The 55054-nt window shown below is 63.6% G+C and carries 47 protein-coding genes, 2 pseudogenes and 1 riboswitch (1 of these 50 running past the window's edge); of the genes and pseudogenes, 23 read left to right on the top strand and 26 right to left on the bottom strand.

Annotated features, from left to right (window positions below; all coding sequences use genetic code 11):
• Positions 1-1023 precede the first annotated feature (1023 nt).
• The 10 genes from DMX11_RS16915 to DMX11_RS16870 all read left to right on the top strand — a co-directional run bounded on the left by DMX11_RS16915 (position 1024) and on the right by DMX11_RS16870 (position 13136).
• Positions 1024-1923, top strand: coding sequence for a chemotaxis protein (locus DMX11_RS16915; RefSeq protein WP_110745544.1), 900 nt, complete (start codon positions 1024-1026; stop codon positions 1921-1923).
• A gap of 87 nt (positions 1924-2010) precedes the next feature.
• Entirely contained in the window at positions 2011-2322 is a 312-nt protein-coding gene (locus DMX11_RS16910) for a hypothetical protein (protein ID WP_110745543.1), read from the top strand.
• Entirely contained in the window at positions 2319-3053 is a 735-nt protein-coding gene (locus DMX11_RS16905) for a YkgJ family cysteine cluster protein (RefSeq protein WP_110745542.1), read from the top strand. Before DMX11_RS16910 ends, DMX11_RS16905 begins: the two co-directional genes overlap by 4 nt.
• Positions 3054-3218: 165 nt before the next feature.
• On the top strand, positions 3219-4382 hold the full coding sequence (locus DMX11_RS16900) for an efflux RND transporter periplasmic adaptor subunit (RefSeq protein WP_110745541.1): 1164 nt from the start codon (positions 3219-3221) through the stop codon (positions 4380-4382).
• Complete coding sequence (locus tag DMX11_RS16895) at positions 4379-7471, top strand: multidrug efflux RND transporter permease subunit (RefSeq protein ID WP_110745540.1); 3093 nt, start codon at positions 4379-4381, stop codon at positions 7469-7471. The genes DMX11_RS16900 and DMX11_RS16895 overlap by 4 nt, the downstream gene beginning before the upstream one ends.
• 9 nt (positions 7472-7480) lie before the next feature.
• Positions 7481-8155: a heavy metal response regulator transcription factor gene (locus tag DMX11_RS16890; RefSeq protein WP_110745539.1), complete on the top strand. Its 675-nt coding sequence runs from the start codon at positions 7481-7483 to the stop codon at positions 8153-8155.
• A complete protein-coding gene (locus DMX11_RS16885) occupies positions 8130-9518 on the top strand; it encodes a heavy metal sensor histidine kinase (RefSeq protein ID WP_110745538.1) in 1389 nt (462 codons plus the stop codon). Before DMX11_RS16890 ends, DMX11_RS16885 begins: the two co-directional genes overlap by 26 nt.
• A gap of 184 nt (positions 9519-9702) precedes the next feature.
• Positions 9703-9927: a hypothetical protein gene (locus DMX11_RS16880; protein ID WP_110745537.1), complete on the top strand. Its 225-nt coding sequence runs from the start codon at positions 9703-9705 to the stop codon at positions 9925-9927.
• Between the two features lie 205 nt (positions 9928-10132).
• On the top strand, positions 10133-11467 hold the full coding sequence (locus tag DMX11_RS16875) for an OprD family porin (RefSeq protein WP_110745536.1): 1335 nt from the start codon (positions 10133-10135) through the stop codon (positions 11465-11467).
• A 178-nt stretch (positions 11468-11645) separates the two neighbouring features.
• Complete coding sequence (locus DMX11_RS16870; RefSeq protein WP_110745535.1) at positions 11646-13136, top strand: sensor domain-containing diguanylate cyclase; 1491 nt, start codon at positions 11646-11648, stop codon at positions 13134-13136.
• On the opposite strand, the gene DMX11_RS16865 is transcribed toward DMX11_RS16870, so the two are convergent.
• Positions 13133-13609, bottom strand: coding sequence for a PA2169 family four-helix-bundle protein (locus DMX11_RS16865; protein WP_110745534.1), 477 nt, complete (start codon positions 13607-13609; stop codon positions 13133-13135). The two genes, DMX11_RS16870 and DMX11_RS16865, sit on opposite strands and share 4 nt — an antisense overlap.
• A 203-nt stretch (positions 13610-13812) precedes the next feature.
• On the opposite strand from DMX11_RS16865, the gene DMX11_RS16860 reads away from it, so the two are divergent.
• Entirely contained in the window at positions 13813-14034 is a 222-nt protein-coding gene (locus DMX11_RS16860) for a DUF3820 family protein (RefSeq protein WP_110745533.1), read from the top strand.
• Between the two features lie 60 nt (positions 14035-14094).
• Here the strand turns inward: DMX11_RS16860 and DMX11_RS16855 are convergent, their stop codons facing one another.
• From DMX11_RS16855 to ptsP, 3 genes are read right to left on the bottom strand one after another with little or no spacing between them, the layout of a single operon-like run.
• A complete protein-coding gene (locus tag DMX11_RS16855; protein WP_110745532.1) occupies positions 14095-15834 on the bottom strand; it encodes a PTS fructose-like transporter subunit IIB in 1740 nt (579 codons plus the stop codon).
• On the bottom strand, positions 15831-16778 hold the full coding sequence (pfkB, locus tag DMX11_RS16850; protein WP_110745531.1) for a 1-phosphofructokinase: 948 nt from the start codon (positions 16776-16778) through the stop codon (positions 15831-15833). The genes DMX11_RS16855 and pfkB overlap by 4 nt, the downstream gene beginning before the upstream one ends.
• Positions 16779-19631, bottom strand: a complete 2853-nt coding sequence (gene ptsP / locus DMX11_RS16845) for a phosphoenolpyruvate--protein phosphotransferase (RefSeq protein ID WP_110745530.1) — start codon at positions 19629-19631, stop codon at positions 16779-16781.
• Positions 19632-19913: 282 nt separating this feature from the next.
• On the opposite strand from ptsP, the gene cra reads away from it, so the two are divergent.
• Both cra and DMX11_RS16835 read left to right on the top strand, forming a co-directional pair.
• On the top strand, positions 19914-20909 hold the full coding sequence (gene cra / locus DMX11_RS16840) for a catabolite repressor/activator (RefSeq protein WP_110745529.1): 996 nt from the start codon (positions 19914-19916) through the stop codon (positions 20907-20909).
• A gap of 2 nt (positions 20910-20911) precedes the next feature.
• Complete coding sequence (locus DMX11_RS16835) at positions 20912-21688, top strand: TatD family hydrolase (RefSeq protein ID WP_110745528.1); 777 nt, start codon at positions 20912-20914, stop codon at positions 21686-21688.
• Between the two features lie 64 nt (positions 21689-21752).
• Here DMX11_RS16835 and ampE read toward each other — a convergent pair whose 3' ends face one another.
• The 3 genes from ampE to DMX11_RS16820 form a co-directional block, all read right to left on the bottom strand.
• Entirely contained in the window at positions 21753-22583 is an 831-nt protein-coding gene (gene ampE, locus DMX11_RS16830) for a regulatory signaling modulator protein AmpE (protein ID WP_110745527.1), read from the bottom strand.
• Positions 22580-23152, bottom strand: a complete 573-nt coding sequence (gene ampD, locus DMX11_RS16825; RefSeq protein ID WP_110745526.1) for a 1,6-anhydro-N-acetylmuramyl-L-alanine amidase AmpD — start codon at positions 23150-23152, stop codon at positions 22580-22582. Before ampD ends, ampE begins: the two co-directional genes overlap by 4 nt.
• A gap of 191 nt (positions 23153-23343) precedes the next feature.
• Entirely contained in the window at positions 23344-25491 is a 2148-nt protein-coding gene (locus tag DMX11_RS16820; protein ID WP_110745525.1) for a DUF1631 domain-containing protein, read from the bottom strand.
• Between the two features lie 242 nt (positions 25492-25733).
• Here DMX11_RS16820 and nadC point away from each other — a divergent pair, with 242 nt between their 5' ends.
• Positions 25734-26582 (top strand): carboxylating nicotinate-nucleotide diphosphorylase, encoded by an 849-nt coding sequence (nadC, locus tag DMX11_RS16815; RefSeq protein WP_110745524.1) that lies wholly within the window; start codon positions 25734-25736, stop codon positions 26580-26582.
• A 72-nt stretch (positions 26583-26654) separates the two neighbouring features.
• On the opposite strand, the gene trxB is transcribed toward nadC, so the two are convergent.
• Entirely contained in the window at positions 26655-27617 is a 963-nt protein-coding gene (gene trxB, locus DMX11_RS16810) for a thioredoxin-disulfide reductase (RefSeq protein WP_003247318.1), read from the bottom strand.
• 321 nt (positions 27618-27938) lie between these two features.
• On the opposite strand from trxB, the gene cysZ reads away from it, so the two are divergent.
• Positions 27939-28667, top strand: a complete 729-nt coding sequence (cysZ, locus tag DMX11_RS16805; RefSeq protein ID WP_110745523.1) for a sulfate transporter CysZ — start codon at positions 27939-27941, stop codon at positions 28665-28667.
• Positions 28668-28844: 177 nt separating this feature from the next.
• Here the strand turns inward: cysZ and DMX11_RS26495 are convergent.
• Together DMX11_RS26495 and DMX11_RS26490 are read right to left on the bottom strand one after the other, a co-directional pair.
• Positions 28845-29204, bottom strand: a pseudogene (locus tag DMX11_RS26495) (methyl-accepting chemotaxis protein); the annotation flags it as partial.
• A 228-nt stretch (positions 29205-29432) separates the two neighbouring features.
• Positions 29433-30032: pseudogene (locus DMX11_RS26490) on the bottom strand (PAS domain-containing protein); the annotation flags it as partial.
• A 306-nt stretch (positions 30033-30338) separates the two neighbouring features.
• Between DMX11_RS26490 and DMX11_RS16795 the strand changes: the two are divergent.
• Entirely contained in the window at positions 30339-31529 is a 1191-nt protein-coding gene (locus tag DMX11_RS16795; protein WP_110745521.1) for a glycosyltransferase family 1 protein, read from the top strand.
• Between the two features lie 63 nt (positions 31530-31592).
• Here the strand turns inward: DMX11_RS16795 and DMX11_RS16790 are convergent, their stop codons facing one another.
• Together DMX11_RS16790 and DMX11_RS16785 are read right to left on the bottom strand one after the other, a co-directional pair.
• Positions 31593-32075: a glutathione peroxidase gene (locus DMX11_RS16790; RefSeq protein ID WP_110745520.1), complete on the bottom strand. Its 483-nt coding sequence runs from the start codon at positions 32073-32075 to the stop codon at positions 31593-31595.
• 145 nt (positions 32076-32220) lie between these two features.
• Entirely contained in the window at positions 32221-32706 is a 486-nt protein-coding gene (locus DMX11_RS16785; RefSeq protein WP_003259610.1) for a peptidylprolyl isomerase, read from the bottom strand.
• Here DMX11_RS16785 and DMX11_RS16780 point away from each other — a divergent pair.
• Positions 32705-33007 (top strand): DUF3565 domain-containing protein, encoded by a 303-nt coding sequence (locus tag DMX11_RS16780; protein ID WP_041166374.1) that lies wholly within the window; start codon positions 32705-32707, stop codon positions 33005-33007. The two genes, DMX11_RS16785 and DMX11_RS16780, sit on opposite strands and share 2 nt — an antisense overlap.
• 31 nt (positions 33008-33038) lie before the next feature.
• Positions 33039-35126: a phosphate acetyltransferase gene (gene pta, locus DMX11_RS16775; protein ID WP_110745519.1), complete on the top strand. Its 2088-nt coding sequence runs from the start codon at positions 33039-33041 to the stop codon at positions 35124-35126.
• Between the two features lie 35 nt (positions 35127-35161).
• Here the strand turns inward: pta and DMX11_RS16770 are convergent, their stop codons facing one another.
• The 8 genes from DMX11_RS16770 to DMX11_RS16725 all read right to left on the bottom strand — a co-directional run bounded on the left by DMX11_RS16770 (position 35162) and on the right by DMX11_RS16725 (position 47665).
• Positions 35162-35884: an OmpA family protein gene (locus tag DMX11_RS16770; protein ID WP_016501466.1), complete on the bottom strand. Its 723-nt coding sequence runs from the start codon at positions 35882-35884 to the stop codon at positions 35162-35164.
• Positions 35885-35992: 108 nt separating this feature from the next.
• Complete coding sequence (locus DMX11_RS16765; protein WP_110745518.1) at positions 35993-36637, bottom strand: MBL fold metallo-hydrolase; 645 nt, start codon at positions 36635-36637, stop codon at positions 35993-35995.
• Between the two features lie 289 nt (positions 36638-36926).
• Positions 36927-37619 (bottom strand): sensor histidine kinase KdpD, encoded by a 693-nt coding sequence (locus tag DMX11_RS16760; RefSeq protein ID WP_110745517.1) that lies wholly within the window; start codon positions 37617-37619, stop codon positions 36927-36929.
• Positions 37616-39223: a tetratricopeptide repeat-containing response regulator gene (locus DMX11_RS16755; RefSeq protein ID WP_110745516.1), complete on the bottom strand. Its 1608-nt coding sequence runs from the start codon at positions 39221-39223 to the stop codon at positions 37616-37618. The genes DMX11_RS16760 and DMX11_RS16755 overlap by 4 nt, the downstream gene beginning before the upstream one ends.
• 160 nt (positions 39224-39383) lie before the next feature.
• The gene (locus DMX11_RS16750) at positions 39384-42101 is read right to left on the bottom strand and encodes a LuxR C-terminal-related transcriptional regulator (protein ID WP_110745515.1); all 2718 of its coding nucleotides are present in this window, start codon (positions 42099-42101) and stop codon (positions 39384-39386) included.
• Positions 42102-42373: 272 nt separating this feature from the next.
• Entirely contained in the window at positions 42374-43738 is a 1365-nt protein-coding gene (locus DMX11_RS16740) for a DUF1329 domain-containing protein (RefSeq protein ID WP_110745514.1), read from the bottom strand.
• 25 nt (positions 43739-43763) lie between these two features.
• Complete coding sequence (locus DMX11_RS16735; RefSeq protein ID WP_110745513.1) at positions 43764-45650, bottom strand: DUF1302 domain-containing protein; 1887 nt, start codon at positions 45648-45650, stop codon at positions 43764-43766.
• Positions 45651-45982: 332 nt separating this feature from the next.
• Entirely contained in the window at positions 45983-47665 is a 1683-nt protein-coding gene (locus DMX11_RS16725) for a fatty acid--CoA ligase (protein WP_110745512.1), read from the bottom strand.
• Between the two features lie 192 nt (positions 47666-47857).
• Here DMX11_RS16725 and DMX11_RS16720 point away from each other — a divergent pair, with 192 nt between their 5' ends.
• From DMX11_RS16720 to DMX11_RS16710, 3 genes are all read left to right on the top strand, one after another.
• A complete protein-coding gene (locus DMX11_RS16720; RefSeq protein ID WP_110745511.1) occupies positions 47858-48823 on the top strand; it encodes a 2-hydroxyacid dehydrogenase in 966 nt (321 codons plus the stop codon).
• A 53-nt stretch (positions 48824-48876) separates the two neighbouring features.
• Complete coding sequence (locus DMX11_RS16715) at positions 48877-49875, top strand: class I SAM-dependent methyltransferase (protein ID WP_110745510.1); 999 nt, start codon at positions 48877-48879, stop codon at positions 49873-49875.
• 39 nt (positions 49876-49914) lie between these two features.
• Positions 49915-50053, top strand: a riboswitch (yybP-ykoY riboswitch).
• A gap of 88 nt (positions 50054-50141) precedes the next feature.
• Positions 50142-50726 carry a TMEM165/GDT1 family protein gene (locus tag DMX11_RS16710; protein WP_003247342.1) on the top strand — a complete coding sequence of 195 codons (585 nt, stop codon included), beginning with the start codon at positions 50142-50144 and terminating at the stop codon, positions 50724-50726.
• A 41-nt stretch (positions 50727-50767) separates the two neighbouring features.
• Here the strand turns inward: DMX11_RS16710 and DMX11_RS16705 are convergent, their stop codons facing one another.
• From DMX11_RS16705 to DMX11_RS16690, 4 genes are all read right to left on the bottom strand, one after another.
• Complete coding sequence (locus DMX11_RS16705) at positions 50768-51586, bottom strand: M48 family metallopeptidase (RefSeq protein ID WP_110745509.1); 819 nt, start codon at positions 51584-51586, stop codon at positions 50768-50770.
• Positions 51587-51711: 125 nt separating this feature from the next.
• A complete protein-coding gene (locus DMX11_RS16700; protein WP_110745508.1) occupies positions 51712-52332 on the bottom strand; it encodes an SOS response-associated peptidase in 621 nt (206 codons plus the stop codon).
• A 15-nt stretch (positions 52333-52347) separates the two neighbouring features.
• Positions 52348-52608 carry a DUF2007 domain-containing protein gene (locus DMX11_RS16695; protein WP_110745507.1) on the bottom strand — a complete coding sequence of 87 codons (261 nt, stop codon included), beginning with the start codon at positions 52606-52608 and terminating at the stop codon, positions 52348-52350.
• Entirely contained in the window at positions 52608-52790 is a 183-nt protein-coding gene (locus tag DMX11_RS16690; protein ID WP_110745506.1) for a CPXCG motif-containing cysteine-rich protein, read from the bottom strand. The genes DMX11_RS16695 and DMX11_RS16690 overlap by 1 nt, the downstream gene beginning before the upstream one ends.
• 122 nt (positions 52791-52912) lie before the next feature.
• Here DMX11_RS16690 and DMX11_RS16685 point away from each other — a divergent pair, with 122 nt between their 5' ends.
• Positions 52913-54082, top strand: coding sequence for a 1-acyl-sn-glycerol-3-phosphate acyltransferase (locus DMX11_RS16685; RefSeq protein WP_177410754.1), 1170 nt, complete (start codon positions 52913-52915; stop codon positions 54080-54082).
• A 33-nt stretch (positions 54083-54115) separates the two neighbouring features.
• On the opposite strand, the gene DMX11_RS16680 is transcribed toward DMX11_RS16685, so the two are convergent.
• Entirely contained in the window at positions 54116-54376 is a 261-nt protein-coding gene (locus DMX11_RS16680) for a hypothetical protein (RefSeq protein WP_110745504.1), read from the bottom strand.
• A gap of 160 nt (positions 54377-54536) precedes the next feature.
• Between DMX11_RS16680 and DMX11_RS16675 the strand changes: the two genes are divergently transcribed.
• Positions 54537-54743: a hypothetical protein gene (locus DMX11_RS16675; RefSeq protein ID WP_110745503.1), complete on the top strand. Its 207-nt coding sequence runs from the start codon at positions 54537-54539 to the stop codon at positions 54741-54743.
• A 40-nt stretch (positions 54744-54783) separates the two neighbouring features.
• Here DMX11_RS16675 and DMX11_RS16670 read toward each other — a convergent pair whose 3' ends face one another.
• Positions 54784-55054 carry the 3' portion of a YajG family lipoprotein gene (locus tag DMX11_RS16670; RefSeq protein WP_110745502.1) on the bottom strand. It continues 314 nt past the right edge of the window, so only the last 271 of its 585 coding nucleotides appear in the window; the start codon falls outside the window, past its right edge; it ends in the stop codon at positions 54784-54786.

Below are 55054 nucleotides of genomic sequence, written 5' to 3'. Positions count from 1 at the left end.
CGTGGTTTCTCTGGTGAGTGTTTGGTCTTCGCAAACTCAACGTTAGCCAAGAACCACGATGACCATCCTCTTTCGCCTGCAGGGCGCCTTCGGCTGGTTCAGTTACACCACTTCCCGGGACACGATCACCGCCTCGTTTGTACGACGCGATATCGCGCCATGTACCAAGGCGTTCGCGCGCAAATCCCCCAGAAATAACTGGCCCGAAACAACCGTAGGAGCGAGCGCAGCTCGCGATGCGCCGCGCGGGCGGCGCTCGGTCTCCCAGACGACGCACCTCTACCGCCATACCCTTACGAAGCCACACCGCATGGCATGAGATTGCGGAATGGCCGGGTATGTTTGGCGTGGGATTTAGGGTGTTGCAGAAATCGAGCGCCGCCCGCGCGGCGCATCGCGAGCTCCTACGTTTTTTTCTGGCCAGTCACGCCTGTGACAGGCGCGCGCGACCGCCTTGTTTTACGACGCGATCTCGCGCCATGCGCCAAGGCGCTCGCGCGCAAATCCCCCAGGAATAATTGGCCCGAAACAACCGTAGGAGCGAGCGCAGCTCGCGATGCGCCGCGCGGGCGGCGCTCGGTCTTCCACGCGACGCACCTCTACCGCCATACCCTTACGAAGCCACACCGCATGGCATGAGATTGCGGAATGGCCGGGTATGTTTGGCGTGGGTTTTAGGGTGTTGCAGAAATCGAGCGCCGCCCGCGCGGCGCATCGCGAGCTGCGCTCGCTCCTACGTTTTTTTCTGGCCAGTCACGCCTGTGACAGGCGCACGCGACCGCCTTGTTTGTACGACGCGATATCGCGCCATGTACCAAGGCGTTCGCGCGCAAATCCCCCAGAAATAACTGGCCCGGAACAACCGTAGGAGCGAGCGCAGCTCGCGATGCGCCGCGCGGGCGGCGCTCGGTCTCACTGGCAATACAAAAACCAAGGCGACCCCACCCACTGCCATCAATACCCTAAAGCCAGCCGCCAAAGCGCCGATAACCAGATATCCCCTGTTCCCCACCGAAGGTCACCATGACCACGCAAAAAGCCCGCGCGGACTCGCTGTCGCTGCTGCTGTTCACCCTGCGCAGCGGCAAGTTGATGGCTATCAACCTGCTCAAGGTCAGCGAAATCATCCCCTGCCCGCCGCTGACCAAACTGCCGGAATCGCACCCCAACGTGAAAGGCGTTGCGACGTTGCGTGGCCATTCGCTGTCGGTCATCGACCTGTCTCGCGCCATTGGCGAGCGGCCGCTCGAAGACCCGCAGGGCGGCTGCCTGATCGTCACCGAGATCAGCCGCTCGCGCCAGGGCCTGCACGTGCAGGCGGTCAGCCGCATCGTGCATTGCCTGAGCACCGACATCAAACCGCCGCCCTACGCGTCGGGCAACCGCTCTTTCATCACCGGCGTGACCCGTGTCGACAACACCCTGGTGCAGGTGCTGGACATCGAGAAAGTCATCCACGCCATCGCCCCGCCCGTGGCCGAACCACCCCACGGTACCTTGAGCGAGGAAGACGCCAGCCTGCTGGCCGCCGCCAACATCCTTGTCGTAGACGACAGCCAGGTGGCCCTGCAACAGTCGGTGCATACCTTGCGCAACCTCGGCATCGAGTGCCACACCGCGCGCAGCGCCAAGGACGCAATCAACGTTCTGCTTGAGCTGCAAGGCACCGCCCAGGAGATCAACGTGATCGTTTCCGACATCGAAATGAGCGAGATGGACGGCTACGCCTTCACCCGTACCCTGCGTGAAACCCCCGACTTCCAGCACCTGTACGTGCTGTTGCACACCTCGCTGGACAGTGCCATGAGCAGCGAGAAAGCGACCCAGGCCGGGGCCAATGCCATCCTTACCAAGTTCTCTTCGCCAGAGCTGACCGATTGTCTGGTGGTGGCCGCGCGTACCGTGGTGTTCGCCGAGCGCTGATATATTCAGCGACAAACTGCCCGGCTTGCCGTCGGGGGGGAGTCGGGCATAATTCTCCCCCTCGCAAGCAATTTGCCGGAATCGCGTATGAAGTTTCTCAGCTCCATTTTGATCAGCTGCGCCCTCTTCACCGGCCTTGCCCAGGCCTCCAGCGGCCAGGCCTGGAACGAGCAGCGCCAACAGATGCTCAAGGCCTGCCTGGCCGCCAGCCAGTTCAAGAACGCCCACGCCCGCGGCAAGCCCGTGGAATTCGATGACCAGGTGGGCATGAGTGCCTTGCTGATCGAGGGCGTCTACCCACAGAAGCACATGAAGCAGCGCACGGGCACCGAACTGTGCCTGTACGACCGTCAACAGCAACGGGCCTTCGTCAGTGAATGGAGCCCGGAGGCCAAGTGACCGACAGCTTGCGTTTCGGCTGTACCGGTTGCGGCAAGTGCTGTACCGGTCACCATGTGCCCCTGACTCTGGACGAAGCCCGCCGCTGGGCGGCTGATGCCGGCCAGGTGATCGTGCTGATCGAAGCCTTCGTGACCGACGGCCCGGGCATGCCGCCGGAGCAGCGTGAGCATGTGTTGCGCCGCTCATACCCTGTGCGCTGCGGCAACGGCGAAGCGCGTGTGTCGGTGACCTTTGCCGCGTTCAACCCTGGGCGTTGCCGCAACCTCGACGACAACGACCTGTGCATCATCTATGAACAGCGGCCGTTGGTCTGCCGCATCTACCCGGTAGAAATCAACCCGCATATCCCGCTGCGGCCAGAGAGCAAGGACTGCCCGCCGGAAGCCTGGCAGCAGGGGCCGGAGCTCATCCATGGCACGCAACTGGTGGATGCCGGGCTAAAGGCGCTGGTGCAGGCCTCGCGCCAGGCCGACCGCGAGGACATTGCCGCCAAGGTAGCGGTGTGCCAGGCGCTGGGCATGACCACCAGTGCGCTAAAAGGCAACGGCTTCACTGCCTATCTGCCGGACATGGGGGCGTTCGCTGCGGCCTTGGCACAGCGACCGGGTGATGATGGTACGCAGTGGAGCCTGCATGTTGAGGACGAGGCGCTGGTGGCCAGCTTGCAGGAGCAGGGTCTGCACACCACCCACGAGCCGCCAGTGTATTACGCCTTTATCGGTTTCTAGGCACACCACCAACCTGCTGGGTGTCGCACAACCCAACGGGGGGCGGCCGGAGAACTGAAACTGACATGCCTGTCAGCCAGCAGTCACGCTGCCGACCCGGTTCGGCGGCTATAAGATTGAATACTGACCACCGTTCCCACCCCACTGGCCAAGGTGCCCGCACCGATGCGACGTCCGTCCCGCTCTGCCCTACTTGCCGCCCTGGCACTGTTGGCCCTGGTAGTCGCTGGCAGCTGGTTCGCCCAGCGCCAGCCAGCCCCTGGCCCCCGCGCGCAAGCAGCCATCCCGGTGCGCGTGATCAGCGTCGCGCAGCAGGACGTGCCGCGCTACGCCAGCGCCATCGGCTCGGTGCTGTCGCTGCACAGCGTAGACGTGCGCCCACAGGTCGAGGGGGTGCTGACCCAAGTGCTGGTCAAGGAGGGCCAGTGGGTCAAGCAAGGCGACCTGCTCGCGACCCTGGACGACCGCGCCATACATGCCCAGCTCGACCAGGCGCGCGCCCAGCTCGGCCAGAGCCAGGCGCAGATTCAGGTAGCCGCTGTCGACCTCAAGCGCTACCGCCTGCTTAGCAGCGATGACGGCGTGTCCAAGCAGACACTCGACCAGCAGCAGGCACTGGTGAACCAGCTGCAGGCCACGGTAAAAGGAAACCAGGCGGCAATCGCCAACGCCCAAGTGCAGCTGTCGTATACCCAGATCCGCTCACCGGTAACCGGCCGTGTAGGCATTCGCAATGTCGACCCAGGCAACCTGGTGCGCACCAGCGATACCCAAGGCCTGTTCAGCGTCACCCAGATCGACCCCATCGCCGTGGAATTCGCCCTGCCGCAACAGATGCTGCCGACCCTGCAAAGCCTGCTCCAGGCCCCTGCGCCGGCACTGGTGCAGGCTTACATGGACGCCGACGGCGAACGCAGCCTGCTCGGCGAGGGTCATCTGGCCTTGATTGACAACCAGGTTTCCGCCACCACCGGCACCGTGCGGGTAAAAGCCGAGTTCGACAATAAAGCTGGCCGCCTGTGGCCGGGCCAGTTGGTCACCATACGCCTGCGTACCGCCGTGGAAGAAAACGCCCTGGTAGTACCGCCGCCGGTGGTGCAACGCGGGGTCGACGGGTATTTCGTCTACCGCCTGGAGGGTGACAAGGTCACCAGCGTGCCGGTCAAGGTGCTGTACCAGGACAGTGGGCTGAACATCATTGCCGGGGTCAAGCCGGGCGAGCGCCTGGTGCTCGATGGCCAGTCGCGGCTCAAGCCAGGGGCACGGGTCGAGGTCACCCCCGACGCCCCCGCACCGTCGGCAATGGCCGAGCGCCGGGGCCGGCCATGAATACCCGCAACGGTGTTTCGGCCTGGTGCATCGACCACCCCATAGCCACCTTGCTGCTGACCTTCGCCTTGGTGCTGCTGGGGGCCATCGCCTTTCCGCGCCTGCCGGTGGCGCCGCTGCCCGAGGCCGACTTCCCGACCATCCAGGTCACCGCCCAGTTGCCTGGCGCCAGTCCGGAGACCATGGCCTCCTCGGTGGCCACGCCCTTGGAAGTGCAGTTCAGTGCCATCCCCGGCATGACCCAGATGACCAGCAGCAGCGCATTGGGCTCGACCACACTGATTCTGCAGTTCACGCTGGACAAGAACATCGACACCGCCGCCCAGGAAGTGCAGGCGGCCATCAACACCGCCACTGCACGCCTGCCGCAAGACCTGCCCAACCCGCCGACCTGGCGCAAGGTCAACCCGGCCGACAGCCCGGTGCTGGTAATGACGGTCAGTTCCGACCAGATGCCCGGCAACGACCTGAGCGACTACGCCGAAACCCTGCTGGCCCGGCAGCTGAGCCAGATCGAAGGGGTCGGCCTGATCAACATCACCGGGCAACTGCGCCCAGCCATTCGTGTGCAGGCGCAACCCGAGAAGCTGGCGGCCATCGGCCTGACCCTGGCCGACCTGCGCCAGGCCATCCAGCAGACCAGCCTGAACCTGGCCAAGGGCGCGCTGTACGGCGAGCACAGTGTGTCGACCATTGCCGCCAACGACCAGCTGTTCCATCCCGAGGACTACGCCCAACTGATCGTCTCGTACCGTGACGGCGCCCCCGTGCACCTGAAGGACGTTGCGAAGGTAATCAACGGTGCCGAAAATGCCTACGTCAAGGCTTGGTCCGGTGACAAGCCGGGGCTCAACCTGGTGATCTTCCGCCAGCCCGGCGCAAACATCGTCGATACCGTGGACCGGGTCATGGCCGCCCTGCCCAAGCTGCAGGAGATGCTGCCGGCCTCGGTCGAGGTGTCGGTGCTGCAGGACCGCACCCAGACCATCCGCGCCTCGCTGCACGAAGTGGAGCTGACCCTGATGATCGCCGTGGTTTTGGTGATCGGGGTGATGGCGCTGTTCCTGCGCCAGTGGTCAGCGACCCTGGTGGTGTCCAGCGTGCTTGGCGTGTCGCTGATTGCCAGCTGCGCGCTGATGTACATCCTCGGCTTCAGCCTGAACAACCTGACTCTGGTCGCTATCGTCATTTCAGTGGGTTTCGTGGTCGATGACGCCATCGTCGTGGTGGAGAACATCCATCGCCACCTGGAGGCCGGCGATGATAGCCGCACGGCAGCGCTCAAAGGCGCCGGGGAAATCGGCTTTACCGTCGTGTCGATCAGCTTCTCGCTGATAGCCGCGTTCATCCCGCTGCTGTTCATGGGTGGCGTGGTTGGCCGGCTGTTCAAGGAGTTCGCCCTGACTGCCACTTCCACCATCCTGATTTCGGTGGTGGTTTCGTTAACCCTGGCGCCTACCCTCTGCGCGCTGTTCATGCGCCGCCCGCCCGGCGAGCACAAGGGCGGTTTTGGCGAACGCCTGGTCAAATGGTACGAGAAGGGTCTTGACCACGCCCTTGCCCACCAGCGCCTGACCCTCGGTGTGTTCGGGATAACCCTGGCGCTGGCCGTGGCCGGTTACGTGGCCATCCCCAAAGGCTTCTTCCCGTTACAGGACACCGGTTTCATCCTCGGCACCAGCGAGGCCGCAGCGGATGTGTCGTACCCGTCGATGATCGAAAAACACCAGGCGCTGGCGAAAATCATCGGTGCCGACCCGGCGGTGCGCGCGTTCTCCCACTCGGTGGGCGTCACCGGTAGCAACCAGACCATCGCCAACGGCCGTTTCTGGATCGCCCTGAAGCCACGTGGCGAACGGGATGTATCGGCCAGCGAACTGATCGACCGGCTGCGGCCCAAACTGGCCCAGGTACCGGGCATTGTCCTGTACATGCGCGCCGGCCAGGACATCAACCTCAGTTCCGGCCCTTCGCGCACCCAGTACCAGTACGTGCTCAAGAGCAACGACGGCGAGGCACTGAACCTGTGGACCCAGCGCCTGACCGAGCGGCTGCGAGAAAACCCGGCGTTCCGCGACCTGTCCAATGACCTGCAACTGGGCGCCAGCGTTACCCGCATCGATATCGATCGCCAGGCTGCAGCCCGCTTCGGCCTGACCACCACCGACGTCGACCAGGCGCTGTACGACGCCTTCGGCCAGCGGCAAATCAGCGAATTCCAGACCGATACCAACCAGTACAAGGTCATTCTCGAACTGGATGCGCACCAGCGCGGCAAGGCCGAAAGCCTCAACTTCTTCTACCTGCGCTCGCCACTGACCAACGAAATGGTGCCGCTCTCGGCGTTGGCCCATGTGGCGCCGCCCAGCACCGGGCCATTGTCGATCAGCCACGACGGCCTATTCCCGGCGGCCAACCTGTCGTTCAACCTGGCACCCGGTGTGGCATTGGGCGATGCGGTGAGCATCCTCGACCGCACCCAGCGCGAACTGGGCATGCCCGATTCCATCAGCGGCAACTTCCAGGGCGCGGCGCAGGCCTTCCAGAGCTCGCTGTCGAGCCAACCGTGGCTGATCCTGGCGGCGCTGGTGGCGGTGTATATCATCCTTGGCGTGCTGTACGAGAGCTTCGTACACCCGCTGACGATCATCTCCACCCTACCCTCGGCAGGCCTCGGTGCGCTGATTTTACTGTGGGCCATGGGCCAGGACTTCAGCATCATGGGGCTGATCGGCGTGGTGCTGCTGATCGGTATCGTCAAGAAGAACGGCATCCTGCTGATCGACTTCGCCCTCGAAGCGCAGCGCCAACAAGGCCTGACACCGGAACAGGCGATCCACCAGGCCTGCCTGACACGCTTCCGGCCGATCATCATGACAACCCTGGCCGCTCTGCTCGGCGCGGTGCCGCTGATGTTCGGTTTTGGCGCCGGCGCCGAACTGCGCCAGCCATTGGGCATTGCCGTGGTCGGTGGCCTGCTGGTCAGCCAGGCGCTGACGCTGTTCACCACCCCGGTCATATACTTGGCCCTGGAGCGCCTGTTCCACCGCCGCCAGGCTGCCCGCGAGGCAGCGCCAAGTGCCAGTTAGGACAAGACCATGCGTGTGCTGATCATCGAAGACGAAGAAAAAACCGCTGACTACCTGCATCGCGGCCTGACCGAGCAGGGTTTTAACGTCGACCTGGCGCGCGATGGCATCGACGGCCTGCACCTGGCCCTGGAGGGTGATTACGCGGTGATCGTGCTGGACGTGATGCTACCGGGTCTGGACGGCTACGGCGTGCTGCGCGCCCTGCGTGCGCGCAAGCAGACTCCGGTCATCATGCTCACTGCCCGCGAACGCGTCGAAGACCGCATCCATGGTCTGCGCGAAGGTGCCGACGACTACCTGGGCAAGCCGTTCTCGTTCCTTGAACTGGTCGCCCGCCTGCAGGCCCTGACCCGCCGTAGCAGCAGCCACGAACCCCTGCAGGTACAGGTGGCCGACCTGTGGATCGACCTGATGGCGCGCAAGGCCACGCGTGCTGGACAGCGCCTGGACCTGACTGCCAAGGAGTTCTCGCTGCTCAGCGTGCTGGCCCGCCGGCAGGGTGAAATCCTGTCGAAGACGGCGATTGCCGAGCTGGTCTGGGATATCAATTTCGACAGCGATGCCAACGTCGTCGAGGTGGCAATCAAGCGCCTGCGCGCCAAGCTTGACGGGCCGTTCGACAACAAGCTGCTGCACACCATCCGAGGCATGGGCTATGTCCTGGAAAACCGTGCGGGGTAACTCCATCGCGCTACGCCTGTCGGCACTGTTCATCCTGGTGGCACTGGGCGTGTTCCTGCTGATCGGCTCGGCGTTGTATCGCCAGGTCGACCGCAGCCTGGACCTGCTGCCACAAGCGGAGCTGGATGCGCGTTTCAGCGTGCTTGAATCCACCCTCAACCGCTTCGGTACGCCGGAGCATTGGGCCAAGATCAACAACAAGCTCAACTTGCTCAGCGAAGAGGACAAGCGCATTCGCTTCTGGGTGGTCAGCAGCAACCCGGCCTATGAATATGGCCACCCCAGCGAGCTGGTACGCGCCTTCGCCGAAGGCCCGCAGGGCATGCGCGACCTGCGCCTGCCCGAGCGGCCCTACCCGTACAAAGTGCTGGTGAGCGAGCTGCCGGCGCTGGGTGAACGGCCGTCGCTGCGCTTCATGATCGGTATCGATACCGAAACCTTCTGGCAGGCCCAGCACAGCCTGTTGGTAGCGATTATCGGCCTGGCGGTGTTTGGCATACTGCTGGCATCGGTACTGGGCTACTGGGTGGCGCGCATTGGCCTGCGCCCCTTGCTGGCACTGTCCAGAGACGCTCAGGCGCTGGCCCCCCCGCGCCTGAACGGGCGCCTGCAAACCCATGACCTGGCCCCGGAACTGGCGCAGTTCGCTGATGCCTTCAACGCCGCGCTCGACCGGGTCAGCCAGGCTTATTCGCGGCTGGAGGCGTTCAACGCCGACGTCGCCCACGAACTGCGCTCGCCGCTGACCAACCTGATCGGCCAGACCCAGGTGGCGTTAACCCGCGGGCGCAGCGCCGAGCACTACTTCGAGGTGCTGCAATCGAACCTGGAGGAACTGGAGCGCCTGCGCAGCATCATCAACGACATGCTGTTCCTGGCCAACGCCGACCAGGGCAGCAAGGCCACCGCCCTGACTCAGGCGTCGCTGGCCGAGGAAGTGGCGACCACCCTCGACTACCTGGACTACATCCTTGAGGACGCCCAGGTCAGCGTCAGCGTCAGCGGCGATGCCCAGGCGCCGATCGAAAAGGCGCAGTTGCGCCGGGCACTGATCAACCTGCTGAACAACGCCGTACAGCACACCGCACCGCACCAGGTGATCCAGGTGCAGATCGATGCCGAGCCCGAGCAGGTCAGCATCGCCGTGAGCAACCCTGGCCCGGCGATTGACGACGAGCACTTGCCATTGCTGTTCGAGCGTTTCTACCGGGTGGATGCCGCGCGCACTAACAGTGGTGGCGGTAACCATGGGTTAGGGCTGGCGATCGTCAAGGCGATTGCGCTGATGCATGGGGGGGAGGTGTTTGTGCGCAGTGGTGCGGGGTTGAATACCTTTGGCATGAGGCTGCCGCCCCATACCTGACAAGAGCTCGCGAACCACAAGGGCTCTAGCATGAGGCTTGGCGCCGAAAGTCCTATTGCTTTTGCAGGGATCGTTACCTTTTGCGCAACAGTGCTTATCGCACTTCGCTCTGTTTCAAGTGTATCGAAAGGACTAACTTTAGCTCGTCCTCATTAGCACTTGCACAGCAAGAAGGTAGTTTCAAATGTCCAACAGTATGGGTATTGCCAGCGTTTTCGTCCTGTCGTCCCTGTTGTTGTCGCCCTTGGCCATGGCCGAAGAATCCCCCGCTTTCGTCGCCCGTAATGCCGAGTTCAGCGCGGTCCATCAAGACGCCCGCGAGACCGTAGCTGCACAGCAGGCAGACGCCGCAAAAGACGTACCCCAGACAGCTTCCAAGGCTTCTGTCGATGCCAACGCCGACAGCTGATCAAGCGCTGTCGCTGCATCCGTTTTCCCTTGGCTACGCCATGGGCACCACCGGTGCCGATATGTTAGCCTTTTAAAGCCGCTGCCGATCAGCGGCTTTTTTTATGTGCTGTAACTCTCAGCCCGGCTGTAACGTTCACCTATAAAAAAGACGCACATTCAAAAATAACAACTGCCCCACCGTCAGACCAAAGGAGCTAGTACCGGTGCCTTCCGCGTTTCGTTTTACCCCGCTTTTCATTGCGTTGACTGCAACGATCCCTTACGCCGCCCAGGCAGATGAAGACAAGGCTGATGGCTTCATCGAGGGTTCGTCGTTCAACCTGCATTTCCGTAATGCCTACTTCAACCGCGACAACCACAACGCCGGCGTGCGCGACACCCGCGAGTGGGGCCAGGGCGCGGTGGCGCGCTTCGAGTCGGGCTACACACCAGGTGTGGTCGGGTTCGGCCTGGACGCCCATGCCATGCTGGGCCTGAAGCTCGACGGCGGTGGCGGCCATGCCGGCACCAGCATCCTGCCCGAGCACATCAAGGACGATGGCGAGCTGGGCGCAGCCCCGCACGCGTTCTCCACTGCCGGTGCCGCGGTCAAGCTGAAAGCCTTCGACACCGAACTGAAAGCCGGTGACCTGTTCCTCACCAACCCGGTGATCGCCGGCGGTGAAACCCGCATGCTGCCGCAGACTTTCCGTGGTGTGAGCCTGACCAACACCAGCGTCGACGGCCTGCTGCTCGAAGGCGGCCAGGTGAGCTTCACCCACCCGTACAACCAAAGCGGCCACCGCCGCATCGACACCTACTATGGCTCGCTCGGCGAGCACGACAAGAGCAAACACCTGAACTGGGCAGGCGCATCGTGGAGCGGTACCCCGAACATTACCGCCAACCTGTACGCCGCCGAGCTGAAGGACATCTGGAACCAGTACTACGCCGACTTCGACTACACCTACGTGGTCAACGACCTGGTCAGCCTGAACCCGGGCGTGCACTTCTACCATACCCAGGACACCGGCCAGGCCCTGCTGGGCAAGATCGACAACAACACCTACAGCGTGCACTTCACCGTCAACGCCGGTTACCACAGCGTTACTGCCGCCTACCAGCGGGTCAATGGCAACACGCCGTTCGACTACATCAACCTGGGCGACAGCGTGTACCTGGACAACTCGCGCATGTACTCGGACTTCAACGCCCCTAACGAGCGCTCGTGGAAGCTGCAGTACAACTATGACTTCGCGGGTGTCGGCGTGCCCGGCCTGACCAGCTCGCTGTCGTACTCGCGCGGTGAGGCGGACTTGACCAAGGCCACCCAGGACACCACCCACTACGACTACTACCGCGCCGACGGCAAGAACGCCACGCACTGGGAACGCGACCTGGACGTGAAGTACGTATTCCAGGAAGGTGACCTGAAAGACCTGTCGGTGCTGGTGCGCTATGCCACCCACCGTGGCAGCCAGGGCTATGCCTCGATCGACAGCAACAGCGACAACGATGAACTGCGGGTGATCGTCGATTACCCACTGAACGTGTTCTGATCTTGCGCGGCAAGCATCACCTATAACCCTGTGGTAGTGGGTTCACTCGCTACCACAGGTGTACACGGCTAATCGAAACTGCAGTAATCCGGGATTCCGTCGGACAAATCTTGTCCGACAATCTCTGCTTCCCTAGAATGTCGCCGCCGCGAATGGCCCTGTCCTTGCAGTAGCGAGCATGCCCACCCAATCCCCGCGTCTAGCACTCTACAGGTCGCACCCGGAGCTGATCCTCAACCTGGGCAGTTGCCTTGCCGTGCTCGCCATCGTGGCCATCGTCAGCTACCTGCTGGCCCGCGAGCGCGACAGCGTGGAGTTGTCGGCTGAGCGGGCGGCGAACAACATCGTGCAACTGATCGAAAGCGATATCCTGCGCAACGTCGAACTTTACGACCAGTCGTTGCAAGGCCTGATCTGGGCGGTCGGGCGCAAGGAGCTGCCGCAAATCCCGGGCCCGCTGCGCCAGCGCCTGCTGTTCAACGAGGCCTTCATAGACCCCAAGCGTGGTGACGTGCTGTGGCTGGACCGGCAAGGCAACGTGATCGGTGATTCCACCAGCAGCGTGCCGCGCCAGGCCAACTTAGGCGACACGGGGGTGTTCAAGGCGCATCAGCAAAACGCCAACCTCGGCCTGTTGGTAGGTCCGCCCTTCAAGGCCAAGCTCGGGGGCCTGGAATGGTCCATCAGTTTCAGCCGGCGCATTTCCGGCCCCCATGGCGAATTCGCCGGGCTGGCAGCCGGTGCGCTGCGCCTGTCGTATTTCAGTGAGCTGTTCAAGCGCCTGGACATTGGCGACGACAGCAGCATCAACCTGTTCAATGCCGACGGCCAGTTGCTCGCCCGCCAGCCTTCCCACCTGCAAGACCCGCTGATCGGCACCAACTACGCCGAACGGCCGAATTTCAAGCGCATTCTCAGTGAGCAGAGCGGCAGCTTCACCGCCCGTTCGGCTACCAGCGGCAAGCCGCGCATGTATACCTTCGCCCGGGTCGCGCAGCTACCGTTGATCGTGCTGGTGGTGCACTCGGCTGATGAGGTGTTCCAGTCCTGGCGCCGCACCGCCATTCTGGTCAGCGCGGCAACCGGGGTGCTGTGCGTGGGCATTCTCTGGCTGACCTTCCTGCTGGGTCGCGAATTACGCCGCCGCCACGACGCCGAACAGGGCCTGGCTACGCTGGCCGCCACCGACAGCCTGACGGGTCTGGCCAACCGCCGCCGGCTGGATCAGGTGCTGCGCCAGGAATGGGCCCGCGCCCAACGCAACCGCAAGCCGCTGGCACTGCTGATGGTCGATGTCGATCATTTCAAGGCATTCAACCAGCGACATGGTCATGCCGGTGGCGACCATGCCTTGCGCGAAGTGGCCAAGACCATCGAGGCGTGCATACGCCGGCCGGCCGATCTGGCTGCACGTTATGGGGGGGAAGAATTCCTGGTGGTGCTGCCGGAGACCGACCTGGCTGGCGCCCAGCTGCTGGCTGAACGCATCAGGGCCAGTGTCGAGGCACTGGCGCCCTTTGCCGACGATGCTCATTCAGTCACGGTGAGCATTGGTATCGGCCTGTCCGGCTCCCAGCACGACTTGACGCGAGTGCTGGGTGCTGCGGACGAAGCCCTCTACCGGGCCAAGGCCAAAGGCCGTAACCGGGTAGAGGGGCCCGAGACTTAAGAGCGTGCGCGGGCGGCGTTACGCAGGGCCTTGACCTGGTCATGGTTGCGCTGCACGCCTTGCAGCTGTTTTTCCACCAAGCTGTAAGTAGTATCGGTGGCAGTGCGGCCCAATTTGACCAACTTTTCGCGGGCTTCCTTGTAGGCCTTGAGGGCATGGTCCTCGCCACGTTCCACTTCGTTGAGCACCGCTTCTTCATCCTTGCCGGTGACCATCGACTTCAGGTTGACCCAACCGCGGTGCAGGTCGCCGCTGATGCTGGTGGAGGTTTCCGGGTCGCCGCCCAGGCGACGCACTTCGCTCTGCAATTCACCGGCAGCGTTGGCGCATTCGCCAGCACGCTGAACGAAGAACGCTTTCAGCTCTGGGTTCTTCACATCATCGGCCGAGGCCTTGAAACCTTTCTCGCCATCCTTGCTGTACTCGATCAGGTCGTTGAGCACGTCGATCGCGTCTTTGTTGGGGTTGCTCATGGTACGAACTCCTTGGCAGGTGATAGTCACCTTTACTGGAGCAGCGTTCGTGCCAACCCTGAGAATTCAATAAATTTCTTTTAAATCAATGCCTTATAAAAATACGAAGGAAGCGTGGTAGCGGTGTTCTGCATGATTGCCGCTTGGGCCTTCGTGCAGATTGCAGTATGGTCGGCGCTTTCCCACAGCCAGGTGCAGCACAGATGAAGCCGGAAACCCTCGAACTGCTGGTGACCCGGACCATGCCCTTTGGCAAGTACCAAGGGCGGGCCATTGCCGACCTGCCCGGGGACTACCTGGCCTGGTTCGCGCGCAAAGGCTTCCCGACCGGCGAGCTAGGTGGGTTGCTGGCGTTGATGCATGAGATCGACCATAACGGCCTGGGGGACCTGCTGGTGCCGTTGCGGCACAAACATGGGCGTTGACCTGTTCCGGCCCCTTGACGGGCACGCCCGCCAAGAGGCCATTGGCCCCGATGGGAATCTTTACCCTTTCACCGGCGCCACCGCCAATTCCACCCGCTCGCTTTTCTTGATCAGCGCATACACCACTGCCGTCAGCAAGCTGCCCGCCACGATCGCCAGCAAATACAGCAACGCATGGTTGATTGCATTGGGGATCAGCAGCACGAACAACCCGCCATGCGGCGCCATCAGCTTGCAGCCGAAATACATCGACAATGCCCCCGTCAACGCACCGCCTGCCACACTGGCCGGGATGACCCGCAATGGGTCCTTGGCGGCAAATGGGATCGCACCTTCGGAAATGAAGCACAACCCCAACGCCAGTGCTGCCTTGCCCGCCTCGCGCTCGCTCTGAGCGAACTTGCGCCGGGCCATGAAAGTGGCGATACCCAAACCGATCGGCGGCACCATGCCGGCGGCCATGGTCGCCGCCATCGGTGCATAGCTCGATGAAGCCAGCAGCCCCACCGAGAAGGCATAGGCAGCTTTATTGATAGGCCCGCCAAGGTCGACACACATCATTCCGCCCAGTAACAGCCCCAGCAGGATGGCATTGGTGGTGCCCATGCTGTCGAGGAAGTGGGTGAGGCCTTCGAGCATTGCCGCTACCGGTTGGCCAACCACGTAGATCATCACCAGGCCGGTGAACAGGCTGGCCAGCAGCGGAATGATCAGGATCGGCTTGAGCGCCTCCAGGCTGCTGGGCAACCGTGCCCAGCGGGCAATGGCCTTGGCGCTGTAACCGGCGAGAAACCCGGCGACGATGCCTCCGATGAAGCCTGCACCCAAGGTGCTCGCCAGCAAGCCGCCGATCATGCCGGGGGCCAACCCTGGGCGGTCGGCGATGGACCAGGCGATATACCCCGCCAGCAGCGGGACCATCAGTTTGAACGCGGCCTCGCCACCAATCTGCATCAGCGCCGCCGGCAACGTGCCCGGCTGTTTGTAGGCCTCGATACCGAACACGAACGACAAGGCGATGAGCAGGCCGCCAGCCACCACCATCGGCAGCATGAACGACACGCCGGTGAGCAGGTGCTTGTACACCCCGGCCTTCTCGCCCTTTGCCGCAGCCGTGACCGCTGCGGCGTCAGCGCTGCTTTCCACTTTGCCTTCCGCCAAGGCCTTGTCCAGGGTGGCCCGCGCCTGCTTCAGGGCGATGCCGGTGCCGCAGCGGTAGATGCGTTTGCCGGCAAAGCGCGCAGTGGGTACTTCGATGTCAGCAGCCAGCAGCACCACGTCGGCCTCTGCGATGGCTTCGGCAGACAATGGGTTGCGCGCACCGACCGAGCCCTGGGTCTCGACAGTGAGCTTATAGCCCAATTGTTGTGCGGCTTGCTGCAGGGCCTCTGCAGCCATGAACGTATGGGCGACGCCGGTCGGGCAAGCAGTGACTGCAACGATGCGCGCGCCTGAACGGTCAGCAACCACAGGGCTACCCGGCACCTCCCCCAGCAAGCGGGCGTTGGCCGCGGCTTCATCGAGGAAGCCTTCGCGGTCAGCCAGGGCGTGCGACGGCGTGCTCTGGAACAGGCGCTTGCCCACAAAGCGGGCCAGGTCCACGGGGCCGGTGCTGACCACCAGCACCCAGTCGGCCTCGGCGATCTGCGCTGCGCTCAGCTGCCGCTCGGGGTGTTCGGCATCCTGTACCTCGACACTGGTGCTCCAGCCACGCCGCTGGGCTGCGGCAGACAGCAAACGCGCACTCAGCACACTCGACACCTGGCCATTGGGGCAGGCGGTGACAATGGCAATGTTCATCGGCAACCCTCTTGTTGTTCTGTCAGTTGCACAGCGGCCTCCAGCAGTGCCAGTTGCTCGCGATCGCAAATACCGAAGCCGACCTGGGTTACGGCCTGGGCTGCGATGGCGGTGGCACGGATCAAGGTTTGCGCGGGCGCTTCGCCCAGCAACAAGCCGTGAACCATGCCAGCCACCAGCGAATCCCCCGCCCCCACCGTACTGGCGACCCGCACCTTGGGCGGGCAGGCATGCAGGGCCAGGTCATGAGTGAACCAGCTGACACCCTGCTCGCCCGCCGACACCACCACGTGTCCGACGCCACTGGCCAGCAGGCGCTCGGCGGCAGCGCGCTGTTGCACCGGGTTATCCACAGGCACCCCAAGCACTTCGCCCAGCTCTTCGGTATTGGGCTTGACCAGCCAGGGTGCGCTCTGCAGGCCGACACGCAGGGCGTCGCCGCTGCTGTCCAGGGCCACCTTGAGGCCTTGCCCCTTGAGTTGCTCGAGCAACTGGCGGAACCAGTCGGTATCGATCCCGCGCGGCAGGCTGCCAGCCACCACCACCGCGTCGTGGCCCGGGGCAAGCTGTTCCAGGCGGCGCAGCAAGGCACTGCGTGCCGCCTCGTCAACCTCCGGGCCCTGGCCGTTGATGTCAGTGACGCGGCCATCGGCCTCGACCAGCTTGATGTTGCTGCGGGTTTCGCCCGGCACGCGCACAAAGCAGTCGGCAAAACCCCGCCAGCCGATCAGCGCCTCGAACGGCTGCAAGTTGTCTTGCCCGAGAAAACCGCCAACGGTCACGCTGTGACCCAAGTCGGCCAGCACCTGGGCAACGTTCAGCCCCTTGCCGGCAGCATGGCTGTGCTGCGCCTGGCTGCGGTTGACCTGCCCCGGGCGCAGGGTGCCCAGGCCAACGGTGATATCCAGCGCCGGGTTCAGTGTGAGGGTGAGGATCTTGGCCATTCAGTAACGCTCCACCAGCGCGCGAACCGCCGCGGCGCTGTCCTGTTGCAGTGCCTCGCGCGCCAGGGCGCGGGCTGTCTGGTGATCGGCCTGGCGGACCAGGGCCTTGACTTCGGCAATACTGCGCGCGGCGACGCTGAGCTCGTCCACGTCCAGCCCCAGCAGCACGGCGACCGCCTGCGGGTCGGCGGCCAGCTCACCGCACACACCTACCCATTTACCGTGGGCGTGGGCGGCGCGTACGGTCATGTCGATCAGGCTCAGCACCGCTGGGTGCAGGCCGTCGGCCTGGGCCGAGAGGCTGGGGTGGCCCCGGTCGATGGCCAAGGTGTATTGGGTCAGGTCGTTGGTGCCGATGCTGAAGAAGTCCACTTCGCGCGCCAGTTGCGGTGCCAGCAGGGCTGCCGAAGGCACTTCCACCATGATGCCCAGCTGCAGGTCGGCCACAGGGTGTTCTGCCCGCAGGCGCTCGACCATGGCCCGCGCCTCGCGCCACTCGTGTACCTGGCCGACCATCGGGAACATGATGCGCAGCGGACGCTGGTCGGCTGCACGCAACAAGGCGCGCAACTGGTCTTCCATCACTTGCGGGCGCTGCAGGGTCAGGCGTACGCCACGCACGCCGAGAAACGGGTTTTCTTCGGCCGCGATCGGCCAGTACGGCAGCGGCTTGTCACCGCCGACGTCCAGGGTGCGCACCACCAACGGGCGCCCGTCCAGGCCATCGAGGACACGGCGGTATTCGGCTTCCTGGGTGGCCACGTCCGGGGCTTGCGGGTGGGCCATGAAAATCAGCTCGGTGCGCAGCAGGCCCACGCCTTCGGCGCCCTGCTCCACCACCTTGGCGATGCCGCTGCTGTCGCCGATGTTGGCGAACACCTCGACAGCGTGCCCATCGCGGGTGACGGCGGGCTCGAAGCGGCTGGCCCAAGCGGCCTGCAGACGCTGCTCGCGCAGGTCGCGCTCGGCCAGCGCCCGTTGCAGTTCATCCGCTGGCGGGGCGACGCTGACCAGGCCGCGCTGGCCATCGAGCAGCAGCGCTGTGCCGCTTTCCAGCAACAGTACCGACGCACCTGCGCCGACCACTGCCGGGATGCCCAGGGCACGCGCGACAATGGCACTGTGGGCGGTGGCACCGCCCTGGGCGGTCACGATACCGGCGACCCGTTCGGGGTCCAGGCGGGCGACATCGGACGGGCCGACTTCGGTCATCACTAGCACGTAGGGTTGCTCGGGCTCGACCTGCGCCTGCACGCCACACAACTGCGCCAGCACGCGGCGGCCAATGTCGCGCAGGTCGGCGGCGCGCTCGGCGAGCAAGGCATCGTGCAGCGATTCCTGCTGACGGGCCGCTGCTTCAATCACGGCCATCCATGCCGCGGCAGCACTTTCGCCCTGGGCCAGGCGCTGCTCGACATCGTCGCTCAGGGCAGGGTCGGCGAGCATTTCCTGGTGGGTGACGAAGATCTCGCCAATCGCCTTGTCGCTGCGCTGCACCAAGGCCTGCAGTTCGCCGTTCACGGTAGCCAGGGCTTCGCGCAGTTTCTGCCGCTCCTGCGCACACGATTCGCCGCGCAGGGGGTAGTCGAACGCCCGCTCCACGCACACATGCGCCGGGCCACAGGCAATGCCGGGGGCCGCACCCACGCCCTGGATGTGGCTGCCGGCCACGGGGGCCTGCAACACTTCAGGTACGAGATCGGCAACGGGTGCAACGCTCTGCGCCAGCGGCTCCACCTCCTCGCCCAATCCCTGTTCGATGGCGGCCAGCAGTACCGGCAAGGCGTCGGCGGCAATACTTGGCTCGGCCACCAGTTCCAGCGCCTGGCCGCGGCGGGCGCCAAGGCTCAGCAGCTTGCTCAGGCTTTTGACCGACACCGCCGGCTGCGCACTGTCGACCAGTCGCACACGGATCTCACCTTCAAAGCCTTTGGCCAATTGCGCCAGCACCTTGGCCGGGCGGGCATGCAGGCCATGGGGGTTAGCCAGCACGATACGTGCGCTGGGCCAATCGGCCGGCGCCTCGCCACCCAGCACTTCCAGCACGGCTCGGCTGCTGGTGGCCTGGTAGAGCGTCTGCCCGCGGCCTTCGATCAGCACTTCGCACAGGCGCTCGAGCAAGGCCTGGTGCGCAGCGCCGAGGCTGGCCAGGCAGAACAGGCCGTTGAGCGGCTGGTCGCGGTAACGCAACGGCTGTTGCGGGGTGATGAAGGCCAAGCCCGGCTGGCGCACCTGGCGCTCGCTGTGCAGCCACCACAAGCCCTCGCCCAGGGGCAGGGGCTCGGCCTGTTGCAGCACTGCGGCAAAGCCACTGTCAACACAGTCGGCGCGCTGCAACAAGCGGGCACCGCGCCAGGCCAGCTCGTCAAAATCTTCGGCTGGCAGGTTCAGGCCGACCAGTTGTGCATCCAGCGCCAGCGCCTGGGGCGCCCCCTGCAACAGCTTGAGCAGCGCTTCGGCAGAACCGGCCCGGCGCAGCGCTTGTGCCAGGTCGGTCTCGCCCAGGGCGCGGGTCAGCAGTTGCAGCAGGCGCAGGTGTTCGTCGGAACGGGCGGCGATACCAATGGCCAGGTACACCATCTGGCCATCACCCCAGTCCACCCCCTCGGGGAACTGCAACAGGCGCACGCCAGTGGCATACACCAGGTCACGGGTTTGCGGCGTGCCGTGCGGGATGGCGATGCCCTGGCCAAGAAACGTTGAGCCTTGCGCTTCGCGGGCCTGCAGCCCCTGCAGGTAACCGTCGGCGACCAGGCCATCGGCAACCAGCCGCTCTGCCAGCAGGCGCAGTGCCCCGGCTTTGTCGGCGGCCACCTGGCCCATGGCTATCTGCTCCTTGGCGAGCTCGAGCATGACCTTCTCCTTTTGCAGTTCCCGGTCGGGTACTGGAGTATTGTTGTGAAATTCACATAAAGGGCCAGTAAACAGCCTTGCACGGACGGCAGCCGAGGCAGAAAATTAGGCAGCTGAAACGTTTAATCTGACCAAGTGGCCACGTTACTCGATAATCTGCCGAGGAAAAAGCCCCATCCTGTCGGACAATTGCGACAATGGTCGTCTGCGCGTAATGGCTGGCCCGGGTCAAACTATCCGGTCCGCTTTACAGCCAGCCCCGGTAATAACAAGGAAAATTCGGTGAAACTCAGCGATATCGCCCGTCTGGCCGGTGTGTCCGTGACCACTGCCAGCTACGTCATCAATGGCAAGGCTGAACAGCAGCGCATCAGCAACAGCACTGTCGAGCGGGTACGCGCGGTGGTCGAGGCCCATGGCTTCACCCCCAACCCGCAAGCTGCTGGCCTGCGCAGCCGGCATACCCGCACCCTGGGCTTCATTCTCCCGGATCTGGAGAACCCCAGCTACGCCCGCATTGCCAAGCAACTGGAGCAAGGCGCCCGCGCCCGTGGCTACCAGCTGCTGATCGCCAGCAGCGACGACCAGCCAGACAGCGAACGCCAGTTGCAGCAACTGTTCCGTGCACGCCGCTGCGATGCACTGTTCGTTGCCAGCTGCCTGCCACCGGGGGATGACAGCTATCGCGAGCTACAGGCCAAGGGCCTGCCGGTGATCGCCATCGACCGCCGCCTGGACCCTGCACACTTCTGCTCGGTGATCAGCGATGACCGCGACGCCAGCCGCCAACTGGCCGCCAGCCTGCTCTGCGCCGCGCCACGCAGCATCGCCCTGATCGGCGCCCGCCCCGAGCTGTCGGTCAGCCAGGCGCGTGCCGGTGGTTTCGACGAAGCCCTGCAAGGCTATGCCGGCGAAGTCCGCCGCTACCAAGGCGAAGCGTTCAGCCGTGAATGTGGCCAGCGCCTGATGCAGCAACTTATCGACGATCTGGGCGGCTTGCCGGATGCCCTGGTGACCACCTCGTACGTGCTGCTGCAGGGGGTGTTCGATACCCTGCAGGCGCGCCCCGCCGACTCCCGCCAGCTACGATTGGGCACCTTCGGCGACAACCAGTTGCTCGATTTCCTGCCGCTGCCGGTCAATGCCATGGCCCAGCAGCACGGCCAGATCGCCGCCATCGCACTGGAGCTGGCGCTGGCCGCCATCGAGGAAAAACGCTACGAACCAGGCGTGCATGCCGTTGGCCGAACGTTCAAGCAACGCCTTCCAGCGGCCTGAACATGCGCCTGATCGACACCCACACTCACCTGGACTTCCCCGACTTCGACGGCGACCGCCCACGCCTACTGGCCAGCGCGGCGGCACGCGGGGTGGAGCGGATGGTGGTATTGGGGGTTTACCAGACGAACTTCCAGCGGGTGTGGGAGCTGGCCTGTACCGAGCCGTGCGTGTTCGCCGCGCTGGGCCTGCACCCGGTCTACCTCGACCAGCATCGGCCCGAGCATCTGACGCAGCTGCGCGAGTGGTTGGAGCGCCTGCGCGCAGACCCGCGGCTATGCGCCGTGGGCGAGTTTGGTCTGGACTACTACCTCGATAGCCTGGACAAAACACGCCAGCAGGCGCTGTTCGAAGCACAGCTGCAGATGGCCTGCGACTTCGAGCTGCCGGCGCTGCTGCATGTGCGCCGCAGCCATGCCCAGGTGATCGCCACGCTGAAGCGCTACAAGCCGGTGCGGGCGGGCGTGATCCATGCGTTCGCCGGCAGTTATGAGGAGGCCCGCGAATACATCAAGCTGGGTTTTCGGCTCGGCCTGGGCGGTGCGGCGACCTGGCCGCAAGCGCTACGGCTGCGCAAGACCCTGGCGCGGCTACCGCTGGACAGCGTGGTGCTGGAGACAGACTCACCCGACATGGCGCCGGTGATGTACCCGAGGGTGAGGAACAGCCCCGAGCACCTGCCGGAGATTGCCGAAGCCCTGGCTCAGGTGATGGGGGTGGAGGTTGGCGCGCTGGCAGACGCCAGCAGTCGCAATGCCTGCGAGGTCTTTGGCTGGTAGCTGAAAACGCTCCGTCTTCAAGGGCTGCTTCGCGGGCAATCCGCGAAGCAGCCCTTGAATGGCTTCAGACCAACACCGTCCACAGCGCAAACCCGGCATACCACAACACCGCACAGCGCAGCAGCAGCTCCCACAGGCTGTCCAGACGCCCCAACCCGCGCTGGCTGTCTTCTTCTTCAGGAATGTCATCGGCAATGCGCCCGACCCGGGCCACCAGGTGCGCAGCGCTGATATGCCAGTTGAGCACTTCGTGCAGCATCACCCGCGTCACCGCCAGGAAGTTGCCCACCAGGGCAAAGCTCAATGCCAGTGCCCGCACCGGGAGCCAGTCCATGACGTGCCGCAGCTGCTCGGCCCGCGCCTTCAGCGCCGGCTGCTTGCTGTGTTCACCGCATAGTGCCAGCAGCCGATAGGCCAGTGCCGCCCCTGGGCCCAACACGAAATACCAGAAGATCACCGCAAAAAAGCCCTGGTACACCTGCCACAACAAGTTGCCCTGCACCCGCACCAGCAGGCTGTGCGGCTCATCGGCCGCCAGGCCCAGATCACGCTCGGCCACATGCAGCGCCGCCTGGTCATCACCGCGCCGCCAGGCATCACGGAACGGGCCCAGCGAAGCCTTGGCATCGCCACGGCCGAGGCTGTAGACCAGCACCAGCAGGTGCACCGGCAGGGCCAGCAAACCGTAGGCCACAGGCTCCAGTACATGCAGCAGCAACACCAGTAGAGCTACCGGGGCCAGCACCAGGATGGCCAGCGTCCACCACGGGTGAACCTTGCCGCTGCGCTCCAGCCGCACCAGCTCGCCAAGGAAGAACCCGTCGCGCTGCACCTGATGACGCAAGGCCGAGAATTTTTCGACCCACAGCGCCAGCAACAACACCAGAAAACTCATGCCTTGTCCTCGTTGTGCTGCAGCGCCTGGCGGTAGCGCGGCCAGTCGAACGCCGGGCCGGGGTCGCTCTTGCGCTGCGGGGCAATGTCGCTATGGCCCTGGATGCGGCCCAGGTCGATGGCCGGCCAGGCGCTGCGGATGTGCCGGGTGAGTTGCTCCAGCACGGTGTACTGGGCATCGGTATAGGGCTGGTCGTCGGTGCCTTCCAGTTCGATGCCGATGGAAAAGTCGTTGCAGCCTTCACGCCCGTCGAAGCAAGACACACCCGCGTGCCAGGCGCGGTCGCGCAACGAAACGAACTGGGTCACTGCGCCGTCACGCTCGACAAACAGGTGCGCCGACACGGTCAAGTGGTTGATGCTGGCGAAGTACGGGTGTTCGTCGGGGTCCAGGCGGTTCTGGAAGAACTGCTGCACCTTGCCGGTACCGAAGCAGGCCGGCGGCAGGCTGATGTTGTGGATCACCAGCAGGGAAATCGATTCGCCTTCGGGGCGAGCATTGAAGTTTGGCGAAGGGCAGTGGGTGATTCCAGTTCCGTGGAACCAGCCAGTGGCACGGTCCAATTGCATGGGGCAAATCCTGAAAGCGCCGTGAACAGAGCCACAGTATGCCCTGCGGCCACGGCGCTGTGCATGTGAATGATTGTAATGCGAGCAACCCTGGCAGGATCGGTGTGCCCGCGAAACAGACCTCGCGGTCGTCGGCCCCGGCTGCGGCCACGGGATCGCCACCTGCGCGGGCCTACGCCATGCAAGCGCGGCTACGTGCGCAAGCCGTCGAGCACCGCTTCCAGCGCCCGCTCGAACAGCAACCCGTCATCCAGTACGCGAACTTCGTTGCGTTGCAGGGCTTTGGCCAGGCTGGTACTGCTCCACTCGCGCACCTTCATGCCGGTGCGGTTGGCGAATACCAGCCGGTCGCTGGCGGCAATACGCGCTACCAACTTGCAACGCAACGGTTCGCCTTCATCGAATACCTCAACCCAGGTGCCGATACGCAGGCGTTGGGCCTGGCGCAGCGCCCCAGCCTGGCCGTCGTCGATCCGCAGCGGTGCGCAGGCAGGTTCTTCGGCGATGGCCAGCACGATTTCCTCGGCCACCAGCACGTCGCTCGAGGGTTGGCTCTCGCCCCCCGGCTGCTGCGCGGCACCCGCGCAGGCACGCAGGTGCAATTGCTCCAGTTGCAGGAAAAACTCCCGGGTGGCTTGCGAGTCCAGCGCCACGCTGGCCAGGCCATCACGCAACGCCTTGAGCAAGCCGGGCACCTGCTGCAACAAGGCTTGCGGCTCATGGGTTGGGGTGATGCTGGCCAGTAGTGTGTCCATTGCCTGCAGAGCATCCTGCCAGGCTTGCGAGGCTTCGCTCTGCTTGAGCCATGCCAGCAGCAGCACCTGGCTCCAGGCCTGTACCAGCATCTGCACCACCACCTGCGGCAACACCCTGCCGCGCAGGCGCTGGTTGAGTACTTGCTGAACCTGCTGCCGGGCTTGCAACGCCCGGGCACGGCCTTCTTCAGCATCGCGGGTGCGCTGCTCTAGCAACTCGTTGCGCCGCCGCTCGTCCTGGTTGAAGGCGAGGAAGTCCTCCAGCAGCTCGGTGAACAGGCTGGCATCCTCGGCAAAATCATTGAGCAGGCGCTGAACAATACGCTGTACCCGCAAATGCAGGCTGTCACGTAGGCCTTCGCCACCGCATTCCCAGCCAATCGCCGCACCGGCGATTTCGTTGAGCAGACGGCGCGCCGGGTGGCTGGACCGGCTGAACAGCCCCTTGTCCAGCAATGCCACCTTGAGCAGCGGGATATGCAGATGCGCAATCAACGCCCGCAGGCTGGCCGGCAGGTTGTCGTCGTTGTGGATGAAGGCGAACAGCAGGCCAACCAGGTTGATCATGTCTTCGTCGGCCACGGACAGGCGCCGGCGTGTGCCGCTGCGCACGCTGACCCGCAACAGCAGTTGCTCCAGCTGCTGGCCGAGGTCGAAATCATCGGCCTCGTGGCTGGCAGGCGCATAACGCTGCAGATGCGACAGCAGCCTGAGCAGGTCTGCGCTACTGATCGGCTGCGCGGCAGCCACCGCCTGCAAGCGTGGGGCAAACTGCCCGCGCAGCGGGGCGAGCAGGGTTTGCAACGAGGCAAAGAACGCCTGCCCTGCCGCATCCGCGTCCACCTCCTGACCAAGCTGCACCGGCCCTCGTCGTGCAGGCATGCGCCGGTCTTCGGCACGCCTGCGCGGTGCCGGTTGCAGCTCTGGCAGAACCCCGGCAGCAGCCAGCAACTGGTTGGCTTCGCCGTAGATCACATCGGCATCGCGTAGCACATAGCGCTCGAACAGCTTCAGCAGCACCAGCTTGACCCGCAGGCCAACCCCCAGGCTGCGCCCGGCGTCGAGGAAGTAGTCACATAACGCGGCAGGCCCCAGCGGGTTGTATTGCTCGAACACAGGGCGGTCGAGCAACACCTGCAAGCGCAAACCCAGTTGCTGCAAGGCAATGCCATCGCGTGACAGCACCCGCGCCACCATGCCTTCGACAGCGGCGGCCCGCTCTATCTGGCCCTTGGTGCGGGAGCTCACAGGGTCGACCAGAGGCGCCAGCAGGTCGGCCTGGCCGATGCGGGCAAAGGTGTCGTAGAAGGTATCCAGAAAGCCACGCTCGATGCTTTTACGCTTCAGGCGCAGGTCGCGCATGGCTTCGAAATACAAGTTCTGGTCACCGCGGTCGAAGGCCTTGTCGGCCATTTCGAAAAGGGTGTCGTCGGCGTTATCGAACAAGTCCTGCAAACCCTGGCGCAACTGCAGGGCGGCCTTGTCGCGCACTTGCAGCAGCAACACCGGAAGGCAAGGCAGGGGCGCACGCCCGCCTCGGTCGATGGCCGCCACCAAGGGCACCACCTTGCCTTCTTTATGCATCCTGGACTCCTTGCAGGGTGTCTCGCCCGGAGGGGCTGAAGATCGTCAAAGCTATGACGCCAAATACTGGTCGCTATTATCGGGAAAAATTCGCACAGCTGCCAGCGCCGTTTCACGGGCTGGTTAAAGACCGTGATTTCCCCCGGTTGCTCGCAGCGCCCGACCAAAGGTCATCGCCAAGGCGGCTGTACACACAAGCCCCCTGCCCTATAATCGCGGGCATCTAGCTTGTGGAGCCGACCATGCCGAACCTACGCCTTGCCGACCTGACCGCTGAAATTGAAGCCAACGTGCGCCGCGCGCTGTTGGAGGACATCGGCAGTGGCGATATCACCGCGCAGTTGATCCCGGCCGAGCGCCTGGCCAAGGCGACCATCATCACTCGCGAAGACTGCGTGGTCGCCGGCACCGCCTGGGTGGATGCCGTGTTCCGCCAGCTCGATCCGCGGGTGGCAGTGCACTGGCAAGTGGCTGACGGCGAACGGGCCACAGCCAATCAGCCGCTGTTCCACCTCGAAGGCCCGGCCCGTTCCCTGCTCAGTGGTGAACGCAGCGCGCTGAACTTCCTGCAGATGCTGTCGGGGGTCGCCACCCGTGCACGCTTCCTCGCCGACCTTGTGGAAGGCACCCAGGTACGCTTGCTGGACACCCGCAAGACCTTGCCAGGCCTGCGCCTGGCGCAAAAATACGCGGTTACCTGTGGTGGCTGTGACAACCACCGCATTGGCCTGTACGACGCCTTCCTGATCAAGGAAAACCACATTGCGGCCAGCGGCGGAGTGGCCGAGGCGGTGGCTGCGGCGCACCGCATCGCGCCGGGCAAGCCTGTGGAAATCGAGGTAGAGAGCCTGGACGAGCTGCGCGAGGCACTGGCCGCTGGCGCGGACATCATCATGCTTGATGAGCTGAGCCTGGATGAAATGCGCGAAGCGGTGCGGATCACTGCCGGCAAGGCCAAGCTGGAGGCCAGTGGCGGGGTCAACGAGACCACCTTGCGGGTAATTGCCGAGACAGGTGTGGACTACATCTCGATAGGCGCGATGACCAAGGATGTGAAGGCGGTCGATTTGTCGATGCGCTTGAGCCTGTAAGCTGATTGCGGGCAACAAAAAACCGGCTTCAGAGCCGGTTTTTTGATGGGGGGCGCTCTGCGCCCCGCTGGATCAGAACGAGGCGTTGGCCAGCCCGTCCAGGTAGCGCTCGACGTCCAGCGCTGCCATGCAGCCGGCACCGGCCGAGGTAATGGCCTGGCGATAAACGTGGTCGGCCACATCGCCGGCAGCGAAAACACCCTCGACGTTGGTGGCGGTGGCATTGCCTTCGCGGCCACCATTCACCACCAGGTAACCGTCCTTCAGGGTCAGCTGGCCTTCGAACAGCGAAGTGTTCGGGGTGTGGCCAATGGCGATGAACACGCCGTCGACCTTGATTTCGTCGCTGCTGCCGTCGTTGTTCTTCAGGCGCGCACCGGTTACGCCCATGTTGTCACCCAGCACTTCGTCCAGGGTGGCGTTGAGCTTGAGCTCGATCTTGCCTTCGGCCACGCGGGCGTTCAGCTTGTCGACCAGGATCTTCTCGGCGCGGAAGGTCTCGCGGCGGTGTACCAGGGTCACCTTGCTGGCGATGTTGGCCAGGTACAGCGCTTCTTCGACGGCAGTGTTGCCACCACCCACCACAGCGACCGGCTTGTTGCGGTAGAAGAAACCGTCGCAGGTGGCGCAGGCCGAAACACCCTTGCCCATGAAGGTTTCTTCCGACGGCAGGCCCAGGTAGCGAGCGCTGGCGCCAGTGGCGATGATAAGCGCGTCGCAGGTGTACTTGCCGCTGTCACCCTGCAGGGTGAACGGCTTGTTGGCCAGGTCGACGGCATTGATGTGGTCGAAGACGATTTCAGTTTCAAAGCGCTCGGCATGCTCTTGCATGCGCTGCATCAGTGCCGGGCCGGTCAGGCCGTGGGGGTCACCCGGCCAGTTATCCACTTCGGTGGTGGTGGTCAGCTGGCCGCCGGCCTGCATGCCGGTGATCAGCAGCGGCTTGAGGTTGGCACGTGCGGCATACACCGCGGCGCTGTAACCGGCAGGGCCGGAACCAAGAATGATGACGCGCGAATGACGTACTTCGGACATGTCGAACTCCTGTCGAGCGGGCCGGTATCCGATACCGGCGGCGCCAGCTGGAAAATTAAAAAGGACCCACGCAGCACTTGGGGAAGGCTACAACGCGCAGGCCCGGAAAGCGGAAAGTTGAGCGCACTGTAGCGAGGTCGCAAAGATTAAGGAAATATCCTTAGACAATCCACCTCATAGGCATCGTCTATGCTGCGATTTCATCGATAGCCAAGCTGCTGGCGCTTTTGTTACAGGCCGTTTCCCACCCGCTACCCGCCTTTCGTCGGCGCGCCAAACTCGGTAAGGTCAGCGCGTTTTCCTTCTCTGCGGAGTGTCTCGATGCAAGCCCCTGTCCTCTCTGGCCCCCAATACCTGCGCGAAGGCCTGAAACTGGTGCTGAGCCCCAACCTGCGGTTGTTCGTGCTGCTGCCGCTGGCGGTGAACCTGTTGCTGTTCGGTGGCCTGGTCTACTTCGCCGGCCACGAGTTCGCCGTGTGGCTGGATGCCCTGATGCCAACATTGCCAGACTGGTTGAGCTTCCTCAGCTACATACTCTGGCCACTGTTCGTCGCCCTTCTGGTGCTGATGGTGTTCTTTACGTTCACCCTGGTGGCTAACATCATTGCCGCGCCATTCAACGGGTTCCTGGCGGAAAAGGTCGAGGTGGTGGTCCGTGGCGAAGACAACTTCCCCGCCTTCAGCTGGGGCGAGCTTGTGGCCATGGTGCCGCGTACCTTCAGCCGCGAAATGCGCAAGCTGGGCTACTTCCTGCCACGCGCCATCGGCCTGTTCATCCTGTCGCTGATCCCGGTGGTCAACGTGGTAGCAGCGCCGCTGTGGCTGATCTTCGGCGTGTGGATGATGGCCATCCAGTACATCGACTACCCGGCGGACAACAACAAGATGAGCTGGCAGGACATGCTCGCCTGGCTGCGGCAGAAGCGCTGGCAGTCGCTGGGCTTTGGCGGGATTACCTACCTGGCGTTGCTTATCCCGGGGGTGAACGTGCTGATGATGCCGGCGGCAGTGGCCGGGGCCACGTTGTTCTGGGTGCGCGAGCGCAACTGATCTCTCACGGCAGGTTGCACATCACGCTTGCCACGCCCGGTCACTGTGGGGGCGGCCCGGTGTCGTGACAGGGCCGCAACGCGGCCCCAACACCCAGTGCGTCAGTGCTGAAATCCTGCGGCCCTATCACGGCATAAGGCCGCTCACGGAAAACGCGGAGCCTGCCTGGGTTGGGGCTTATTGCCCCAACCGGCTGGAAAACTGCCCCACCACATCCACTACCCGCTTCGCCCCGTCCTGGATCTCGACAATCACGTTGCCCGTCTCATCCGCCAGCGCCAGCCCCTGTTCGGCCTGACGCTTGCTGGTGTCGATGATCGCCACCGCCGCCTGCGCCAGCTGCGAGTTCTGCTGCACTACCCGGGCGATTTCCTCGGTGGCGGTGCTGGTGCGTGAGGCCAGCTGGCGCACTTCGTCGGCGACCACGGCAAAGCCGCGCCCCTGTTCGCCCGCGCGGGCCGCTTCAATGGCGGCGTTCAAGGCCAGCAGGTTGGTCTGCCCGGCAATATCACTGATGGTCTTGATGATCGAACCGATCACCCGCGACTGGGTATCCAGCGCCTGAATGCCTTCGGCCGCCTCTTGCATGGAGGCCTCCAGGCCACGCATCACGCTGACGCTCTGGGTCACTACATCGGTGGCCTTGCGTGCGCTGGCATCAGTCCCCAGCGAGGTGTTGTAGGCAACATCTGCCGCCTCGGCTACCGCTTGCTCCTGATTGACCTGGTCGGTAATCACGGTCGCGAACTTGACCACCTTGTACAGCACGTCGTGGGCATCGAAGATCGGGTTGTACGAAGCTTCCAGCCAGATTACCCGGCCATGGGCATCAATGCGCTTGAAGCGGTCGGCAACGTACTCGCCTCGACGCAGCTTGTCCCAGAATGCCTGGTAGCCAACCGAGTTGGACTCTTCCGGCTCGCAGAACATACGGTGGTGCTTGCCGCGGATCTGCTCCAGGCGGTAACCGACACTGGTCAGGAAGCGCTCGTTGGCGGTGAGGATGGTGCCGTCGAGGTCGAACTCGATCACCGCCGTAGAACGCATCAGCGCCTTGATCAGGCTTTCGTGCTCGCGCGAGGTCTCGATGGTGCGGGTGAGGTCGCTGGAATGCAGGGTGAAGTACTTGATGCGCCCCTCACTGTCCTTGACCGGCTGCAGAATCGAGCGCAGCCAGGCTTCCTGGCCATTGCCACGCAGCAGGCGGAACGCGCCGTTCAGGTGCTCGCCGCGGCTGATCGCGGTTTTCATGCGCTGGTAGAAATCCAGCGACTTGACATGGCCCGGGACGATGTCCTCTATGTTGCGTCCAAGCAATTGTTCGGCACGGTAGAGCATCTCGCTCTCGAAATTGCCGTTGACCATCTCGATCCGTCCCTGTGGGTCGAGTTGCAGAACCAGCATCTCGCTGTCGAGGCTGCTCTTGACCTGTTCGATGGACATCAGGTCTTCGCGCAGCTGCCGGATTTCTTGCTTGAGCTTGTTGTTGAACATCACCGCTCTCCTGGAGCGCATCGGTAGTCGAATGCATCTTCATCGGCTGCCGGTGACACCTTCTTGAGTACAGTGCCGATAAATATTCGCAAATCCACCAGCGACGCCGGTCAGCTGTCATCTGCGCGTCACAGAGCCGTCACAGTGACGCAATCGAGCAGGCGGAAACTTTTTGTCATGAATACACCCGCCCTGCGCATTACCTTGGTCAGCGAAACCTTCCCACCCGAAATCAACGGCGTGGCCAACACCCTTGGCCGCCTCGGCGAAGGCCTGCGTCAACGCGGCCACCAGATCGAAGTGGTGCGCCCGCGCCAACCCGGCGAAGGGCCGGTGCACAATGACCCCCACCTCATGCTGTGCCGTGGCTGGGCACTGCCGGGATACCCCGGCTTGCAATGGGGCGAGGTGTCGATACGGACGCTGTTGCGCCGCTGGCGCCGGCAACGGCCAGATGTACTGTACATCGCCACCGAGGGGCCGCTGGGGTTCAGCGCCCTGCGCGCGGCCAGGCGCCTTGGGATCCCTGTCGTCAGCGGCTTCCATACCAACTTTCCGCAGTATTCCGGCCAGTACGGCCTGGGTTTGCTGGCGCGCCTCCTTACCCACTACCTGCGCTGGTTCCATCGCCGAACAGCGGTCACCCTGGTGCCCAGCGCCAGCCAGCGCCTGGAACTGGAACGTCGTGGTTTCGAGCGCCTGGAACTGCTCGCCCGGGGGGTGGACGCCTGCCTGTTCAACCCGGCCCGGCGCAGCCAGGCATTGCGCGAAGGCTGGGGGTTAAGCACGGATGATATCGCCGTGCTGCACGTGGGGCGGTTGGCAGTGGAAAAAAACCTTGGCCTGCTGCGCCCCTGCCTCGAGGCGTTGCAGAAGGCTTATCCACAGAAGCGCCTGCGCCTGATTCTGGTCGGTGACGGCCCACAGCGCGCCGCCCTTCAACGACTGCTGCCAGACGCGGTGTTCTGTGGCGCCCAGCGCGGCGAGGTTCTGGCTGAGCACTATGCCAGCGGGGACCTGTTCCTGTTTCCGAGCCTGACCGAAACCTTCGGTAATGTGGTACTCGAGGGCATGGCCTCCGGGTTGGCAGTAATCGCTTATGACGAAGCCGCGGCCGCACAGCATATTCGCCATGGGCACAGTGGTGCACTAGCGATGCCGGGTGACCAGGCAGCGTTCATCGATGCGGCCTGCTGGCTGCTGGAAGATGAGGAAACGTTGCGCCGGGTTCGCCTGAATGCGCGGCAGCATGCCAGCCGTCAAGGCTGGGGGGCAATTGTCGAGCAGTTCGAGGGGTACCTGGACGGCGCCTGCCGGCAACCTGGTGCTGCGGCTGGGCGTTCTGGGCAATTTTTGCAGCGCCTGTGAGATAGGTGCCGCGCAGGCGGCGCTCGATCTCACAGGTGCCCAAAGCATCCCGACAGGCGTTCTTCAGGCTAGCGCTTTCTCGATTGCCTGCACCACCACCGGGTCATCCGGCGCGGTGCGAGGTGAGAAACGCGCCAATACCCGGCCGTCCTTGCCAACCAGAAACTTCTCGAAGTTCCAGGTGATGTCGCCCGGAAACTCGGCCCCCTCACCCGCCAACAGGCGATACAGCGAATGGCGCTGCGGCCCGTTGACCTCCAGCTTGCCCCCCAGCGGGAAGCTCACCCCGTAGTTGAGGCTGCAGAAGTCCTGGATTTCCTTCTCGCTACCCGGCTCCTGCCCGGCAAACTGGTTGCACGGCAAGCCAAGCACATTGAAGCCCTTGTCCTTGTACGCCTGGTAGAGGTGTTCCAGGGCTTTGTATTGCGGCGTAAGACCACACTTGGAGGCAACGTTGACCACCAGCACCACTTGGCCCTTGAACGGTGCCAGAGGTAGCTCTCCGCCGTTCAGCGCGTCCAGCTTCAGCTCGTGAAATGCACTCATGATGACATCCCCTCTCAGGTTCCCGGTTGCCGCGTCGGCGAATTCCGCCCACTAAAAAGGCGCTCGTCCAAACCGTCCCCCTCCCGTAGGAAGGCAAATCGGCTTGCCCGAGCGCCTGGCGACTTTCTGAGCTTAGCGCAGAAAATCAGTGGTGATGGCCACCTTCACCGTGGATGTGACGGTGAGCGATTTCTTCGTCGCTGGCGTCACGCACGTTCACGACCTTGACCTGGAAGGTCAGGCGCTGGCCGGCCAGCGGGTGGTTGCCATCAACGGTGACGTCGTCGCCGTCGATGTCGCGGATGGTGACGATCTGCATCTGGCCGTCCGGCGCCGAAGCGTGGAACTGCATGCCCACTTCCAGTTCGTCGACGCCTTCGAACAGGCTACGGTTCAGGGTGCTGACCAGCTCGGCCAGGTATTCGCCGTAGGCGTCTTCCGGCTCGATGGAAACGTTCAGCTCGTCACCAGCCTGCTTGCCTTCCAGGGCTTTTTCCAGGCCCGGGATGATGTTGCCGGCACCGTGCAGGTAAACCAGCGGGGCACCACCGGCGGAGCTGTCGATGGTCTCCCCGGCGTCGTTGGTCAGGGTATAGTCGATGGAGACAGCCTTGTTGGCGGCGATCAGCATGGGGCAAGACCTTTTGCAAAAGAATGTAGAGCGCACAAGTGTAACCAAGCCATCGTCCGATTGCGAACGCACCGCGGACGAGCAACGGCCCATCAGTCGGATCACCGGCTTTCATCAGGACGAAGAAGGCCATTGGGTGGCCGAACTGTCCTGTGGCCATACCCAGCACCTGCGCCACCAGCCGCCGTGGCAGGCACGCCCATGGGTGCTCGACCCGGCCCAGCGCGCGCAGCACATCGGCCAGCCTTTCGCTTGCGGCTGGTGCGCACAAGGGGCCGATAGCGCTACCCTTGGCCGTTAATTTCTTGCACCGCTTATTTCGAGAAGCACGCATGCAGACATTTTTCATTGCGCCGACCGACTTTGGTGTCGGCCTGACTTCGATCAGCCTGGGCCTGGTGCGCACCCTTGAGCGTGCCGGCCTGAAGGTCGGCTTCTTCAAGCCGATCGCCCAGCCCCACCCGGGTGACACCGGCCCGGAGCGCTCCACCGAACTGGTCGCCCGCACCCATGGCATCAAGCCCCCCGTGCCGCTGAGCCTGGCCCATGTCGAGCGCATGCTCGGCGACGGCCAGCTGGACGAACTGCTTGAAGAAATCATCCGCCTGTACCAGCAAGCCTGCGTCGGCAATGACGTGGTGGTGGTCGAGGGGATGGTGCCAACGCGCCACGCCAGCTATGCGGCACGGGTCAACCTGCACTTGGCCAAGAGCCTGGATGCCGAGGTAATCCTGGTTTCAGCCCCGGAAAATGAAGTGCTCAGCGAGCTGTCCGGCCGGGTCGAACTGCAGGCCCAGTTGTTCGGCGGCCCACGCGATCCGAAAGTGCTCGGGGTGATTCTCAACAAGGTGCGTACCGAGGAAAGCATGGCGGACTTCGCCACCCGCCTGCGCGAGCACTCGCCGCTGCTGCGTGGCAATGATTTCCAACTGCTGGGCTGTATCCCCTACCAGCCCGAGCTGAACGCCCCGCGCACCCGTGACGTGGCCGACCTGCTTGGCGCCCAGGTGCTCAATGCCGGCGACTACGAGCAGCGGCGCATGAGCAAGATCATCATCTGCGCCCGCACGGTGGCCAACACCGTACCGCTGCTCACGTCAGGCACCTTGGTCGTAACCCCGGGTGATCGCGACGACATCATCCTTGCCGTCAGCCTGGCAGCAATCAATGGTGTGCCACTGGCCGGCCTGCTGCTGACCAGCGACAGCAAGCCTGACGCACGTATCCTTGGCCTGTGCCGTGGCGCGCTACAGGCCGGGCTGCCTATCCTGTCGGTAAGTACCGGCTCGTACGACACCGCCAACCAGCTCAACTCGCTGAACCGCGAAATTCCGGTGGATGACCGCGAGCGCGCCGAATTCATTACCGACTTTGTCGCCAGCCACCTCGACGCGGCCTGGTTGCACCAACGCTGCGGCACACCGCGCGAACTGCGGCTGTCGCCGGCGGTATTCCGCTACCAGTTGATCCAGCGCGCGCAGCAAGCGAACAAGCGTATCGTCCTGCCTGAGGGGGCCGAGCCTTTGCTGGTTCAGGCGGCAGCCATCTGCCAGGCCCGAGGCATTGCCCGTTGCGTGCTGCTGGCCAAGCCCGAAGATGTGGATGCCGTGGCACGCGCCCAAGGCATTACCTTGCCGCCGGGCCTGGAAATCCTCGACCCGGAGCTGATACGCGGGCGCTACGTAGAACCGATGGTCGAGCTGCGCAAAAGCAAGAACCTCAACGCCCCGATGGCCGAGCAGCAACTGGAAGACCCGGTGGTGATCGGGACCATGATGCTGGCCCTGGACGAAGTGGACGGCCTGGTTTCCGGGCTGGTGCACTCCACTGCCAACACCATCCGCCCTGCCCTGCAGTTGATCAAGACTGCGCCGGGCTCGAGCCTGGTGTCGTCGGTGTTCTTCATGCTGTTCCCCGAGCAGGTACTGGTGTACGGCGACTGCGTGATGAACCCGCACCCAAGCGCTGCCGAACTGGCCGAAATTGCCCGGCAGAGCGCCGAATCGGCGCAGGCCTTCGGCATTGCGCCGCGGGTGGCGATGATCAGTTACTCAAGCGATTCGGCCAGCGATGAGGAAGTCGGGAAAGTGCGCGAAGCGACACGCCTGGCACAGAACGCAGCGCACGATCTACTGATCGACGGCCCTCTGCAATATGACGCGGCGGCCAACCCGGCAATTGCCCGGGAGCTGGCACCAGGCAGCCCGGTGGCCGGGCGTGCCACGGTATTCGTGTTCCCCGACCTGAATACCGGCAATACCACACACAAGGCGGTACAGCGCAGTGCTGACGGGGTCAGCCTGGGGCCGATGCTGCAGGGGTTGCGCAAGCCGGTGAACGACTTGCCGCGAGGGGCGCAGGTAGACGATATCGTGCATACCATTGCCCTGACGGCGATTCAGGCCAGCGTAGCGCGCTAGGAAGCAGGGGCTGCGTTGCAGCCCCTGGCGGTCAATCACGGATACTGCTGAACCTGGCCTTGCTGCTGGTCATACTGCTGACCCGGAATCGGCTTCAGGTTCACTTCCACCCGGCGGTTCTGCGCACGGCCATTGGCGTCAGCGTTGCTGGCGATCGGCTGGTCCGGGCCCATGCCACGTACAGAAATACGCGAGGCATCCACACCCTGCGAGGTCAGGTAGGTGCTGACCGCCTGCGCACGGCGCTGGGACAGGTCCATGTTGTGTTGGCGGCTGCCAGTGCTGTCGGTGAAGCCGACCACTTCGATGGTGTTCTGGTTGAACTGCTTGAACGAGCCAGCCAGGTTGTTCAGCGGCGAGTAGAAGCTTGGGGCGATGTTGGCCGAGTCGGTGGCGAAGGTGATGTTGCCCGGCATGATCAGCTTGATCTGGTCACCCTGGCGTTGCACTTCCACGCCAGTGTTGGCCATCTGCGCGCGCAGTTCGGCTTCCTGCTTGTCGGCGTAGTAGCCGTAACCAGCAGCGGCAGCACCCACTGCAGCGGCACCGATGAGTGCCCCCTTGCCACGGTTGTTGTGGTCGATGGCGGCACCCGCGATGGCGCCGGCCAACGCGCCCAGGCCACCATACTTGGCGGTCTTGCTCATCCCGGTGGAGCCCTGCGCCTGGCCCTGGTTGTCGTAGGGATTCTGGCCGGCACAGCCGGTCATCAGGGCAGCGGCAGTTGCGACGATAATCAGACGACGCATGGTGAACATGGACAAGCTCCTACTGAATTCATGAATGCGGCAGATCATAAAGGGATCTATGCCAGCCTTGGATTGCGTCGGCAACGAAAAATTCCATGAAAGTGCCTTCATGTGCCATCAGGCACGCACGAAGGGGTTCTCGCGCATTTCGTCACCCAACCGGGTATCGGGCCCGTGGCCGGTCACCACGACGGCCTCCTCGTCCAGCCGGTAAAGCCGCTCCTTGATGGAACGCACGATCGCCCGCTGGTCGCCCCCCCACAGGTCGGTGCGGCCAATGCCGCGACGGAACAGGGTGTCACCGGCGATCAGCAGCTTGGCATCGGCGAACCAGAAGCTCATCGAGCCCGGGGTGTGCCCTGGAGTATGCAATGCCACGCCGCAGCCGCAGGCCAGTTCTTCGTCATCGGCCAGCCAACGGTCGGGGGACGGTACTGGGGTGTAGGGCACGCCGAACATCTGGCACTGCATTTCCAGGTTGTCCCACAGCGCCTGGTCGTCCTTGTGCAGGTGCAAGGTGGCGCCGGTCAGCGCCTTGAGCTTGCCCGAGGCCAGAAAATGATCGAAGTGCGCGTGTGTGTGAATGATGCTCACCAGCGTAAGACCGTGGGCCTGCAGGCGGGCGAGGATCTTGTCCGGGTCACCGCCCGGGTCGACGACGATGGCCTTTTTGGTCAGCGGGTCGCCGATCAGCGTGCAGTTGCATTGCAAAGGGCCTACCGGAAAGGTTTCGCGGATGAGTGCAGACGGGGTTTGGGTCATGGTGTTCTCGCAGGTAACGCTGGGTTCTGCTACGAGCCTGACAGGAAAATGGGGTGGGTGCACGAGGTTCATGGCTTGAGCGAAGTGGCGCCTGTGAGATCGAGCGCCGCCCGCGCGGCGCATCGCGAGCTGCGCTCGCTCCTACATTTGTTTCGGGCCAGTTATGCCTGTGACAGGCGCGCGCGACCGCCTTGTTTTACGACGCGATATCGCGCCATACGCCAAGGGAGCGAGCGCAGCTCGCGATGCGCCGCGCGGGCGGCGCTCGATCTCACAGGCACCCAATACCTCAAGGCAGGAACAACCTGAACAACCCGCCCCCAAGCGCCCCGCCATTGGAAATCTCGATCCGCCCGCGCACACCGCCGCTTTCATGCAGCGCCGCGATCCGCGCCGCGAAGTACAGCCCCAGGCCGGTACTGCCGCTGGTCGAGTCGATGCCCTGGATGTACTCCTCCTGGCGCTCGAGCATGCGCTGCGGATAACCCGGGCCATCGTCGTTGACGCAGATGGCCAGCTGGTTGTCAGCCTCTTCAATGGTGATCAACAAAGCATGCCCGGCGAAGCGGGTGGCGTTGGTGATGACGTTGGCGATCACCGAGGCCACCAGTTCGCGGTCAAAGAAACCCAGCGGGTTGTCGGTATCGATGCGCCACGTGGCGAGGATATCGTTGTGCTTCAGCACTTCCTCATGCGCTGCCAGCTGGGCTTCGATGAAATCATCCAGCTCATGGTAGTCCGGGCACACCGGCAGCTGGTTCACTCCCAGCTTGTATAAACCCAGCAACTGCACCAGCATGCCGTTGAGGTGACGAAACTCGTGCTCAATCATCCCTTGCTCGGCACCGCCGCGCAGCTCTTCGGGCAAGCGTTGCACCCACTGGCTGTGGGACTGGATCAACGCCGCCAGGGAACTCTTGAGGTCGTGCACGGTGGAGGCGATCACCGTGGAAAAATCCAGCCCCTGATTGTCTTGAGTCATGCGCCGAACACTCGGATGTGCAGTTTGCGGTAACGGTCATAGCGATTGTCGCTGGCAGGGATACCGGCCACGCTGGTCAAGGCGTCGCGGCATTCCTGCATGATCGCGGGCTGAGGGTCGTCACCACCGATGCGCAGCAGCGCCTGGGCGGTGTTGAGGGCGATGCTGATGTTCTTCGGCTGTAAACCCAGTGCCTTGCGGAACAGTTGCAGCGCCTCGCCGAGCTGCCCTCCCTGGTAACTGCGCACCCCCTGGCGATTGAGGGTGACCGCTTCGGTGATGGCGTTGAGCACACTGGGGTCGTCCGTCAGCTTGCCCACTCTTTCCATGACCTTGGGGTCATCGCCATAACTTTCCACACAGCTTTTCAGCACGCCGATCGCGGCAGCTTCCTGCCCCATCGCCTGCAATTGCGCGGCAACGGTCAGGGCTGAATCGACCGAGAAGAACTGGTTCATCTTGTCCAGGCGCTGAATCGCCTGCTCGGTCAGCTTGGCCGCCGTTTCCGGGTCACCGGCCTGCAACAGGCTGGCGGCTTTCATCATCCGCGCACGTACCTGCAAGCCCTGATCCTCGGGGTTTTCCTTGGCCACTTCGCTGAGCGTGGTGTTGATCTCGACCCGGGTTCGGGCGTCGAGGCCAAAGCCCGCATTCTTGCTCATCAGCGCCTGCACCAGGCCAAGGTTGTTCTCGGCATCCTTGTAGCGCGAGCTCTGCCCTTGGTTCACCGCATGGCGGAACGCTTTCGAGGCACTCTCGAAATCTTCGTTTTCCAGCGCCAGCTTGCCCAGCGTCGATTGCCGGCGCACCGACAGCGGCGACAGGCGCACGGCCTCTTCAAGCAGGCTCTGGGCGCGTTTGGTTTCACCCTGGGCTACCAGGACTTCGGCCATGCCGTCGTAAAGGCTCGGCATGATCGGAAACGCCTTGAGTGCCTGTTCGTACACGCCCTGGGCCTGGGCATTCTGGCCACGCTTGTGCATCAGCGCCCCCAAGGCCGCGTAAACCCACGGCTGCGGGCGGCTGGCCAGGATCGCCTTGAGGAATTTTTCCAGCTCCTCGAAACGGTTGAGGTTGCGCAAGGCATCGGCCCGGTAACGCAGGCACAGCGGGGCCAGGCGCGGGTCCCTCTTGCACAGCTCGGCGCAAGCCGCCAGCACTTCGCCCGGGCGGTGGCGGTCGAGCGCCTGCAGGATCGGCTTGAGCAGTGTCTTGCGCTGGAACAGTTTCTCGACACGCTGGGCCAGGCCAACCCGGTTGAATGGCTTGGTCAGGTAGGCGTCGGGCTCGTGCTCGATGGCGCTAAGGACAATGGCCTGGCTGCTCTCGGCCGTGACCATGATGAACACGCACTCATGGCTGATGTGCTTGTCGATGATCAGGTCTTCCAGCACCTGCTGGCCGTTCTTCTTGCCGTCGCCGAGGTGGAAGTCCTGCAGGATGACGTCATAGCGCTTTTGCGCGCACATGCGCAGCGCCTGCTCGCCGCTGTCGGCGGTGTCAACGTCGCGCACCCCCAACTCACGCAACATGGAACGGGTCGACGTGCGAAAGTCGGTAAAATCGTCGACGATCAGAAAGCTCTTTTGCCCGTACTGCAGCATCAACACGACCTGCCTTGGAATGATTGAAAAATCGCGCGAGGCGATGCCACCGATCGCTGTATCGGCAGCCGGTCGGGAAAGATGAGGGGTAGAGCATTGCCGGCCACAAACCATGGCCTCACGCCATCACTTTAGCGGGCAATGAACTACGGGGCCAGCTTCAAGCCAGCAGCCCCAGGGATTTGGCCTTGGCCACCGCCTGGGTACGCCGCTCCACGCCCAGCTTGCTGTTGATATGGCTGGCGTGGGTTTTTACCGTGTGCAGGGAAATGAACAGGCGCTCGCTGATCTGCTGGTTGGAGCAACCTTGGGCGATCAGCTCGAGCACAGCCAGTTCGCGACCGCTCAACGCCTCACCGGTCCCGGCGCCCGCACTTGGCAGTGGCGGCAGGCGTTTGAGCAGTTCTGCCTGAACCGGGCAATGGCTTCCTGACTGCAGCTGCTCGTGAAGCCATTGCGGGTGCTTTTCCAACAGCGCCTGGAAGGGCTGCAGCACACCGCCGCGAGCTGCCTCCAGCAGCGGTGGCAACAATTGCGCCGCCTGGCCGTGCCGGCCTTCGTCCAGCAACAACACCAGCCATTGGCTCAGAGCACTGACGGCAAGCATCATGCCGCCACTGGCCTGGCCATGCTCGGCCAGGCCAACCAGGCGTTTGACGGCGTCATCACGACGTGACTGAACACGCTCGAGCAACGCTTGTTGCAAGGCAATGTGCAGCGGCAGCAGCGGGTGAAACTCTGGCGCTGCCGCCGGCTGCTCACCGCCATAGGTCTGGCCCAGGCGTAGCAGCCACGACTCGGCCAGGTCGGTGCGGCCCTGGGCCAACCACAGTTCGCATTTGACCAAGGTGATCATGGCCAAGTAATAGACCGGCGGCACGTCCCAGATGTGCATCAGCCGCTCAGCCTCGGCCAGCTCGGCAAAAGCCTCGGCAAAGTGCCCTTCCCGGCCATCGAGCGTGGCAATCACGCAATGGCCGATAAGCACGCTGATATCCCGACAGGCCCGCGCCTCACCCAGCCCTGCGCGCAAGCGTGCACGGCCTTGGGCCGGTTGCAGGCGCGAGACCAGCAGGTAGCCTTCATACAGCGTCAGGCGTGCGCGCACGGCATACAGGCGCTGCGCCGAAAGCCCTTGCAGGCGCTGCAAGCCTTGGCGCACTTCGTCCAGGGCGCGCAGCACTTCGCCACGGGCGTGTAGCACCCGTGCGCGGTCGTAATGGGCCAACGCCTCGAACAACGGGTTGCCAACCCGCTGAGCCAGCTCCAGCGCCTCACGATTCCACCCGCGTGCGCGCCAGAAGTCGCCATCGGCAATGGCCAGGTTGGACAGTGTCGACAAACACACCAGGCGTTGGCCATAACGCTTGCTCGGCAAGCTCTGCAACGCTTCGCCGCAATAGGCCAGGGTGCGCTCGCGGTCACCCCGGCCACGGGCGATGACCCCGCTCAGTGCCAGCCACTGCGCCAGCATCGACTTTTGCGCGGTCGCCGAGGGCGCGGGCAGGAAGCGGCTGAGGTAACCGGCCAGCTCTTCGGCCGCGTCCAGCTGACAAGCCAGGCCCAACGCCCAGCTGTACAGCACGATCAACCGCGGCGTACTGATCAACAGGCTGTCGGGCAGGTCCATCTTCCAGCGCAGCAGCATGCCGACGTTCTGTTCGGCCAGCAGTTGTTCCTCGGACAGGCTCTGCACCAGGTCGGCGGCGACATCGAGGTGGCCGGCACGCAGCGCCTGCTCCACCGCCTCGTCCAGCAGCCCCTGGGCTTCGAACCAGCGGCACGCGCGCAGGTGCAGGCCGGCCAGTGGTTCGCTGGCCTGGCGGCTGCGCAGCAAGTCGGAGAACAAGTGGTGATAACGGAACCATTGACCATGCTCGTCCAGCGGCACCAGGAACACCTGGTGCGCCTGCAGGAAGCGCAGGATCGCGGCGCTGTCGTGAGCGCCGCGCACGGCGTCGCACAGCGAGGCACAGAAGCGCTCCTGGCAGGCGGTTTCGTACAGGAAGGCCTGTACATCCGCGGGTAGCATGTCGATGACTTCTTCGAGCAGGTAGTCGCGGATCAGGCCCTCGCCACCGTGCAGCGCCTGGGGCAAGGCCTGTTCGTCAGCGCTGTCGCTGGCCGCCAGCTGCCAGAAGCGCAGCCCGGCCACCCAGCCGTCGCTGCGCTGGATCAGGTTATCAAGCGCCTGGCCACGCAGCCCGGTGGGCTGGCGGCCGATTACCGCCAAAGACTCCTCGGGGGTGAGGCGCAGTTCCTGTTCGTTGAGCTCGACCAGTTGCCGTGACAGGCGCAGGCGCGCCAGGTGCCAGTCTGGACGTTGTCGGCTAGTGACCAGCAACACCAGGCCGGGAGGCAAGTGATTGAGGAAGAACTGCAGGCACCGGTCAAGTACCGGCCCCTGGGCCAAGTGATAGTCGTCCAGCACCAGCAGCAAGGGCGTATCGGCTTGCAGGTAAAGCGCCAGCTCGTCGAGCAGGCCGTCGAGCCATTCTTCGAAGGCGAACGGCTGGTGGCGCTGGCGCATCTTCAGCAGGCCCATGGCCTGGCCGCCAAGTGCCGGGCAGTACTGTTGCAGGCCTTCGAGCAGCCGCTCGAGGAAGCGTCCAGGGTCGGCATCGCGCTGGCTCAGGCCCAGCCACAGGCTGCGCCAGTGCTCGGGCAGTGCTTCGCAGAATTCGATGGCCAAGGAGCTTTTACCAAAACCTGCCGGCGCATTGACCAGCAGCAGGCGCCCGCCCAAACCGGCATTCAGCCGCTGGCACAAGCGCACGCGCGGCACATGGCCATCCGGCAGGGGCGGCCGGAAGAAACGCCCGTCCAGCAGGCCCAGGGCCTGACTGGCGAATCCATGCGTACGGGACAGATCAGTCATGGCCGGCTCATTCTGGGTGGAAGACTACGGCATATGGATGCTTGCGAGACTAGCCGTTAACGCGGCGCATTTGAAGATGATGGGAACAATTGCCTCAGAAAAGACTGCGACAAAAAGCAACATGGCCGATGGACAAGGGCTGGAACGAGGGTTTGGAGAGGTATTCAGCAGGTTGATTGCCTGGCCCGCGAAAAGCCAGGAGCAGGAAAACAAAAAAACGCCCCGGCAAGCCGGGGCGTTCTGGGGATCACACAGCGTCGAGTGCGTTCAGCTTAGCGAATACCCGACTGGCGCAGCGCTGCTGGCTGGAAGTCGGCCTTGCTGGCGCTGAAGCCGAAGTCGTACGCACGCTTCTCTTCGTTCTTCATGCCCAGGGCCAGGTAACGACCGGACTGCAGGTCATAGATGGCTTCCAGGGTGTACCAGGGTACCTCGACGTTGTAGTAGGCCTGGGCATGCGCCTCGGACACGCGCCACAGCTGGCCACGGCCGTCGTACTGGTCGATCACCGCAGCCTGCCAGGTGTCCTCGTCGATATAGAAGTCGCGCTTGGCATAGATATGCCGCTGGCCCGGCTTGAGCGTTGCGACCACATGCCAGACGCGGCGCAGCTCGTAACGAGTCAGGTCCTGGTTGATGTGCCCGGCCTTGATGATGTCAGCGTACTTGAGCTTGGGGTCATCGAGCTTGAAGGCGTTGGAGGCGATGTACAGCTCCTTCTTGCCTTCCAGCTTCCAGTCATAGCGGTCTGGCGCGCCGTTGAACATGTCCAGGTTGTCTGAAGTTCGCAGGCCGTCCGCGGCAGTACCCGGGCCGTCGTACGACACTTGCGGCGCCTGGCGCACGCGGCGCTGGCCGGCGTTGTAGATCCACGCCTTGCGCGGCTCCTTCACCTGGTCAAGGGTTTCATGGACCAGCAGCACGGTACCGGCCAGGCGCGCGGGTGCGGTCACTTCCTGCTTGAAGTAGAACAGGATGTTGCCCGGGTTGTTCGGGTCGTAATCCTTCATCTTGTCGCGGAAGACGAACTGGTCAGAGAAATACACCGGGTTGAACGAGCCGTTCTGCTGCGGCGTGGCCTGGGTCACCAGGCGGCTGACGCTGCCGCCGCGGTAGCGGGTGATGTGGTTCCAGATCACTTCCAGGCCGGTTTTCGGGATGGGGAACGGCACGGCGGTGCGGAAATTGTTCAGGCCGTTGCCGCCCTCCACCAAGGTGGTCTTGGTGGCGTTTTCCTTGATGGCGGCGAATACATCGGCAGGCACCGTGGAACCGCGGTGGGTCTTGAATACCGGGATCTTGAAGGTGTCGGGGTAACGCTTGAGCATCGCCAACTGGCCCGGCGAAAGCTTGTCCTTGTACTGCTCGGCGTTCTGGGCGGTGATGGTGAACAGCGGCTTTTCACTGCCGTACGGGTCGGCCAGGAAGCCCTTGCCGTCGACACTGCCTGCGGTCTTCGACAGCGGCTCCCATGGCCCGATCGATCCATCGGCGTTACCGGCCTTCTCGGCACCCATCGGGGTCAAGGTGCTGCCCAGCTTGGCCGCCTCGTCGGCGGATACCGCAGCCATGACGCTGGTCGCCAGCAGGGACAGGCCCAGCACACCGGCTTGCAGCAGACTTCTGGTCTTGTTCATGTCTTGTCGTCCTGGATCTGTGTGCTTAGAAGTTCACGCCGAAGCTGAGCGCAACAAAGTCGCGGTCATCCACGGTGCTGTACTTGCCGTCGAAGAAGTTGGTGTACGACAGGCTAGCCGTGTAGGTGTTCTGGTACTCGGCGTCCAGGCCCAGGCTGACCGCCTTGCGGCCTTCCTCGAAGTTGCCGCCAGGGCCAGGCGAGTAGCCGGAAACGTCATGCGACCAGGCCACGCTTGGCTTGAGGTTGACCCCGGCGAACACGTCGTTGTAGTCCCAGATGACGCGAGCCCGGTAGCCCCACGAGGTGCTGGTGGTGTAGCCGTCGTTCTCGCACTTGCGGTTCAGGTTGGTGGTCGATGCACCGGCACCGGCACCGCCGATGGTGCTGCCGTTGAGTGCCTGGCAGGTATCTGCACCACCGGTGGAAGGCAGTGGGCCGGGGCCGAATACCGGGTCGCGACCGTAGCGAGTATCGTGGGCGTTCTCCAGGCCGCCCACGTGGGTGACACCCACCTCGCCCACCACCGTCATGCGGCTGGCGCCCATCACCTGGTCAAAGAAGTGCGTGAGGGTAGTCTGGAACTGGGTGATTTCCTTGCGGCGATAGCCGTGAAGGTCCTGGCCAGGAGTACCGGTCAACAGCGAAGCGTTGGTCAGTGCGCCGCCCAACGGACGAACACCGGCAAACAGGATATCGGTGGTGTTCAACTGCACCGGGGCGTTGGGCCGGTAGCTGATTTCGCCGCTCCATGCGGTGCCGGTTGGCAACGTGGTGGAGAAGCTCAAGCCGTACAGACGAATGTCTTCCGGGTACTCGACGAAGTATTGCGAGTTACCCGCCACGATCAGTGGCGCCAAGGCCCGCAGCTGCGCCGGCAGGCCAGCGATACCGGAGAACACCGAAGCCGGTGCGCCGGTGGCGCTGAAGATCGGGGCACGGCTGTGGTAGTTCATGAAGTAGGCACCGAACTCGGTGTCCAGCGGCTCGAACATGTAGCGCATGGCCATACCGAATTGCCCGCTGTCGCGTGCATCGCGGTCGGCGCCACGGCGCACCATCACGCCCTCTTCGTTGATGTTCACGCCTTGGGTGGCGAGAAACTGCTGAGCCGCACCCGGCACTGTCCGGCTGCTGTTGAGTACGCGCAGGTTATCGGTGCAACCGTCTGCGATGATGTCCGGCTGCGAGAAGAACGTACCGCAGTTATCAACAACCGTCTGGTCCCACTCGATCTGATAGAAGGCCTCGGCCGACAGGTTGTCGGTAAGGCTTTGCGAGATATAGAACATGTTGACCGGGATCAGGCCTTCCTTGATCTCGGCCCCAGGGCGGCGGAACGCCGACACGTCGATGGGGTTGATCGAGTTGATGCCGCCGCCGATGAAGGTACTTTCGCCCCAGCTCACCACCTGCTTGCCGAAGCGTACCGAGCCCGGCTGATCGCCGATGGAATAATTGTGGTACACGAAGGCGTCGAGCAACTCGGCACCGGACGACTTGGCGCCTTCCTTGCGGTTGGAGTCACTGATGTCCTTGAACTCGCGGCCTTCGTCCTTCAGCTCGAAGTCGTACCAGTACTTGCCGCGCACGAACACGCCGGTATCGCCGTACTTCAGTTCCAGGTCATGGATGCCCTTGAAGATTTTCGAGAAGGTTTCGCCCTTCTTGAAGTTAAGGTGGCCATCGTCGGAGGTCTGCGACAGGCCCTTGCCGCCGTTGTTCACCCCGATCAGGTTCTTGTTGGGGTTGGCGGTCGACCAGCTGGCGCCGATGGAGAGCGACGAGTCGAACTGGCCTTCGATTTCACCGATGTTGAAACTGACAGCGAAAGCAGGACTTGCGAGCGTGGAAGCAAGGCTGACCGCCAAGGGCAACTTGGCCCGGCGCCAGAACAGGTTTGCAGATTTCATCGACGCTACTCCATGTACTTTATTGTTATGGCAGTGAGTCCTTTCAAGAACGGCCCGAGCGACCGGTTTGCAGGCTTTGACCTGCGGCGACACGGCTTGCGCGTGTCGCCGTCCCCCATTCCTGAAAATCCCCTGGCCCCGACTATAGCCAGCAAGGCACAGGCGCTTGATCCCTCTAAAGTGTGATTTGCGCTCCATGCCGCCAACTCGCTGTAAATGTGCTCCGTTTGCGCGTTGGCAGTGCATTAGGATGGCGCATTTTCGCCATTTGGCAAGGCGCCAGACCCTCTAGCATGCGGGTCGCGTTCCGACGTGCGCGACCCGCATGGCGGTCACAGCGTGGACAGGAACGCGCTGTTGCTGGCCTGCCATTGGACGATGTCCTGGCGGATGCGTTTCTTGTCGAGCTTGCCGACACTGGTCTTGGGAATTTCAGTAACAACGGCGATCTGGCTTGGAATTGCCCATTTGTTGATGTGACCTTCCTCGACAAATGGCTTGAGGTGTTCCTTCAATGCCTTGGCGTCGATGGCCTGGCCATCGCGCACCACCAGCAGGGCAAACGGCCGCTCACCCCATTGCGGGTCGGCCACTCCCACCACCGCCACTTCGCGCACGGCAGGATGGCGGCTGATCAAGTCTTCCAGGTCGAGCGAGGAGATCCACTCGCCTCCCGTCTTGATCACATCCTTGATGCGGTCGCGGATGTCGATGTAGCCCATGCCGTCGAGGGTGGCGACATCTCCGGTGTGTAGCCAGCCGCCCTGCCACAGCTCCTCGCTTTTTTCCGGCTCCTTGAAGTAGCCCATGGTCAGCCAAGGGGCTCGTAGCACCAGCTCGCCCTGGGTTTCGCCATCGGCGGGCAGGAAGTTGCCGTCGCCGTCGACGATGGCTGCCTCGACCAGCGGGACCGGCACACCGGCCTTGATGCGGTACGTGATGCGCTCGTCCTCGCTCCCGGCCTGCAGTTCGTCGTTCAGGTGCGCGGCGGAAATCAGCGGGCAGGTTTCGGACATGCCATACGCCGCGGTCAGCTGAATGCCGCGAGCCAGCGCAGCCTGGTACAGCGAACGGTTGAGCGAACTGCCGCCGATGATGATTTTCCAGCCGGCGAAATCCTGGCCTTGGGCGTTCGGGCAGTTGAGCAGCATTTGCAGGATGGTCGGCACACAATGGGAGAAGGTGACCTTCTCTTCGCGCCACAGCCTGACCAGCATGTCTGGCTCGTAGCGGCCAGGGTAGACCTGCTTCATGCCAAGCATGGTGGCGGCGTAGGGGATGCCCCAGGCATGAACGTGGAACATCGGCGTGATCGGCATGTACACATCATTACTGCCCAACAGGCGCACGCTGTCGATACTGCCGGTCACCGAGGCTTCGGCCAACGTATGCAGCACCAGTTGCCGGTGGCTGAAATACACACCCTTGGGGTTGCCGGTGGTGCCGGTGGTGTAGAAGGTGGTGGCCACCGAGTTTTCGTCGAAGTCCTGGAAGTCGTAGCGCGGGCTGGCGGCGGCCAGCAGTTGCTCGTATTCGCCGACCAGGTTGGGCAGCTCGGCAGTTTTGTCCGGGCCATCGGTCAGCAGCAGGGTCTTGTCGACGGTGGTCAACTGCCCGGCAATGCCTTGGTAGAGGCCGACGAAGTCACTATTGACCAGCACCACGCGGTCTTCGGCATGGTTCATGGTGTAGAGGATTTGCTCGGGCGACAAGCGTACGTTGATGGTGTGCACCACTGCACCGATCATCGGGATGGCGAACATACACTCCAGGTAGCGGTGGCTGTCCCAGTCCATCACCGCCACGGTGTCACCGGCCTTGACCCCGGCCTCGGTCAGCACGTTGGCCAAGCGGGCGATGCGCTCGTTGAGCTGTGGATAAGTGAGCCGAATCTGATCGCGGTAGACGATTTCACGGGTCTTTTCATAGCGGCTGCCAGACATCAGCAGGCGCTTGATCAGCAATGGGTAGGCGTAGGCGCCCTCGGCGGGCTTGATGATGCGAGTCTGCAACATGGGTATCCCTTTTCTGAAAAGCGGGCCGGACAAGTCTGGGGTTTACTGTAGTTCGCCAATGTGACGGCTAAATCAGCCGAAGGAATGATTTGCCTGGCAAAGGTATGAGTGGCGGGCGTTGACGTGTGGTAACCGCGGGCTAGACACTGCGCCGTGACACCGACATTCCGCCCTGCCCTCCGGAGAGCCCCAATGCCCAGCCCGCGTCGCGCCGTGTTTCTCGATCACCAGTCCCTGGACCTTGGCGACCTCGACCTCTCGCCCTTGCAGCAGCAGTTCGACGAGTTCGAGTTGTTCGCCGCCACCCGCCCCGAGCAAGTGGCTGAACGCCTGCAGGGCGCCGTGGCCGTGGTCAGCAACAAGGTCATGCTCGACGCCGCAACGCTGGCCGCCAACCCGCAACTGAAGCTGATCCTGGTGGCCGCCACGGGCACCAACAATGTCGACCTGGCCGCCGCCCGCGCCCAGGGCATCACCGTGTGCAACTGCCAGGGCTACGGCACGCCCTCGGTCGCCCAGCACACGCTGGCCCTGTTACTGGCGCTGGCCACCCGGCTGTGCGACTACAACCAGGCGGTGGCCGAAGGCCGGTGGGCCAAGGCCAGCCAGTTCTGCCTGCTGGACTTCCCTATCGTCGAGCTGGAGGGCAAGACCCTTGGCCTGCTCGGCCACGGTGAGCTGGGCGGCGCGGTGGCACGGCTGGCCGAAGCGTTCGGCATGCGCGTGCTCAGCGGGCAGATCCCCGGCCGGCCGGAACGCGCCGACCGCCTGCCGCTGGCCGAGCTGCTGCCGCAAGTCGACGCGCTGACCCTGCATTGCCCGCTGAACGAGCACACCCGGCACATGCTCGGTGCCCGCGAGCTGGCCCTGCTCAAACCCGGTGCGCTGGTAGTCAACACCGCCCGTGGCGGCCTGATCGATGAACAGGCCCTGGCCGACGCTCTGCGCAGCGGCCACCTGGGCGGCGCCGCCACCGATGTATTGAGCGTAGAGCCTCCGGTCAATGGCAACCCGTTGCTCGAGCCCGGCATCCCACGCCTGATCATCACCCCACACAGCGCCTGGGGCGCAGTGGAGTCGCGCCAGCGCATCGTCGGCCAGCTCAGCGAGAACGCTCAGGGCTTCTTCGCCGGGCAGCCCCGCCGCGTGGTCAGCTGAGCCCAGCGCCTGCCTCTGCTACACTGCGCCACTTTTTCCAGGAGGCGTCGTCCATGGACCCGCGCAGTGAAGTGTTGCTCCGCCAGGCAGAGCTGTTCCAGGGGCCGCTGCTGCTCGCTGGCGCCCCCGCCGACGACTTGCTCGGCCAGTTGCCCCAGGCCCAGGCCTGGACCTGGCATGCCGGCGATCAGGCCATGCTCGACAGCCGTTTCGCCGGTCGCAGCCATTATGCGGTGGCACCTCCAGCTGCGGCTTTTGACAGCGCCGTGCTGTTCCTGCCCAAATCCCGCGAGCTGGCAGCCTACCTGCTCAATGCCCTGGCCGCGCGCCTGGCTGGCCGTGAGCTGTACCTGGTCGGAGAAAAGCGCGGCGGTATCGAAGGCGCAGCCAAGCAGTTGCAGGCCTTCGGCAAGCCGCGCAAGCTCGACAGCGCCCGCCATTGCCAGCTCTGGCAGGTGACCGTCGAACACGCGCCCGAGGCCAAGCCCCTGGAAACCCTGGCCGAGCGCTTCGAGTTGGCCCTGGAAGACGGCCCGCTGCAAGTGGTCAGCCTGCCCGGGGTGTTCAGCCACGGCCGCCTCGACCGGGGCACCGCGCTGCTGCTCAAGCACCTGGATGGCCTGCCCAGCGGGCACGTGCTGGACTTTGGCTGCGGTGCCGGGGTGCTGGGCGCAACGGTCAAACGCCGTTACCCGCAAAACCGGGTGACACTGTTGGACGTGGATGCCTTCGCCGTGGCCGCCAGCCGCCTGACATTGGCCGCCAATGGCCTGGAGGGTGAGGTGATCAGCGGTGACGGCATCGACGCGGCGCCAACCGGGTTGAGCCTGATCCTGAGCAACCCACCGTTCCACACCGGGGTTCACACCAACTACCAGGCCTCGGAAAACTTGCTGAAAAAATCGGCCGATCATCTGCAAAAAGGCGGCGAAATGCGCCTGGTAGCCAATAGCTTCCTGCGCTACCAGCCGCTGATCGAAGGGGCGTTGGGCAACTGCCAGGTACGCGAAGAGGCGGATGGCTTCCGTATCTACCAGGCCACGCACGGATAAAAACAGCGCTTGCCCAAAGCGTTTTACCGAGGCAGAATCCGCACCGTCCTAGGGGAGTAGTCTCCCGCGAGCACCCAGCTCGCCCGGTACGCGTCAACATACTTGGTCCACAGACCATGGCGCGTGCGACCCCCATGCGAGCCTGCATGGAGAGATCCGCATAGACGGATACGGGGTTTGACAAGACCTATGACACGCACACCTTACCCGGGGCGGGGAGGCTGTACGTGTCATAGCCGTGTCGACCCGCCCCCGTAGGAATCCTGATGCTGGAATCTCTGTTGGTCCCCACCGCTATCGTTGCTCTCGCCGAAATCGGCGACAAGACGCAACTGCTCGCGCTCATTCTCGCTGCCCGTTTCCGCAAGCCATGGCCGATCATCGCCGGCATCATCGCCGCCACCCTGGCCAACCATGCCGCCGCCGGTGCCGTTGGCGCGTGGGTCGGCAGTTTCTTCAGTGATTCGGCACTGCACTGGATCCTGGCTGCGAGCTTTACCGCTACGGCGCTGTGGACCCTGGTGCCGGACAAGATGGACGACGACGAGAACCCGGCACGCCGCTTCGGGCCATTCCTGACCACGCTGATTGCATTCTTCCTGGCGGAGATCGGCGACAAGACCCAGGTCGCCACGGTGATGCTGGCTGCACAGTACCCGCACCTGATCATGGTCATCATCGGTACCACCCTCGGCATGCTGATTGCCAACGTGCCGGTGGTGCTGGCGGGTAACTTCGCGGCCGACAAGCTGCCATTGACGTTGATTCGCCGCCTGGCGGCCACGGCGTTCTTCGTGCTGGCGATCGTGGCCGTCTACTCGGCGATGAAGGCCAGTGGCTGGATTGGGTAACATGAAAAGGGGGGCGCTTGGCGCCCCCACGATTCAAGCGATTACTGCTTGGCCGCAGCCTGATACAGCGGCATCACCTTCGGAATCGCCGCCTGCAATGAAGCAATGCGGCTATCGGACGCCGGGTGAGTGCTCATGAACTCGGGCGGCGCCCCTTCGGAGGCCTTGCTCATCTTGTTCCACAGCGTGATCGCGGCGTTCGGGTCGTAGCCGGCACGCGCCGACAGTTCCAGGCCAATCAGGTCGGCCTCGTTTTCGTTGGCCCGGCTGTTGGGCAGGGTCATGGCGTAGTTCACCACCGTGTCGGCCATCGCCATGCTGCTCTGGCCGAGGCCGAAGATGGCACCGGCACCCTGGCGGGCCATTTCCACACCGTACGCCTTGGACATGGCTTCACGGCTGTGTTCACGCAGGGCATGGGCGATCTCGTGGCCCACTACGGCGGCAATTTCCGCGTCGGTGAGCTTGAGCTGATCGATCAGGCCGGTGTAGACGATGATCTTGCCGCCAGGGCCGCAGTTGGCGTTCAGCTCATCACTCTTGATCACGTTGACTTGCCAGTCCCACTGTGCGGCATCCGGGCGGAACTTGGGCGTCTGGGCGATCAGGCGATTGGCGATTGCCTGCACACGCTTGGCATCGGCGCTGGACTTGTCGAGCACACCCTTGCTCGAGGCTTCACCCAGGGTCTGCTGGTACGACTGGGCGTACATCTGGTTGACCTCATCGGTCGAGAGCATGCTGAACATGTACTGCTGGCGCTCGACGCCGACAGCACCGCCGCTGGTGGTGTTCACCGCCTGGCAGCCGGCCAGCAGGATGCCAGCACTCAAAAGGCTGACGACAAAAGACTTACGCATGAAAACACTCCCTTTTTACATGCGCCGTATCCTAGGCCGAGTCGCCAGTAGCCGCTATAGCCGCAGGGAAGATTTTCGTCGCCTGCATTGGCCTCAGCCGCGAACAGCCCGGGGCAGGCAGGACCTCAGGCCGGGGTCAGACACTCCGGCGCATCCAGCTTGGGATCATTGACGAAAGTCGCCAAGGCCCGCTCGCGCAGTTGGCCCGGCGGGCTGGCCAGCAGTTCATGCAAACGGGTAACCGGCGTATCCGGGTCGAGCCAGGCCGCCTGCCCCGCTTCGTCAAGGATCAGCGGCCGGCGCTGGTTCATGGCGGCCTGGGTCACCACCGCGCAGCTCAGCCACACTTGGTCCTGCACCGGGTAGGCCTCCCAGACAGCAGCAAAATACAGCGAGGCGCCCTCCCCCGGCGTCAGCCAATAGGGGCGCTTGCGCACGGTACCCCGCCACTCGTAAAAACCGTTGGCCGGCATCAGGCAACGGCGCTGGCGAAACGCCTCGCGGAACATGGGTTGCTCGGCCAACGTTTCGGCACGGGCATGGGCAGGGGTGCGGGACAGGTCGGTAAGCCAGGCCGGGGTCAGCCCCCAGCGTGCCTTGGCCAACTGCTGCTGGCCGTCGAGCTGGCGCTGGATCAGCACCGACGCCCCGGGCGCAATATTCCATTGGGCCGGCTGGCCTGCGGGAAAGCCCGGCAGACTGGCAAGGGCCTGGGGCCAGCGAAACAGGGCGTAACGTCCACACATGGGCGAATTCAGAACCTAGCAGATCAAGGTACCGGGGAAACTCTCCGGTTCGTCGCCAACCAGTGGCTGGGCACCATTGTACGCATCGATCAGCTGCCGTGCGTACTCGGCCTGCTCATCCGCCACCGCTAGGCCGAGCAGGCCTTGCACAGGCAGTTCGCCCACAGCGCCCATCAAGTCACGGCCCATCAATTGCACGTCGATGCCCTCGCTGGCCAGCATGCCCACAAGCATTTCGGCTTCAAGCAGGTTTTCCGGTTCGTAGATCCGCCGCATCAGTCGTTCTCGCCAAAAACATCCAGCATCCACTCCTCGCCATGAACCTGCAGCACGAAGCGGATAGGTTTGCAGCATACCTGACAATCCTCGATGTACTCCTGATCGCCACCGGACAGGTCCACCGTGGTTTCGACTTCTTCGCCACAATAAGGGCAATCGTAGAACGCAATTTCAAGCATCGCGGCCTCCGGGGTGACTTATGCGTATAATTGCCGGTCTGTTTGAAGGGCCTGTGTGCGTCCGAGCCGTTTTTCGGAGCCCGCCCCTACCTTATTACCCTAGCCGTTTCCAACAAGAGAGCATGATGGGCGAATTCGATGCCATCCGACCGTACGACGATGCTGAGGTCCCTGCCGTTCTGGCACGCCTGCTCAGCGACCCGGCATTCCTCGATATCCTCACCCACTTTCGCTTCCCGCGCGCGGCCGGAGCTCTCGGCTGGTTGCTCAAGCCGCTGATCGCCCGACGCCTGCGCAAGGAATTCGCCGGTGTCACCTGCGTTTCGACCTTGCAGGACAAAGTCGAGTACTACGTCGACCAGACCATCGATCGCGCCACCGACGGCGTCACTTATTCGGGCGTGGAACAGCTCAAGGCCGGTACCGCCTATCTGTTCCTGGCCAACCACCGCGACATCGTCATGGACCCGGCGTTCGTCAACTACGCGGTGTACCACGCAGGCTTGCCCACCCCACGCATCGCCATCGGTGACAACCTGCTGCAAAAGCCGTTCGTCAGCGACATGATGCGCCTGAACAAGAGCTTCATCGTGCACCGCTCGATCAGTGGGCGCCGGGAAAAGCTCGCTGCCTACCAGTTGCTCTCGGCCTACATCAATCACTCGATCCGCAATGACGCGACCTCGATCTGGATTGCCCAGGCTGAAGGCCGGGCCAAGGACGGTGATGATCGAACCGACTCGGCGATCCTCAAGATGTTCCACATGAGCCGCAAGGACGAGGCGTTCGGGGCAGTTATCCAGAGCCTGAACCTGACCCCGGTATCGATCAGCTACGAATACGACCCATGCGACCAGGCCAAGGCCCGCGAGCTGTACATCCGCGCCACCACCGGCACCTACAAGAAGGCACCGGGCGAGGACGACAACAGCATTGCCAAGGGCATTACCGGCTACAAAGGGCGGGTGCACATCAACTTTGCCCCCCCGGTGACCGAGTACTACGAGGACACCAAGCAGCTGGCGGCGGAAATCGACCGGCAAATTCTGGGTGGCTACCGGTTGTTCCCGGTGCACTACCTGGCCTATGCGATGTGGGAAGGCAAGGACGAAGCCCTGCAAGTGCCGCGGGCGGAGAAGGTGTTCCCGGCGGACGAACTGGCCAAAGCCAAGGAAGAATGGCAGCGCCGGCTGGATGCCTGCCCTGAAGAGCAGCGTCCGTACCTGGTGCTGCAGTATGCGACGCCGGTGCGTAACCAGTATCAGGTCAAGCAGCAGGCGCCGGTAGCCTGACAGATACCGGGGCTGCTGTGCGGCCCCGGAATTTCAGAGCCAGGTACTGAACCAGGACAGCAGCAACGCCATCGCCAGGCAAGCAAACCCAAGAATATAAAAGTACTTGGGCACCCGCAGGTCGAACGCATCCACCAGCCCTTCCTCCAGTGCCAGGCTCTCGCGGGTTTCGGCCTCGCGCCGCCGTGCGCTGTGCAGCAGCAACCCGCCCGGGCAGGTCAGCAGCAGCGCCAGTACGTTGATCAGCTTGGTAGGATGGGCGGCCAGGAACCCCCAGAGCACTTGCAAGGACATCACGCAACCTCGGTGAAAGCGACGGCAAAGGCCCGCATTCTACCCAACTCGCCCCGTGGCGCCCGGCCTTGGCGACAAACTGTCATTAAATTTCATCTGTCATCCGCTCGTCATCTGAGCAGGCCACCCTGTCGGCCTTTTCATGACACGGAGCTTGTCCATGCTGCACGCCGAAAACCAGGACCGCCTCTACCTCGTTGCCCAGAGCGATGAACAACAGGCGCTGATCGATGGTTTTGCCATCAATGTGCAGGACCGTCAGTGGCTGGTCTACTGTGCGCTGGGCGGGCATGCGCATGAGGATTTGCCGGAGGTGGATGCCAGCACCGGCTTCAGCCTGCTGGATTTCCACATAGCAGCAGCGTGAGCCTGTACCGACGAAGAGGCCGGTACAGGCAACAACACGCTTACTGGCCGAGCACCTGGCCGATGGTCGGGTCTTTGAACAAGCGGGTCAGTGCATCGCTCAGCACATCGCCAACCAGCTGGGTGTTGGTGTCCTGGTTCGGCGCCATGCCGAAACGCTGGTCCAGCGAAGCACCGTAACGGCCGTTGTAGCTGCGGCCGCCGTTTTTCACATCTGCACGGAACGTGGCGCCAATGGTGGCCTCGGTCACATAGAGGTTGTCTTTCGGCGACTGATACTTCAGCTCTGCCAGGGTCACGGTCAGCTGCGGT

It is taken from the genome of Pseudomonas sp. LB-090624 (genome assembly GCF_003205205.1).
GTDB lineage: Bacteria > Pseudomonadota > Gammaproteobacteria > Pseudomonadales > Pseudomonadaceae > Aquipseudomonas.
This window is presented reverse-complemented; position numbering and strand designations above follow the sequence as displayed.

Coding starts and splice junctions, on each gene's coding strand:
- DMX11_RS16915 (WP_110745544.1), top strand. CDS start 1,024: ATGACCACGCAAAAAGCCCGCGCGGACTCGCTGTCGCTGCTGCTGTTC.
- DMX11_RS16910 (WP_110745543.1), top strand. CDS start 2,011: ATGAAGTTTCTCAGCTCCATTTTGATCAGCTGCGCCCTCTTCACCGGC.
- DMX11_RS16900 (WP_110745541.1), top strand. CDS start 3,219: ATGCGACGTCCGTCCCGCTCTGCCCTACTTGCCGCCCTGGCACTGTTG.
- DMX11_RS16895 (WP_110745540.1), top strand. CDS start 4,379: ATGAATACCCGCAACGGTGTTTCGGCCTGGTGCATCGACCACCCCATA.
- DMX11_RS16890 (WP_110745539.1), top strand. CDS start 7,481: ATGCGTGTGCTGATCATCGAAGACGAAGAAAAAACCGCTGACTACCTG.
- DMX11_RS16885 (WP_110745538.1), top strand. CDS start 8,130: ATGTCCTGGAAAACCGTGCGGGGTAACTCCATCGCGCTACGCCTGTCG.
- DMX11_RS16880 (WP_110745537.1), top strand. CDS start 9,703: ATGTCCAACAGTATGGGTATTGCCAGCGTTTTCGTCCTGTCGTCCCTG.
- DMX11_RS16870 (WP_110745535.1), top strand. CDS start 11,646: ATGCCCACCCAATCCCCGCGTCTAGCACTCTACAGGTCGCACCCGGAG.
- DMX11_RS16865 (WP_110745534.1), bottom strand. CDS start 13,609: ATGAGCAACCCCAACAAAGACGCGATCGACGTGCTCAACGACCTGATC.
- DMX11_RS16860 (WP_110745533.1), top strand. CDS start 13,813: ATGAAGCCGGAAACCCTCGAACTGCTGGTGACCCGGACCATGCCCTTT.
- DMX11_RS16855 (WP_110745532.1), bottom strand. CDS start 15,834: ATGAACATTGCCATTGTCACCGCCTGCCCCAATGGCCAGGTGTCGAGT.
- pfkB (WP_110745531.1), bottom strand. CDS start 16,778: ATGGCCAAGATCCTCACCCTCACACTGAACCCGGCGCTGGATATCACC.
- ptsP (WP_110745530.1), bottom strand. CDS start 19,631: ATGCTCGAGCTCGCCAAGGAGCAGATAGCCATGGGCCAGGTGGCCGCC.
- DMX11_RS16835 (WP_110745528.1), top strand. CDS start 20,912: ATGCGCCTGATCGACACCCACACTCACCTGGACTTCCCCGACTTCGAC.
- ampE (WP_110745527.1), bottom strand. CDS start 22,583: ATGAGTTTTCTGGTGTTGTTGCTGGCGCTGTGGGTCGAAAAATTCTCG.
- ampD (WP_110745526.1), bottom strand. CDS start 23,152: ATGCAATTGGACCGTGCCACTGGCTGGTTCCACGGAACTGGAATCACC.
- DMX11_RS16820 (WP_110745525.1), bottom strand. CDS start 25,491: ATGCATAAAGAAGGCAAGGTGGTGCCCTTGGTGGCGGCCATCGACCGA.
- nadC (WP_110745524.1), top strand. CDS start 25,734: ATGCCGAACCTACGCCTTGCCGACCTGACCGCTGAAATTGAAGCCAAC.
- trxB (WP_003247318.1), bottom strand. CDS start 27,617: ATGTCCGAAGTACGTCATTCGCGCGTCATCATTCTTGGTTCCGGCCCT.
- cysZ (WP_110745523.1), top strand. CDS start 27,939: ATGCAAGCCCCTGTCCTCTCTGGCCCCCAATACCTGCGCGAAGGCCTG.
- DMX11_RS16795 (WP_110745521.1), top strand. CDS start 30,339: ATGAATACACCCGCCCTGCGCATTACCTTGGTCAGCGAAACCTTCCCA.
- DMX11_RS16790 (WP_110745520.1), bottom strand. CDS start 32,075: ATGAGTGCATTTCACGAGCTGAAGCTGGACGCGCTGAACGGCGGAGAG.
- DMX11_RS16780 (WP_041166374.1), top strand. CDS start 32,705: ATGGGGCAAGACCTTTTGCAAAAGAATGTAGAGCGCACAAGTGTAACC.
- DMX11_RS16785 (WP_003259610.1), bottom strand. CDS start 32,706: ATGCTGATCGCCGCCAACAAGGCTGTCTCCATCGACTATACCCTGACC.
- pta (WP_110745519.1), top strand. CDS start 33,039: ATGCAGACATTTTTCATTGCGCCGACCGACTTTGGTGTCGGCCTGACT.
- DMX11_RS16770 (WP_016501466.1), bottom strand. CDS start 35,884: ATGTTCACCATGCGTCGTCTGATTATCGTCGCAACTGCCGCTGCCCTG.
- DMX11_RS16765 (WP_110745518.1), bottom strand. CDS start 36,637: ATGACCCAAACCCCGTCTGCACTCATCCGCGAAACCTTTCCGGTAGGC.
- DMX11_RS16760 (WP_110745517.1), bottom strand. CDS start 37,619: ATGACTCAAGACAATCAGGGGCTGGATTTTTCCACGGTGATCGCCTCC.
- DMX11_RS16755 (WP_110745516.1), bottom strand. CDS start 39,223: ATGCTGCAGTACGGGCAAAAGAGCTTTCTGATCGTCGACGATTTTACC.
- DMX11_RS16750 (WP_110745515.1), bottom strand. CDS start 42,101: ATGACTGATCTGTCCCGTACGCATGGATTCGCCAGTCAGGCCCTGGGC.
- DMX11_RS16740 (WP_110745514.1), bottom strand. CDS start 43,738: ATGAACAAGACCAGAAGTCTGCTGCAAGCCGGTGTGCTGGGCCTGTCC.
- DMX11_RS16735 (WP_110745513.1), bottom strand. CDS start 45,650: ATGAAATCTGCAAACCTGTTCTGGCGCCGGGCCAAGTTGCCCTTGGCG.
- DMX11_RS16725 (WP_110745512.1), bottom strand. CDS start 47,665: ATGTTGCAGACTCGCATCATCAAGCCCGCCGAGGGCGCCTACGCCTAC.
- DMX11_RS16720 (WP_110745511.1), top strand. CDS start 47,858: ATGCCCAGCCCGCGTCGCGCCGTGTTTCTCGATCACCAGTCCCTGGAC.
- DMX11_RS16715 (WP_110745510.1), top strand. CDS start 48,877: ATGGACCCGCGCAGTGAAGTGTTGCTCCGCCAGGCAGAGCTGTTCCAG.
- DMX11_RS16710 (WP_003247342.1), top strand. CDS start 50,142: ATGCTGGAATCTCTGTTGGTCCCCACCGCTATCGTTGCTCTCGCCGAA.
- DMX11_RS16705 (WP_110745509.1), bottom strand. CDS start 51,586: ATGCGTAAGTCTTTTGTCGTCAGCCTTTTGAGTGCTGGCATCCTGCTG.
- DMX11_RS16700 (WP_110745508.1), bottom strand. CDS start 52,332: ATGTGTGGACGTTACGCCCTGTTTCGCTGGCCCCAGGCCCTTGCCAGT.
- DMX11_RS16695 (WP_110745507.1), bottom strand. CDS start 52,608: ATGCGGCGGATCTACGAACCGGAAAACCTGCTTGAAGCCGAAATGCTT.
- DMX11_RS16690 (WP_110745506.1), bottom strand. CDS start 52,790: ATGCTTGAAATTGCGTTCTACGATTGCCCTTATTGTGGCGAAGAAGTC.
- DMX11_RS16685 (WP_177410754.1), top strand. CDS start 52,913: ATGATGGGCGAATTCGATGCCATCCGACCGTACGACGATGCTGAGGTC.
- DMX11_RS16680 (WP_110745504.1), bottom strand. CDS start 54,376: ATGTCCTTGCAAGTGCTCTGGGGGTTCCTGGCCGCCCATCCTACCAAG.
- DMX11_RS16675 (WP_110745503.1), top strand. CDS start 54,537: ATGCTGCACGCCGAAAACCAGGACCGCCTCTACCTCGTTGCCCAGAGC.